Source organism: Rothia aeria, assembly GCF_016726365.1.
GTDB lineage: Bacteria > Actinomycetota > Actinomycetes > Actinomycetales > Micrococcaceae > Rothia > Rothia aeria.
The window spans coordinates 57,672-115,342 of the sequence record NZ_CP068102.1 but is presented as its reverse complement, the minus strand read 5'-3'; the positions used below and the strand labels follow the sequence as shown (position 1 = coordinate 115,342).

General features: G+C 57.3%; 46 protein-coding genes (2 of these 46 cut by a window edge). 8 read left to right on the top strand and 38 right to left on the bottom strand.

Going from position 1 to position 57,671, the window contains the following annotated elements; all coding sequences use genetic code 11:
- Nucleotides 1-1,337: the 5' portion of a histidine--tRNA ligase gene (gene hisS, locus I6I94_RS00475; RefSeq protein ID WP_128087818.1), read on the bottom strand. The gene continues 31 nt to the left of window position 1, outside the view; 1,337 of the gene's 1,368 nt are visible here — the first part of the coding sequence; the start codon lies at nt 1,335-1,337; the stop codon falls past the left edge of the window.
- A 362-nt stretch (nt 1,338-1,699) separates the two neighbouring features.
- Here hisS and I6I94_RS00470 point away from each other — a divergent pair, with 362 nt between their 5' ends.
- Nucleotides 1,700-2,971 carry a DUF349 domain-containing protein gene (locus I6I94_RS00470; protein ID WP_128087819.1) on the top strand — a complete coding sequence of 424 codons (1,272 nt, stop codon included), beginning with the start codon at nt 1,700-1,702 and terminating at the stop codon, nt 2,969-2,971.
- Nucleotides 2,972-3,061: 90 nt separating this feature from the next.
- On the opposite strand, the gene I6I94_RS00465 is transcribed toward I6I94_RS00470, so the two are convergent.
- From I6I94_RS00465 to I6I94_RS00400, 14 genes are all read right to left on the bottom strand, one after another.
- The gene (locus I6I94_RS00465; RefSeq protein ID WP_126926420.1) at nt 3,062-5,467 is read right to left on the bottom strand and encodes a RelA/SpoT family protein; all 2,406 of its coding nucleotides are present in this window, start codon (nt 5,465-5,467) and stop codon (nt 3,062-3,064) included.
- A gap of 299 nt (nt 5,468-5,766) precedes the next feature.
- Complete coding sequence (secF, locus tag I6I94_RS00460) at nt 5,767-6,858, bottom strand: protein translocase subunit SecF (protein ID WP_006887160.1); 1,092 nt, start codon at nt 6,856-6,858, stop codon at nt 5,767-5,769.
- 2 nt (nt 6,859-6,860) lie between these two features.
- Nucleotides 6,861-8,555, bottom strand: a complete 1,695-nt coding sequence (secD, locus tag I6I94_RS00455) for a protein translocase subunit SecD (RefSeq protein WP_128087821.1) — start codon at nt 8,553-8,555, stop codon at nt 6,861-6,863.
- Between the two features lie 83 nt (nt 8,556-8,638).
- On the bottom strand, nt 8,639-9,019 hold the full coding sequence (gene yajC / locus I6I94_RS00450; RefSeq protein WP_201620746.1) for a preprotein translocase subunit YajC: 381 nt from the start codon (nt 9,017-9,019) through the stop codon (nt 8,639-8,641).
- A 232-nt stretch (nt 9,020-9,251) separates the two neighbouring features.
- Nucleotides 9,252-10,238: a Holliday junction branch migration DNA helicase RuvB gene (ruvB, locus tag I6I94_RS00445; RefSeq protein WP_023133001.1), complete on the bottom strand. Its 987-nt coding sequence runs from the start codon at nt 10,236-10,238 to the stop codon at nt 9,252-9,254.
- Between the two features lie 208 nt (nt 10,239-10,446).
- On the bottom strand, nt 10,447-11,070 hold the full coding sequence (gene ruvA, locus I6I94_RS00440; protein WP_201620745.1) for a Holliday junction branch migration protein RuvA: 624 nt from the start codon (nt 11,068-11,070) through the stop codon (nt 10,447-10,449).
- 182 nt (nt 11,071-11,252) lie between these two features.
- On the bottom strand, nt 11,253-11,909 hold the full coding sequence (ruvC, locus tag I6I94_RS00435) for a crossover junction endodeoxyribonuclease RuvC (RefSeq protein WP_126500074.1): 657 nt from the start codon (nt 11,907-11,909) through the stop codon (nt 11,253-11,255).
- A 118-nt stretch (nt 11,910-12,027) separates the two neighbouring features.
- A complete protein-coding gene (locus tag I6I94_RS00430) occupies nt 12,028-12,786 on the bottom strand; it encodes a YebC/PmpR family DNA-binding transcriptional regulator (protein ID WP_006887169.1) in 759 nt (252 codons plus the stop codon).
- A gap of 98 nt (nt 12,787-12,884) precedes the next feature.
- Nucleotides 12,885-13,649, bottom strand: coding sequence for a type 1 glutamine amidotransferase (locus tag I6I94_RS00425; protein ID WP_006887113.1), 765 nt, complete (start codon nt 13,647-13,649; stop codon nt 12,885-12,887).
- Nucleotides 13,650-13,652: 3 nt separating this feature from the next.
- Complete coding sequence (locus tag I6I94_RS00420) at nt 13,653-14,939, bottom strand: Mur ligase family protein (RefSeq protein ID WP_094757960.1); 1,287 nt, start codon at nt 14,937-14,939, stop codon at nt 13,653-13,655.
- 158 nt (nt 14,940-15,097) lie between these two features.
- Nucleotides 15,098-16,141, bottom strand: a complete 1,044-nt coding sequence (locus I6I94_RS00415; RefSeq protein ID WP_128087823.1) for a hypothetical protein — start codon at nt 16,139-16,141, stop codon at nt 15,098-15,100.
- 61 nt (nt 16,142-16,202) lie between these two features.
- Nucleotides 16,203-17,027, bottom strand: coding sequence for a hypothetical protein (locus tag I6I94_RS00410; protein ID WP_201620744.1), 825 nt, complete (start codon nt 17,025-17,027; stop codon nt 16,203-16,205).
- 406 nt (nt 17,028-17,433) lie between these two features.
- On the bottom strand, nt 17,434-18,000 hold the full coding sequence (locus I6I94_RS00405; protein ID WP_023132992.1) for an HIT family protein: 567 nt from the start codon (nt 17,998-18,000) through the stop codon (nt 17,434-17,436).
- Nucleotides 18,001-18,156: 156 nt separating this feature from the next.
- Nucleotides 18,157-19,179 carry a potassium channel family protein gene (locus tag I6I94_RS00400; RefSeq protein WP_201620743.1) on the bottom strand — a complete coding sequence of 341 codons (1,023 nt, stop codon included), beginning with the start codon at nt 19,177-19,179 and terminating at the stop codon, nt 18,157-18,159.
- 222 nt (nt 19,180-19,401) lie between these two features.
- Here I6I94_RS00400 and I6I94_RS11355 point away from each other — a divergent pair, with 222 nt between their 5' ends.
- On the top strand, nt 19,402-20,331 hold the full coding sequence (locus tag I6I94_RS11355; protein WP_236588883.1) for a DNA alkylation repair protein: 930 nt from the start codon (nt 19,402-19,404) through the stop codon (nt 20,329-20,331).
- Nucleotides 20,291-20,995 (top strand): heterodisulfide reductase-related iron-sulfur binding cluster, encoded by a 705-nt coding sequence (locus tag I6I94_RS00390; protein WP_236588882.1) that lies wholly within the window; start codon nt 20,291-20,293, stop codon nt 20,993-20,995. The genes I6I94_RS11355 and I6I94_RS00390 overlap by 41 nt, the downstream gene beginning before the upstream one ends.
- Nucleotides 20,996-21,118: 123 nt before the next feature.
- Here the strand turns inward: I6I94_RS00390 and I6I94_RS00385 are convergent, their stop codons facing one another.
- Both I6I94_RS00385 and thrS read right to left on the bottom strand, forming a co-directional pair.
- A complete protein-coding gene (locus I6I94_RS00385; protein ID WP_201620742.1) occupies nt 21,119-23,173 on the bottom strand; it encodes an RNA-directed DNA polymerase in 2,055 nt (684 codons plus the stop codon).
- Nucleotides 23,174-23,482: 309 nt separating this feature from the next.
- Nucleotides 23,483-25,519 carry a threonine--tRNA ligase gene (thrS, locus tag I6I94_RS00380; RefSeq protein ID WP_128087827.1) on the bottom strand — a complete coding sequence of 679 codons (2,037 nt, stop codon included), beginning with the start codon at nt 25,517-25,519 and terminating at the stop codon, nt 23,483-23,485.
- 298 nt (nt 25,520-25,817) lie between these two features.
- On the opposite strand from thrS, the gene I6I94_RS00375 reads away from it, so the two are divergent.
- Complete coding sequence (locus I6I94_RS00375; protein WP_128087828.1) at nt 25,818-28,721, top strand: FAD-binding and (Fe-S)-binding domain-containing protein; 2,904 nt, start codon at nt 25,818-25,820, stop codon at nt 28,719-28,721.
- A gap of 89 nt (nt 28,722-28,810) precedes the next feature.
- Here the strand turns inward: I6I94_RS00375 and I6I94_RS11350 are convergent, their stop codons facing one another.
- The 12 genes from I6I94_RS11350 to dnaJ form a co-directional block, all read right to left on the bottom strand.
- Nucleotides 28,811-29,134 (bottom strand): hypothetical protein, encoded by a 324-nt coding sequence (locus I6I94_RS11350; RefSeq protein ID WP_023132972.1) that lies wholly within the window; start codon nt 29,132-29,134, stop codon nt 28,811-28,813.
- A complete protein-coding gene (locus tag I6I94_RS00365) occupies nt 29,131-29,442 on the bottom strand; it encodes an ArsR/SmtB family transcription factor (RefSeq protein ID WP_023132971.1) in 312 nt (103 codons plus the stop codon). The genes I6I94_RS11350 and I6I94_RS00365 overlap by 4 nt, the downstream gene beginning before the upstream one ends.
- 136 nt (nt 29,443-29,578) lie before the next feature.
- Nucleotides 29,579-30,904, bottom strand: coding sequence for a cysteine--1-D-myo-inosityl 2-amino-2-deoxy-alpha-D-glucopyranoside ligase (gene mshC, locus I6I94_RS00360; protein ID WP_128087829.1), 1,326 nt, complete (start codon nt 30,902-30,904; stop codon nt 29,579-29,581).
- 99 nt (nt 30,905-31,003) lie between these two features.
- Nucleotides 31,004-31,849 carry an undecaprenyl-diphosphate phosphatase gene (locus I6I94_RS00355; protein ID WP_128087830.1) on the bottom strand — a complete coding sequence of 282 codons (846 nt, stop codon included), beginning with the start codon at nt 31,847-31,849 and terminating at the stop codon, nt 31,004-31,006.
- Nucleotides 31,850-32,075: 226 nt separating this feature from the next.
- Nucleotides 32,076-33,815 carry a 2-isopropylmalate synthase gene (gene leuA / locus I6I94_RS00350; protein ID WP_201620981.1) on the bottom strand — a complete coding sequence of 580 codons (1,740 nt, stop codon included), beginning with the start codon at nt 33,813-33,815 and terminating at the stop codon, nt 32,076-32,078.
- A gap of 280 nt (nt 33,816-34,095) precedes the next feature.
- The gene (locus I6I94_RS00345) at nt 34,096-35,535 is read right to left on the bottom strand and encodes an LCP family protein (protein ID WP_172425677.1); all 1,440 of its coding nucleotides are present in this window, start codon (nt 35,533-35,535) and stop codon (nt 34,096-34,098) included.
- Between the two features lie 35 nt (nt 35,536-35,570).
- Nucleotides 35,571-36,695 (bottom strand): GTPase Era, encoded by a 1,125-nt coding sequence (locus I6I94_RS00340; protein WP_201620741.1) that lies wholly within the window; start codon nt 36,693-36,695, stop codon nt 35,571-35,573.
- A 130-nt stretch (nt 36,696-36,825) separates the two neighbouring features.
- Nucleotides 36,826-38,151, bottom strand: a complete 1,326-nt coding sequence (locus tag I6I94_RS00335) for a hemolysin family protein (protein ID WP_201620740.1) — start codon at nt 38,149-38,151, stop codon at nt 36,826-36,828.
- A 10-nt stretch (nt 38,152-38,161) separates the two neighbouring features.
- On the bottom strand, nt 38,162-38,683 hold the full coding sequence (gene ybeY / locus I6I94_RS00330) for an rRNA maturation RNase YbeY (RefSeq protein WP_201620739.1): 522 nt from the start codon (nt 38,681-38,683) through the stop codon (nt 38,162-38,164).
- A gap of 3 nt (nt 38,684-38,686) precedes the next feature.
- Nucleotides 38,687-39,808 (bottom strand): PhoH family protein, encoded by a 1,122-nt coding sequence (locus tag I6I94_RS00325; protein WP_128087831.1) that lies wholly within the window; start codon nt 39,806-39,808, stop codon nt 38,687-38,689.
- 43 nt (nt 39,809-39,851) lie between these two features.
- On the bottom strand, nt 39,852-40,613 hold the full coding sequence (locus I6I94_RS00320; protein ID WP_201620738.1) for a 16S rRNA (uracil(1498)-N(3))-methyltransferase: 762 nt from the start codon (nt 40,611-40,613) through the stop codon (nt 39,852-39,854).
- Between the two features lie 63 nt (nt 40,614-40,676).
- Nucleotides 40,677-41,807, bottom strand: coding sequence for a molecular chaperone DnaJ (dnaJ, locus tag I6I94_RS00315; protein ID WP_006887358.1), 1,131 nt, complete (start codon nt 41,805-41,807; stop codon nt 40,677-40,679).
- A gap of 327 nt (nt 41,808-42,134) precedes the next feature.
- Between dnaJ and I6I94_RS00310 the strand changes: the two genes are divergently transcribed.
- Both I6I94_RS00310 and I6I94_RS00305 read left to right on the top strand, forming a co-directional pair.
- Nucleotides 42,135-42,998, top strand: coding sequence for a DUF3097 domain-containing protein (locus I6I94_RS00310; protein ID WP_236588881.1), 864 nt, complete (start codon nt 42,135-42,137; stop codon nt 42,996-42,998).
- Nucleotides 42,999-43,193: 195 nt separating this feature from the next.
- Nucleotides 43,194-43,583 (top strand): DUF4870 domain-containing protein, encoded by a 390-nt coding sequence (locus I6I94_RS00305; RefSeq protein ID WP_006887297.1) that lies wholly within the window; start codon nt 43,194-43,196, stop codon nt 43,581-43,583.
- A gap of 313 nt (nt 43,584-43,896) precedes the next feature.
- On the opposite strand, the gene hemW is transcribed toward I6I94_RS00305, so the two are convergent.
- The 5 genes from hemW to I6I94_RS00280 all read right to left on the bottom strand — a co-directional run bounded on the left by hemW (nt 43,897) and on the right by I6I94_RS00280 (nt 49,910).
- Nucleotides 43,897-45,177 carry a radical SAM family heme chaperone HemW gene (hemW, locus tag I6I94_RS00300; RefSeq protein ID WP_201620736.1) on the bottom strand — a complete coding sequence of 427 codons (1,281 nt, stop codon included), beginning with the start codon at nt 45,175-45,177 and terminating at the stop codon, nt 43,897-43,899.
- A gap of 133 nt (nt 45,178-45,310) precedes the next feature.
- Nucleotides 45,311-47,170 carry a translation elongation factor 4 gene (lepA, locus tag I6I94_RS00295; protein WP_037286595.1) on the bottom strand — a complete coding sequence of 620 codons (1,860 nt, stop codon included), beginning with the start codon at nt 47,168-47,170 and terminating at the stop codon, nt 45,311-45,313.
- Nucleotides 47,171-47,330: 160 nt separating this feature from the next.
- Nucleotides 47,331-48,203 carry a fumarylacetoacetate hydrolase family protein gene (locus tag I6I94_RS00290; RefSeq protein ID WP_006887249.1) on the bottom strand — a complete coding sequence of 291 codons (873 nt, stop codon included), beginning with the start codon at nt 48,201-48,203 and terminating at the stop codon, nt 47,331-47,333.
- Entirely contained in the window at nt 48,184-49,212 is a 1,029-nt protein-coding gene (locus tag I6I94_RS00285; RefSeq protein WP_128087832.1) for an SOS response-associated peptidase, read from the bottom strand. Before I6I94_RS00285 ends, I6I94_RS00290 begins: the two co-directional genes overlap by 20 nt.
- Nucleotides 49,212-49,910, bottom strand: coding sequence for a lipoate--protein ligase family protein (locus I6I94_RS00280; RefSeq protein ID WP_128087833.1), 699 nt, complete (start codon nt 49,908-49,910; stop codon nt 49,212-49,214). Before I6I94_RS00280 ends, I6I94_RS00285 begins: the two co-directional genes overlap by 1 nt.
- A gap of 312 nt (nt 49,911-50,222) precedes the next feature.
- Between I6I94_RS00280 and I6I94_RS00275 the strand changes: the two genes are divergently transcribed.
- Nucleotides 50,223-51,743 carry an anion permease gene (locus I6I94_RS00275; RefSeq protein ID WP_201620735.1) on the top strand — a complete coding sequence of 507 codons (1,521 nt, stop codon included), beginning with the start codon at nt 50,223-50,225 and terminating at the stop codon, nt 51,741-51,743.
- Between the two features lie 77 nt (nt 51,744-51,820).
- On the opposite strand, the gene I6I94_RS00270 is transcribed toward I6I94_RS00275, so the two are convergent.
- Nucleotides 51,821-53,050: a zeta toxin family protein gene (locus I6I94_RS00270; RefSeq protein WP_201620734.1), complete on the bottom strand. Its 1,230-nt coding sequence runs from the start codon at nt 53,048-53,050 to the stop codon at nt 51,821-51,823.
- Between the two features lie 118 nt (nt 53,051-53,168).
- On the opposite strand from I6I94_RS00270, the gene I6I94_RS00265 reads away from it, so the two are divergent.
- Nucleotides 53,169-54,635, top strand: coding sequence for a glycoside hydrolase family 1 protein (locus I6I94_RS00265; protein ID WP_408015299.1), 1,467 nt, complete (start codon nt 53,169-53,171; stop codon nt 54,633-54,635).
- 106 nt (nt 54,636-54,741) lie between these two features.
- On the opposite strand, the gene I6I94_RS00260 is transcribed toward I6I94_RS00265, so the two are convergent.
- From I6I94_RS00260 to uvrA, 3 genes are all read right to left on the bottom strand, one after another.
- A complete protein-coding gene (locus I6I94_RS00260; RefSeq protein ID WP_128087835.1) occupies nt 54,742-55,455 on the bottom strand; it encodes a hypothetical protein in 714 nt (237 codons plus the stop codon).
- 104 nt (nt 55,456-55,559) lie between these two features.
- A complete protein-coding gene (locus I6I94_RS00255; protein WP_128087836.1) occupies nt 55,560-56,582 on the bottom strand; it encodes a GNAT family N-acetyltransferase in 1,023 nt (340 codons plus the stop codon).
- Nucleotides 56,579-57,671 carry the 3' end of an excinuclease ABC subunit UvrA gene (uvrA, locus tag I6I94_RS00250; protein WP_201620733.1) on the bottom strand. 1,796 nt of this gene lie beyond the right edge of the window, so only the last 1,093 of its 2,889 coding nucleotides appear in the window; its start codon lies off the right edge, out of view; the stop codon is at nt 56,579-56,581. The genes I6I94_RS00255 and uvrA overlap by 4 nt, the downstream gene beginning before the upstream one ends.

The window sequence follows — 57,671 nt, the reverse complement described above, 5'->3', positions numbered from 1 at the left end:
CGCACGTTCAGGTCTTCTCCTGGCGGCATCCAGCTCGCGGGGTCCGCAGCAACTTGTTCCCCCGAACGGATATCCTTCACCTCGTGCGCCAGTTCGCCGTTATCCCCCGTCGAAATAAACCATACGAAGGGAATACCGCGTTTTTCAGCGTATTTGATCTGCTTACCAAATTTGGCTGCGTTCGCCGAAACTTCACAGGCGATACCGCGCGCCCGAAGCGCATCGGCAACATCGTTAGCGGCAGACCAGCCTTCTTCATTAGTGAGGGCGATAAACACCGCTGAGGGAACCTTACGGGTAGCCTGCGCAAACCCCTGTGAGAGGATGCGTGCCACCAGACGGGTCACCCCAATCGAGAGCCCAACTCCGGGATAGGTTTTCTTCCCGTTCGAGGCTAGTGACTCGTACCGACCGCCCGAGCAAATCGACCCCAACGATTCATGCCCCACGAGCACAGTCTCGTAGACAGTACCGGTGTAATAATCCAGCCCGCGCGCAATAGAGAGATCGGCGAGAACTTTTCCGGGGGCGCGGCGGGCAGCCTCATCAATAACTTCGGCAAGCTCGGCAACACCCTGATCAAGAAGCTCATGCTCAGCCTCGTAGCGTTCAGCGAGTTCACGGACCTGGGCCACAAAAGATGAATCCTCGGTACGAATCTGAGCAAGCTCTAGGGCTGCCTGAGCCTGCTCTTCAGAGGCACCAGCTTCACGCTGAAGTTCCTGCGCCACCGCATCCGCGCCAATTTTTTCAAGTTTGTCAATGGAACGCAGCACCGCGGCTGTATCGGTGAGCCCCAGCCCAAGATAAAAACCCTCCGCAAGTTTGCGGTTATTCACCCGAAGTTTGAAATCTGGAATAGGGAGTTTTGAGAGCGCATCCACAACAACGAGGGCGAGGGTCACGTCATAACGGAAAGGCAGTTCGCCATCACCCACAACATCAATATCAGCCTGGGTAAACTCGCGTGCACGCCCCTCCTGCGGGCGTTCGCCGCGCCACACTTTCTGAATCTGGTAGCGAGAGAACGGGAAATTCAGGTACCCGGCGTTCTCAACCACGTATCGCGCGAAAGGCACGGTCAAATCGAAGTGCAGCGCAAGCTTTTCTTTAGCTTTGGTGCCGTTATCATCCTGCAGGCGAGAGATCGCGTACACTTCCTTATCGATCTCGCCCTTGCGAAGAAGCTGCTCAATAGTCTCAACCGAGCGGGTCTCAATTGAGGAAAAACCATGAAGCTCGAAGGTCGTACGCAGAGTATCAAGAACGTGGTTCTCAACAAGTCGTTCAGCCGGTAAATACTCCGGAAAACCAGACAGCGATGCCTTGCGAGCCATAGTGTTTCTTCTCCTTGAGGTTGCAATAATCGGTTGTGCTATATGAGCAAAGTGTTTGCGGGGCACAATCTTCTTAATAGTAACAAGGATGCGCTCCTAGCGAACCCGACGCCGCCTTCTGCAGACCTGAACCACCAGCTCGCCACGTGTGCTTCGCGGCGTCGCGCATCTCACCCTGTGACCCGCGTCCGGGTTGGCGTGTAACGGTGTGTTTAAACACCCGGCACCCGTTATGCTGTATAGATGCGCGCGCATCCTGATGACACGGTGCGCACCCTCAAAGCCGCCCCGTACGCGCGCACCATGAACCTCGGCGTAGCACCCTAACACGGTACGACGCCCCTAGTGAAAGAGTTATAGCGGTGACCATTAAATCCGACGACATTGCTGTGAACCTCGAAAAGGCCCGCAAGTTTGGGCGCGTCTCTGAAGACGGCCACGTATTCGTCATTGTTGAAGGCGAAGAGTACGCGGTAGGCCAGCTGCCTGACGCCTCAGAAGAGGAGGCGCTAGCCTACTTTGCCCGCAAGTTCGAGAACGTTGAGGCGCAGGTGACCCTGCTGGAGTCTCGCATCGAAAACAACGCTCCCGCCGCCGATGTTCAGAAGGGTATCGAATCAATCGGTGCGCAGATTGCCGAGCGGAACATGGTGGGCGACTACGCCGGTATGCAGCAGCGGCTAACAGCCCTGACCGAACGCATCGGTGAGCTGGCTGAGCAGCAGAAGCAGAACCGTGCCGCCAACCGTGAACGCGCCTTGGCAGCCCGTGAAGAGATCGTGGCTGAAGCCGAGTCGATTGTGGAGCAGGATCCCGAGAAGATTCACTGGAAGAACTCGCACGCGCGCATGAACGAACTGTTTGATGCGTGGAAGCAGGCCCAGCGGGAAATCCACCTGCCCAAGTCGGTGGAGGACGAGCTGTGGAAGCGTTTCCGTACCGCCCGCACCACCTTCGACCGTAACCGCCGCGCGCACTTCTCCCAGCTGGATGAGCGCAACGCCCGCATTAAGCGCGCCAAGGAAGAGCTGATTTCCCGTGCGGAAGAGCTCTCAAGCTCCACCAACTGGTCTGATACCTCCCGCGCCTACGGCGATCTTATGCGCGAGTGGAAGAAAGTTCCGCGCGGCTCCCGCCGGGAGGACGATAAACTGTGGGCCCGTTTCCGTGCTGCACAGGATGTCTTCTTTGATGCCCGTAACGCTGCCGAAGCTGAGCAGGATGCGGCCTATGCCGACAACCTGAAGGTGAAAGAAGCGCTACTGGTTGAAGCCCGCGGGCTTCTTCCGGTAACCGATATTGCCGCCGCTAAAGCCGCGTTCGATAAGATCCTTGACCGCTGGGATGCAGCAGGCCGCGTGCCGCGTGCCGATATGCGCCGCATCGACTCTGAGCTGCGTAAAATCCAGGACGAGATTCACGGCGCCGAGGCTGCGAAGTGGAAGAAGAACGACCCCGCGAAAACCGCACGGGCAAACTCGCTGCTTGCGCAGATTCAGGATTCCCTCACCAAGCTGGAAACCGAGCTGGCTCAGGCCCAGGCATCGGGTGATGAGAAAAAGATCGCTAAGGCGCAGGAGGCACTGGATGCCCGCCGCGCCTGGGCAGCCACCCTGGAAGGGTTTGAAGGCTAACGCCTAAGAGCGCCAACCGTATCGGGGCGGCTCACCACACTACCGCAAGAGTGTGTGAGCCGCCCCGTTCGTGTATAAAAAGGCACCCTCTTATGCGTGCGCCGGCTTAGAGCCCGTCAGACGGTACGCCTTATACACGCCGTCAACGTTCAGTACTACGTTCACCACATGCTCCAGCATGTACCTGTCCCCCAGTTCAACCGTGAACCTGTCCACCGCTATGTGGTCTTCGGACGTATGCACGCGCGCATCCACAATACTCACACCCGAATCTGAGATCGCACGGATGAGGTCATTGAGCAGGCCCTTACGGTCAAGTCCCTCCACCTGAATCTGCACCCGGTAGGTGCTGCTGGGGGTGGGTGCCCACTGAACCTCCGTTAAACGCGGCTGCTGCTCCTCATCCAGGTTCAGTATATTCGGGCAGTCACGCCGGTGCACCGAAATACCGTTGAGCCGGGTGACCATGCCAATAATGTCGTCGGGCGGGACCGGGCTACAGCAGCGGGCGATCTTCGTGAGCACACCCTCAGCCCCCGGCACCAGCACACCGTTGTCGCTCACCGCGCTGCGGGTCTGCTTCAGCAGGGTTTCGTCAAAGTCGCTCACCTCAACAGTCGGCTCGTCCTGCTGCTCCCCGTTATACAGGTCAATGAGGGTGTCAATAACCTGCTTTGTGGTCAGCTCGTTCTCGCCAATAGCCCGGTACATGGTTGCCACATCGTTCTTATGCAGAGTTTGCGCCACCTGGGTCATCAGCTCAGGGCTCATCATCTTCTGCAGCGGCAGCTCATTATTGCGCATGCTCTTCGTAAGCGCCTCACGCCCACGGTCCAGCGCCTCAAGGCGACGTTCTTTCGCAAAGTGCTGGCGGATCTTTGTGCGGGCCCGTGAGGAACGCACGAACTTCAGCCAGTCTTCGCTGGGTCCTGCCTCCTCATCCTTCGTGGTCATAATTTCCACGGTCACCCCGGTTGGCAGCATCGTGTGAAGCGGTACCAGACGGCCGTTTACTTTCGCCCCGACGGTTCGGTCCCCCACCTCAGAGTGAATAGCGTACGCGAAATCAACCGGGGTTGAGCCGGAGGGAAGCGCAATAGCCTCACCGTTGGGTGTGAGCACCACAATCTCGTCGGTGTCCAGGGTGTCAGCGAGAGATTCGTAGAACTTATCGGACTCGGGGTTAGAGTTAGAAATTTCGGCGATAGCCTGCAAAATACCGACGTTCATTGCTGCGGTCTGGGTGCCGGGTTCGTGCTTGGCGTTGCTCACCTGCTCACCGCGTGAAGCCGCCTTATACCGCCAGTGCGCAGCCACCCCGTATTCGGCTTCTTCATGCATCTTATAGGTGCGGATCTGCACCTCTAACGGCAGGTTCCCCGGCCCGTACACCGTTAAATGCAGCGACTGGTAGTTATTGTTTTTTGGGTTTTTAATATAGTCCTTAAACCGGCCTGTCATTGACGGCCATAGCGAGAGGATATGCCCCAGCACCGTGTAGCATTCGCTCTCCTCTTCCACCATAATGCGCACCGCAAGAATGTCATTAATCTCGTCAAAACTACGGCCCTTTGTTTTCATCTTCTGATGAATCGAGTAGTAGTGTTTAGGCCGGCCAGTCACCATGGCTTCAAGACCCATCTGGGTTAGCCGCTCGGAGATTTTAGCGCGGGCGTCCTCCAGAAACGCCTCAAGTTTTGGGGTGCGCTCCCCCACCATGCGCACCATCTCAGCGTAAATATCGGGGCTCATCGCCGCAAATGACAGGTCTTCAAGCTCCCATTTAATCGTGTTCAAACCCAGTCGGTGTGCTAAGGGGGCATAGATTTTTAGTGTCTCTTCGGCTTTACGGGCCGCCGAGGCCGCCGCCACAAAACGCCAAGTGCGTGCATTGTGCAGACGGTCCGCAAGTTTAATGAGGAGCACACGAATATCTTTACTCATCGACAGCACCAGTTTACGGATGGTCTCAATGGAGGCACGCTCACCGTAGGTCATCCTGTCGAGCTTAGTCACCCCATCCACCAGGTAGGCGACTTCCTCCCCAAATTCTGCGGTGAGCTCTTCCATCGTGTAGTCGGTGTCTTCTACCGTGTCATGAAGCAGCCCGGCCGCCAGCACGGGGCCGGTGGCGCCCATCTCCGCGAGGATCGCGGTCACGGCAACCGGGTGAGTAATGTACGGGTCGCCACTTTTACGTTTCTGCCCGCGGTGGTGCCTATTGGCCACCTCAAAGGCACGTTGAAGAACCTGAATGTCCTCCTCAGGATGGTATTTGCGCAGGGCCCGCACCACCGGGGCGATCATTGGCGAGAAATGTGTCTGTGATGTACCAGGGTCAAGATTTTTAGCGATGCGCCTGCCGAAAACCAGCCGGTTAGGCACACGCCCGGATGCGGTCATAACGCGGTGCGAACCGCGCACCGGTTTCTTTTTCGGCGCGGTTTGAGGAACCACGCTACTGTCTTCGGGGGTATTGTGGGATTCTACGACCATTTTTACCTTTTCCCTCCTGCGAGTTTTCTGGCCTGGTAGCGGTGGGGTGCTTCGTCGGCCCCTTACGCGACGCCTTGTTGTGCATGGCGGCGCGCATCCACACGAGAAAACCCGTTGTGTGTTTGTTATGCTACCCAACCTTGACGATACGTCGCAAACTGTGCCCGGTTATATGGTGCGCGCCCGCACGCTTTTTGGCCTCTCAGCAGCTGGGCAACCCTGGTGCACTAAAGGGCACGCATAAGGGGCTAGCATCTTGGATGATGCTAGCCCCTTACCTTCAAGACCGGTGAGTGAAACTAATCGAAATTCACGACATTCACTTCAATCTTCGGCTTTGAACGTTTCACGGGTTTCTGCTGTGACTCGTTGTCGGAGTCGGTCTCTTCTTCCCCGCCGTGGGCGCGGAAGTACTCCACCTTCTGCCGCTGCCCAACAATCTTTTTCTCGCCCAGCCGCAGCATACCGTACAGCGGTGCCGAGACGAACAGAGTGCCGAACATGCCCACCAGAATACCTACAAAGAGCGAGAGGGAAAGATCCTGCAGAGTGCCCGCACCAAGCATAAACGCACCAATGAACAGGATGGACCCAACGGGGAGCACACCCACGATCGCGGTGTTAATGGAACGCACCAGGGTCTGGTTAACCGCTAGGTTCGTTTCCTCCGCGAAGGTCGCATCCTTACGGTCCATAATGTCCTCGGTGTTCTCACGGATCTTATCGAAAACCACAACGGAGTCGTACAGCGAGTAGCTCAGGATCGTTAGGAAACCAATAATCGCGCTCGGGGTGATTTCGAAGCCCAACGCCGCGTAAATACCCACGGTGACCACCACGGTAAAGAACAAGCCCGCAATGGAGGCGACAGACATCTTCCAGGTGCGGAAGTAGAACGCCATACCAATCAGCGCGAAAATCACGAACGCCACCAGACCCCACAGCGCCTGCCGGGTCACATCAGCACCCCAGGTGGGACCCACATAGGATGAGGTCACGTCGTTTTCGCTGACGCCGTACGCATCCTGCAGGGCTTTCTTCACTTTGAGGGTCTCTTCGTCACTGAGTTTACTCATCTGCGCCCGAACAGTGCCGGGGGCAATATGGGTAACATGCACGTCGGAGGCGTCCGGGACGTTCTCCTTGACGATTTTCTCCCCGGTGGAGGATTCCGTATGAGAAGCCTTCGACACCACAAATTCCGAACCGCCACGGAAATCGATACCCAGGTTGAACCCGTTACCGACCAACGGAAGGATCACTGAGACCGCCATGAGCGCGGCGGCTATCATCAGCCACAGTTTACGTTTGCCAATGAACGGGTAGGAGCGTTTGCCCGAGTGCAGGTCATTACCGAACCGCGCGAAGACGTTAGGCTTTACCTCGGTCATGGTTACGCCTCCTTCTTTTCTTCAGGGGTGCCCGTCACGTCTTTATCCTCGGCGGCACGGGCGGCACGTCGGCGCTCTGCGATACTCACATAGTCTTCATCCGGTTTGCGGAAACGACCGGCGCCACGGTACAGCGGGGTTGCGCCCAGCGACTCGGGCGAGAGGCCCGAATGACGGTACCCCTTACCGAAGTAGCGGGTATTCGCCAGCAGGGTCAGGGTGGGGTGAGTGAACAGGTACACAACGATCAGGTCGGCGATAGCAGTCAAGCCCAGGGTAAAGGCGAAGCCCTTCACAGAACCCACCGACACCACGTACAGCACCACTGCTGCCAGCAGGTTCACAGCCTTCGAAGCGAGGATGGTGCGGGAGGCCCGCTTCCAGCCGTGGTTCACAGCGGAAGGGATGGTGCGTCCGGCGCGTATCTCATCACGAATACGTTCGAAGTACACAATGAACGAGTCGGCCGTGGCACCAATAGCAACAATTAGGCCCGCAACACCTGCCAGAGAGAGGCGGTAGTTCAACGCCCAGCCCAGAAGCACAATCGCCTCGTACGAGATAATACCCGCCACGATCAGCGATGCCATGGTCACAAACCCGAGCAGGCGGTACTGGAACAGCGAATAAATGAACACCAGCAGCAAGCCGATGAGACCGGTCAGCAGGCCCACCTTCAACTGCTCAGAGCCGAGGGTTGCCGAGATCTGCTGCTCAGATTGGATGCTGAAACTAATCGGCAGTGCACCGTATTTGAGCTGGTCGGCCAGGGCTTTGGCCTGGTCCTCAGTGAAGTTACCGGTGATCTGTGACTTACCGTCTGAAATAACAGCTTGGGACGTTGGGGAGGACAGCACCTTACCGTCAAGCATAATAGCGAACCGGCTGCGCGGGTCGGCGGGGTTCTGCCCACGGATCGAGTTCAGGCGGGAGGTCACATCTTTGAAAGTGGTAACCCCCTGGTCTTTAAACTCAATGTTCACGCCCCAGCGGCCGGTGGTCACGCCCTGGCCGCTGCTTTCTTGGGAGTGCGAGGCTGTTGCAATATCGTTACCGCTGAGCTCAACACGACCCAGGATGTACTTTTCGGTACCGTCGGTGGAGCAGGCCACAATCGGTTTTCCGGGATCCTGGTTTTCAGCATCCTCATTATGCCCGGCGGTGCAGTCTTTCGCCTCGTATTCTTTCTGCAACTCGGCGGTAATCCAGTTCTTATCCGAGTTGTCTTTAGGTTCCGCGTCCGGTTTGGGGAGCTTATCGTCCGGGGTGCGGCTCTCTTGCGGGGTTGCCGCGCCTGAACCCGAGGCCAGCACAGGGCGGAACGACATATTCGCAGAAGCCTGAATGAGCGCACGGGTTTCGGCGCTAATAGTGCCCGGAACGGAAACCACCACGTTATTGCCCGAACCGAAGGAGGTGGTAACCTCCGCCTCGGAGACGCCCGCGCCATCGACGCGCTGACGGATAATTTCAACTGCCTGGTTTAGCTGTTCTTGGCTGACAGATTCATTCTGCGACCCGTTAACTTTGGGTGAGAGAATCATCTGCGTGCCGCCCGAGAGGTCAAGCGCAAGTTTCGGGCCCCACGACCCGCCCGCGTGGGTGGTGCCGAAAATACCCGCGGCCATCACAATCATGAGCAAAACCATTGAGACGAGGGCGCCTCGTGCAGCTGTAAGCGGGGAACGCTTAGCCATGTATGCCCCTTACTAGATTTTTATCTTCTCAATCAGCAAGAATAGCACCCGTTCTAGGGTGCTATTCCCGATTATTGTCTTTATTAATTGAGGTCGTAGCCCTTGGCAGGCTTCTCGGGTGACTCGTCTTCCGCCGTGTCTTTGCCCTCGGTGCTTTCCACGACTTCTTCCTTAGCCTCCACCGGTTCTTCTTCCGCAACATCCACCACGGTGGCAACAGCGTCCAGGCTAATGGTGATGATCGTTCCCTCGGCGATCTCCACAAGTGCTTTACGGTTTTCATGGTCGGTTGAGACGATGGTGCCGTACAGCCCGGCACGGGTCATAATTTCATCACCGGCACGCAGGTTTTCCTGCATAGTCTGGGTGGCTTGCATCTGTGCTTTCTGCCGTTTAGTGCCGCTGTAAATGCTCCAGATCATGAAGAGCACAAAAACGGCGAGAAGTATCATCGTAATATCCATGGTGTCCTCTCTGTAGGGACGTGTCCCCGGCGTCGCCCTACCCGGGGTGTATAGGATGGTGACGCGCCTGTGTTCATAGTTTCTCTACTGTACCCATCCTACGCGAGAGCACAGTCTTTCCCTATCGGTTATGCGCTCAGCCGCAGTTTTTCTTGAGAAACTACCCTGCCACGGTGATGTTTTCCCCACTGAAAACAGCATGACCGTTCCGTGCTAGGGGGATATTTCGATGCTACAGGTTAATATCGGGGGCTTCTAGCCCCAGGTGCTCCCACGCGGCAGGCAGCGCCACACGCCCGCGAGGGGTGCGGCCGATCAGCCCTTCACGCACCAGGTAGGGTTCGGCTACTGTCTCCACGGTCTCGGTTTCTTCACCAACGGCGATAGCCAGGGTGGATAGCCCCACCGGTCCCCCACCGAACTTGTGGATGAGCGATTCAAGAACGGCGCGGTCCAGGCGGTCCAGCCCGCGCTCATCCACTTCATACATGTCAAGGGCGGTTGCCGCATTGTGGGCGTTAATATTGGGTACATCATTCACAAGGGCCCAGTCGCGTACACGGCGGAGCAGCCGGTTAGCGATACGCGGTGTGCCGCGTGAACGGCCCGCGATCTCTGCGAACCCCTCACTGGTGATACTCATATCCATCAGACCGGCACTGCGGCGTAGCACCAGCTCAAGCTCCGGCACGGAGTAGAACTCCAGATGCCCGGTGAACCCAAAACGGTCACGCAGCGGCCCGGGGAGCAGCCCGGCACGGGTTGTGGCACCCACCAGGGTAAACTGCGGTAGTTCAAGGGGGATGGAGGTGGCTCCCGCTCCCTTACCAACCACAATATCCACGCGAAAATCTTCCATCGCCATGTACAGCATTTCTTCGGCGGGGCGGCTCATGCGGTGTATTTCATCCAGGAAAAGCACCTCGCCGGGGGTTAGCGACGAGAGGATGGCCGCTAAATCGCCGGAGTGCTGAATAGCTGGGCCGGAGGTGATGCGCAAAGGGGCATCCATCTCAGCGGCAATAATCATGGCGAGCGTGGTTTTGCCAAGCCCGGGAGGGCCGGAAAGAAGCACATGATCAGCGCTGCGGCCCCGCATTTTCGAGGCTTCCAGCACTAGGGAAAGCTGCTGCCGCACCCTTTTTTGCCCCACGAAGTCACCAAGCGATTTGGGGCGCAGGGCCGCCTCAATCATTTTTTCTTCGGGTTCTTCTTCCATGGCAACTAGCCGCTGCTGCCCGGGCACCTGACCGGGTGCGTAACCGCCCGACGGCGTAGGCTCATAGGGGTTATCTGTCACGTGTTCTTATCCTCTGTAGATGCTGTAGCTCTCGTGCCTGAGCGTGCTGCGGCGGCTCTATCCGATACTACCGTACGCACCACCGGGTGCGGTGTGCTCCCCGTGGTAGGGTGTGTTCCGCCGTGCGTTAGCGCCGCCCAACAGTATTTTGTGCTCCTAAGGAGGCAAGCACCCCGCGAAGTGCCGCGCCTACCGCCTCATTCTCGGCGCCCGGGTTGTGGGTCACGTAGGCGTCAATCGCGGCATTAGCGTCTTTTTCAGTCCAGCCCAGGGAGGTGAGGGCATCAAGGACCTGCGGTTTCCATGCCAGCCCGCCCTGGGGGGCGGCTGCTTCTTCTCCCTGGCTTTCGCTAAGAATTAGTTTGCCCGCCAGCTCAAGCACAATACGCCGCGCACCCTTGGGGCCAATACCGGGAACCTTGGTGAATGCTTTATCATCCCCTGTGGCCACGGCGCGCTCCACCTCGCTGGCGGTGTGCACGCTCAGCACAGCCAATGCAATACGCGGGCCAATTCCCGAGACGGAGAGCATCATATCGAACACTTCACGTTCGGCGGGTTCAGCGAAACCGTAGAGCGTCATAGATTCTTCGCGCACAATCATGCTGGTGAGCACCGTGGCGGTCTCCCCCAGGTGCAGGCCAGCGAGCGTACGGGCGGTGGCGTGCACAAGCATCCCAAACCCGTTGACGTCGAGGATGACGTTGTCGAGACCTACATGGCTTACTCTGCCGGTGAGTGACGCAATCATAGTTTCCTCTCATAGGGCGCACTAGGTACCGTTGCTGTGAGCAGGGCGCGCACCTCCAGTATATTAGAATATATCTTCTGAAATCAACCACATGACGGCCCGCCCGCGAAAAATACTTGAGAATAACAGGAAAATCGCGCACGCTATATTCGAAAATAGTATCGAAAAATGTGTTGGGTCGCCTACCTGCGGGCCTTCGCCTCCGCCTCTTTCCACGCCCGCTGCGCAGGAGTGAGCGCCGCACCCCGGGCAGCCTGCACAGGCCGGGACCCCTGGTGAGTCTGGGTGTGCGCCGCCATATTAATACCCGAACCGATGCCGCCGCCGCGCCACCCGTGACAGATGGCAATAGCGAGCGCATCGGCAGCATCCGCCGGTTTCGGCATTTTTTCAAGGCCTAGGATGCGGGTTACCATCCGCCCCACGGAGCCTTTATCGGCCCGCCCGGAGCCGGTGACCGCCGCCTTTACCTCGGAGGGGGTGTGAAAATGCACGGGCACCCCAAGCATTGCGGCCGCAGAAATCACCGCCCCGGAGGCGTGCGCGGTACCGATCACAGTATTGACCTGTTCTTGGGCGAAGATTCGCTCAATAGCGAGCGCATCTGGCTTATACACTTTAATCCACTGTTGGGTGGCGTTGAATATGCGCAAAATACGCTGATCCAGCGCCTCAGCCGCCTGGGTTCCGGCGATACCGACGTTCACGAAGTAGGCTTTGCGGTCGGCGGTCATATCGAGCATGGAGATGCCGCAGCGGGTCAGGCCCGGGTCGATACCCATAATGCGTGTGGCACCGGGTACGCGCGGCTCGGGGGCAAGCGGGTGGTTTTCGCTCATCCGGTTTCTCCTTATGCTGTCGTTGGCTGTCCCCTCCGGGGTGCGCCCAGATAGAGTACGGTGCCCGGCTCACGGCCCGCGTGTGCGGGGTGTGTCCGGGCACTCGTGCGTTTTGTGCTTATTCGGCTTCTAGCTGGGCGATAACCTCTGCGGAAACGTTTGCGTTGGAGTAGACGTTCTGGACGTCGTCGAGTTCTTCGACCGCATCCGCGAGTTTGAGGAACTTTTTGGCGCCGTCAAGGTCGAGGTCTACCTGCATGGTGGGGCGGAATACGGGGTCGTCGTTGTTGTACTCCAGTTCCGCTTCATCCAGTGCTTTGCGGATTTCGGGCAGGTCGGTTGCGGCGGATACGACGGTGAACACGTCGCCTTCGTCCAGTACTTCTTCGGCGCCTGCATCAAGCACGGCCATGAGCACGTCGTCTTCGGTGAGCCCGTCGGTTTTTGCTACTTCGGCCACGCCTTTACGCTCGAAGAGGAACGCCACGGAGCCCTGGTCTGCCATGGTGCCGCCGTTGCGGGTCACGGCCAGGCGCACGTCTGATGCGGCACGGTTGCGGTTATCGGTCAGGCACTCGATGTACAGTGCGGTGCCTTGCGGGCCGCGTGCCTCGTACATGATTTCGGTGTAGTCGATGGTTTCGCCGGTCAGCCCAGCACCGCGTTTAATGGCGCGGTCAATATTGTCGTTGGGCACCGAGTTCTTTTTTGCTTTCGACACGGCAAGATCGAGTGCGGGGTTGCCTGCAATGTCTGCCCCGCCCATGCGGGCGGCTACTTCGATTGCCTTAATGAATTTGGCGAATGCCTTCGCGCGCTTGGCGTCAATCGCGGCTTTCTTGTGTTTGGTGGTGGCCCATTTGGAGTGACCCGACATTCGTTTCTCCCTTACGTTAATGTTCTGTGCGGGCGCACGTGGGTGGCCGCGCGTCAATACTTTTCAACTATACCGGCTGATGTGCGCTGGCAGTAGTTTTAGCGGGGGCGTTTCATCGCTGATGCGCGTGCCTTGTTCACGAGTGTGTCGTCGATTGTGGCGGGGGTGAATTCGCCGTATTTACGTTTGGCGGCCTGCTCGATCAGGTAGTCAGAGATTTTGGGGTTTTTGGGCAGTAGTGAGCCGTGCAGGTAGGTGCCGATCACGTTGTGCACGCGCGCGCCCTCATGGGTTTCTGCTTTGTTGTTCCCTTCGCCTTTGGTGACGGTGGCAGCGAGCGGGGTGCACCCGGAGCCCAGGTAGGTGAGCCCGGAGTGGTTCTCAAACCCGATGATGGTTCCGAAGTCTTTGGACTCTTCAACAATGTTGCCGATCAGTCGTTCGTCGCCGCCTACAGTGTGGGCGTCGAAGATCCCGATGCCTTTGAGCACTTCCCCTTCGCGGGTGCGGAATTCTTTGCCGAACAGCTGGTATAGGCCGCAGATGACGAGCATGGGGGTGCCGTCTTCGGCGAGCTGTTTCAAGTGTTCGGAGTTGGCGTGCAGGTCCTCTTGGATGACGGTCTGCCCGGAGTCCTGGCCGCCGCCGCCAATAATAATATCGACGTCTTGGGGGAATTCGTCGCCGGGGTTGTAGTCGATAATGTCGACGTCGAACCCGTGGGCGTGGGCGCGGCGTGCGAGTGAGAGCGTGTTGCCCCAGTCGCCGTAAATGTTCATGTCTTTGGGGTACAGCTGCAGGATACGCAGAGTTTTGCCGTTGTTCGGCCCGGCGGCGGGGGTTCCGGCGATGGTGTGGGTCATGGCTTAGGAAACCCTTTCGACGTTGGTGATTTTTCCGAGTTCTTCGCGCAGGGCGAGCATTGAGGTGTAGGTGCAGAAGATACGCATGGGCGCCTGCCCACTGTTGGCGATGAACGAACGGAGGGCGTCGTCTAGGTCTTCTTGCACGTCTTCTACGGGTACGCCGTCGTGTTCTAGGCGCAGCGCCATATCCCAGGCGCGCACTCCGGAGACCATTTTCACGCCGGTGGCGGCTAGGTCGTGGAAGTCTACGTCCCACAGCCAGGAGACGTCACGCCCGTCGGCGTACTGGTCGTTAATGGTGATCATGGTGGCGTAGTCGTGGGAGTTTGCGCTGGCCAGTGAGAGGCGGAACCCGCTGGGGTTTTTCACCAGCAGCAGCTGCAGCGGACGCCCGTTCACGTTGAGGGTTTCGCCGCGGCCGAATGCGGGGGTGATTTTTGCCAGCTCGTTCACGAGGGCGTCTTGGTTGAGTTTTTCGCCCATGACGGCGCGGGTGAGGGCCATTGCGGCGGCGGCGTTGAAAATGTTGTAGATGCCGTAGAGGTTAATCTGCCCTGTGATGCTTTGGCCCGCCAGGTTGAAGGTTGCGCTGCTGCCGGAGAAGGCGGTGAGGGTCACGTCTGAGTCGGGCAGGTCGGCGGAGCGTGCGCCCACACCGCTGCGCAGCTCGTCGTCTGAGGGGAAGTATGAGCGCAGCTCGTCGTTCAGACCGAAGTAGCTGATGTTCGTGCCAGGCTGCACGGCTTGAGCGAGGGAACGGATGCGCGGGTCTTCGCGGTTGAGCACCACGGTTTTAGTGGTTGCGGCGGCTACGGTGGAGAGCATCCTGCGGGTGGTGTCGATTTCGCCGAAGCGGTCAAGCTGATCGCGCAGCACGTTCAGCAGCAGCGCATAGTCGGGTTTGACGGCTTTGACGAAGTGCACGGCGTGCGCCTCGTCTAGTTCGAGTACGGCGATGTCTGCATCGAGTTTTCCGGTGAGGCTCATTGCGCCCAGGAGGGCCGCCGCCACGCCGCGCACGAAGTTGGAGCCGGTGCGGTTGGTGAAGACTTTAAGCCCCTGCGATTCGAGCAGCTGCACCGTCATTTTGGTGGTGGTGGTTTTGCCGTTGGTGCCTGAGACAACGACCACGCCGTAGGGCAGTTTGGCGAGTTCTTCGGCCACGAATTCGGGGTGCAGTTTTTCCATGACGAGGCCGGGGAATGCGGAACCGCCGCCGCGCAGTTTACTTGCGTAGCGTACGCCCTGGCCGAGCAAACGAATGAGGGGTTTTGACATGCACACTATTTTATACCCTCCCGCACTGTGTAATTGCACGGTATGGCGTTGCTTACTTTGCGGGTGTTGGCGGCGGCCTTTTATGTGTTGTGCCATGCACACAACGGCGCGTGCCGCTATTTCCCGGTGCGTTTTCGCGGGAGCAGTAATAATTTTTCTGGGTGATTTCAGAAGAGAGCCGTTTGAATATTTACGGTGCTTATGTCGTGGTTCACGGTGAAGGCTAGGTTGTCGATTTCGGCCGTGTTTACCAGCAGGGCGGCGGCCGGATCGCCGGTGTGGGCGGTCATGAATTTCCCGGCCGCACCGGTGCAGTAAAACCCTGCGGCGCCTGTGGAAAGTACGCTGGGGAACTGCCCGAGCGGTTCGGGGCTGCCAGCTCGCAGGGCCGCGTAGGGGCGGGCCATGGCAGGTGAGGGCTCCCACGGCTCATGCAGCGGGGTAAGAGGGACGCGCAGCTGCGCGTGGGTGAGCGCCTCCCGGGCAGTTTTCAAGGTTTCTTGGTGGACGCTGCGTATTGTGCTGTTTGGCAGCGGGTTAAGCCAGGCACGGTATTTGCTGGGTGTCTGTTTCACCTGCGGCACCCCGCCGATGCGGGTAACAGCGTCTTCGGCTTCACGCACGCTCAGCCCGTCAGGTGCTTGGGCTATGTAGGTTGCGACAGCGGGCGCCTGCTCGTCGAGGCGGCGCGGGGTTGAGGCTTGGGAACTGGTGCCTACTTTGCTGGTCCCGTCGGGGAATGTGGCAATGTAGAGCCGGTGCGGTGTCGCCGCGTAGGCTCGCATCCCCGGGGTTAATGTGCCGGGGTGCAGGTGCGCGGCGTGAAGGGCCGTGAACTCGTCGCGGGCGGCGCATCGTTCGCATTGTTTACCGCCGCGGATGCGTGCTCCTTCTGGGCAAGGCACCCGGCGGGGCGCACCCGTGTTTGGGGTGTTCGTGTTCTCGCCGGATGGCCCGCTCGCAAAGTACCCGGCGCAGTAGCGCAAGTGTTCACCAGCGGTATCAGCCAGTAGCCGCAGCCCAAGAAAAGCGCCGGGGGTAAGCGGTATGCGGATGCGCTCACCGCTGGGGTGCTGCTCCCCCGCCGCCGCGGTGAGGGGTTCCGTTTCAAGAACGGGCTGGCGCTCAACCCACCGCAGCTCACGCCAGATGAGCGCCCGGTCGCCGCCGCCGGGCGGGGCCGCACTATCGAGCAGGTTCAGGGGCGTCATCCTCCCAGCATACCTATTCCCACCAGGTTCTAATACCCCCCCCCATGAGCCGGGTGCGCGGCTACTTCAGCCACTTGGAGCGGAGCGAGTCTACCTTCTTTACTTTCCACCCCTGGTCTTCCACGTACACGAGGGTCATATTGAAGTCCTCTTGAATACCCCACGAGTAGTACCGGTTATCGGCTTGGCCGCTATCTTTGTTGTACCAGGTGTAGGTGTTGCGTTTGTGCCGTACCGCAATGGTGACTTCTTTTTTATCGTCGCTCCATTTTTCTGAATCGGCCACACGTTTCATGGTGTATTTATATTCACCAACCCAGTACCCTGCTTCGCGCAGCTCATTATCGTTTTTGCTCTGACCGTCGGGGGTTTTGTCGGTACGTTCGTCTTTTTCACTGGATTTATCGTACTGATAGTCGGGGGCGTACACGTTTTTGGTGTAGTTCTCAATTTCCGTATTAGTGTACGCAGTGTACCGGTAGGTTTCGCCCATGTATTTAATGAGTGCGTCTACCCCGTCAAGCTCACGGGATTTTACGGTGTCTGAAAGCACCGGCGCACCCATATTGTAGACGGGGTGCTTATCGGTGGGCGGTATGAATTTACCGGCGTAGTAGTTATCAAGCTCCGTGCTGCTCAGCGGGGCGGGTGAACCATCAGGCAGCGTGGGTGCGGGGCGTTCTTTGGTGAGCGGCACACTGGATTTGGCTGATGCGCTCGCTGAGGGGGTGTGTGATGCGGAGGTGCTGATCGTACCTGATGCGTCGGTTTCTTCGTCGACGTATTCGGCGCATCCGGCGGTTGCAAGCAGGCAGGCTACGATCGTGAAACTGGTGATTGTTCGGGTAATTTGGGGTCGTTTACCTGTGGGGATGCGGGGGCTCATCGGCGGCTTTCGTGGTTGGTTTGCGGTCAGCTGGGTGGGAAGGTCCGGAAGGAACCTTGGGGGCGGCGGTACGGGTGGTTTCGCCGTTATATATCATGCCATACTTTACGGTTCAAAAAATAATCTGACACCGTGGTTTTAGCATGATGCGTTTCACTCGTGGCTGCGGGCACTTTCTGCCCGTGAAAAATAATGCTCAGGGGTGGGTATTTAGGCTGGGGTGCGGCAGATTTTGGGCGCTAGCAGCCTTTTTCTGTGTCTGGTTTTTTGCGGGGTTTTAAACAGCACAGTTTACCCTTCTGTAGAGGTTCAACTTACCGATTTATTGTACGCCTGCTTTTCTGTCTTAACAAGGAAACGCGGGGGTTGAATTACCCACAGTCTTCCTTATTCTGTGCCTGCACAATTACTGGGTTTGAGCGAACCCGTCGGCGATTATCTGGCGCATGTCGTCAAGGGTGCGAGACATGGTTTTTGTGTGCGCAATGATGGGCAGAAAATTGGTGTCGCCGCTCCAGCGGGGCAGAATATGCTGGTGCAGGTGGTCGGCTATGCCCGCTCCCCCGACTTTGCCCTGATTCATACCAATGTTGAACCCGTCGTTATGGGATACTTTGCGCAGAACCCGCATGGTGCGCTGAGTCAGGTGCGCCATTTCGAGGGTTTCTTCTTCGGTTGCCTGGTCGTACAGCGGAATGTGGCGGTACGGGCAGATGAGCAGGTGCCCCGGATTATAGGGGTACAGGTTGAGCAGAGCGAAGGTGTGCTCCCCACGGTATACAATGAGCGATTCCTCATCACTGCGTGAGGGCGCGGTGCAGAAGGGGCAGGTTTTTTCGGTGTGGTCCTGCTGCCCGCCACTCACGTAGGCGGTACGGTGCGGTGTCCAGAGCCGCTGGAACGCATCGGGCACGCCGGGCAACTCGAAGTCATCGGCGGTGTTCGTGGTGTGGGCATTCTGGTTCTCGCTCATGTCTCTATTAAACCGCACGGCGCACCTGTGGGGGCGCTATCGCCCGGTGTCTGTAGAAATAACTGGTGTTCCCGCAGGCGGCCCCATAACCCGGCAGGGCACTAGAGCGCACTGTCCAGCCTACGATTCTCCCCAGCCGTCGCATAGGTGCGGGGTTTAAGAATCACGCCGCAGGCGCACCGCGATTTTCTGGCGGATCACGGTGAGCGTCTGTTTGGTCTCTTCGATGAGTTCCATGGGCTGTTCAGGCTCATGGGTGTCGTCCTCTGCGGTATCGGGGGCACCCCGCCGGGAGGCAAGAAATTCCTGGGTGAGTTCTTCGGGCGGGCGGTGTACCGTACCGTCTCCCATACGGATGGCGAGCATCGCCTTCAGCTCGGCGATTTCGGCGTGAAGTGCCTCAATATCGGCTTTCGTTGCGGCGTGGTCTTCTTCGGTGACTCCGCTAATTTTTTCGATCACCCAGGTGGCTAGCGCACCGGTGATCACACCGAACAGGCCGACCCCGTAAATCATAACGACCACGGCAATAACCCTGCCGGAGACGGTCACCGGGTACACATCGCCGTAGCCCACAGTCGCCAGTGTTGCGAGAGTCCACCAGTACGCCGTCCAAATGTCTTTAATGAGGGCACCGGGGGCGTCTTGCTCAATGGAGAAGACGGCCAGGGCCGCCATAATCACAAAGATCAGCGTGTACCCGAAAAGTTTAACGGCCAGTTCTGAGAGCAGTTTGTACTGGCGGTTGGCGGTCATGTGGAGCATCGCCAAGAAACTCACAATACGCCAGGCTGGCAGAAGCACAATAGCAAGGTTCATCAGGTTGTGCGTGAGGAAGTAGATGCGCCGGGGCGCCAGGTAGAGCCGCACACAATAATCAACCGCGAAAAGCGCCCACAGTATCATTTGAAGAATATTGAGAACACCATCAATCGGCGTGCTAATGCGTGTGCTCACAATGGGCGCGGCGTAGGCGATAAGGTACAGGAGCGAGGCAATAAAAAGCGGTTTATCGGTGCTGCGCTCCCATTCGGTGAGCCCTTCTTCGCCGCGGGTAATCTTAGGCCGGCGGGCCTGTTCCGGTTCGGAAAACCGAGTTGAAGAGGGGCCTAAGGAAGTGTTTTCAGGCTCGGGTGCGGTACCGGTGTGTGGTGTTTCTGCGCCGTTTGCCTCTGCCATGCTGCCCAGTCCTTACACGTTCTTCGTTGAAGCAGGTCTGCTGTGAACCGCAGGTTCGTGCGTGAACCTTCTGTAGCCATCATATCGGTTTTTCCACACGTATCTGCGGATGCTGCAGAACTAGCGTGAGGGCACCTGCCGTTCGGTAGCTTTGGTTTGTTTCGGGTGTTTGGCCCAGACCAATACGTTATAGAGAATAGCCGCATCTGAGAGACTAGAATCATGAGTTCTTCAATCTCTCAGGCAGTCCGTGAGCTTGCCGAACCAAAGCTGGCGGAGTTCACGGCGAAGCTGATTCCTACGGTTGATCCTGCGCGGATTTTGGGTGTACGCATGCCCGCGCTGCGCAAGCTCGCTAAGAAGCTGCTGCGTGAACATCCGCCGGAAGTCACGGAGTTTAAGGCGGCGGTTCCGCATGATTTTCAGGAAGAAGATCTGCTGCATGTGCTGCTTCTGAATGAGGAACGTGACTTTGCCACCTGGCATGCGGAAATTACTAATTTCTTGCCATATATGACGAACTGGACTCTTACGGATGCCGTCTCCCCAGCCTGTGTGAAGGGCCGCAATGCAGCCAACCTGCCGCAGCTGGAGCGGGCCTGCCTCGACTGGATGGTTGATGATCGTGTGTATGTGCAACGTCTAGGCGTGGTGGTGCTCATGTCATTGTTGGGCACCGAGTATTTCTCACCGGAGCATCTGCGTAAGGAGTACGAGTACAACGGCATCGACACCTGCGCCGTGGACGGCATGTGCCAGACCCGCTGCCCCGTGAACATTAACACTGGTGACCTGATTCGCCGCCTGCGTTCTGAGAACCAGGACAAGCTGGCTGCTACCGGCTGGAAGGTTGCCGCGCAGCAGTGGGGCGTCATGGATAAGGTCGCCGGCAAGGCCCTGACCGTGGCTCAGAAGCTGCCGTTCCCCGTGGTGCACGGCACCACCAACATTGCCCGCAAGGTCATGGGCGACGACACGGTCCCCTCCTACAAGAAGGGCCTGCCGGTCGGTGGCCTGGCACGTAAGCCGCACAAGGACGCAACCGCTGAGATTGTGTTCTTCCCCGCCTGCGTGAACTCCATGTTCGGCGGCGTGGACGGCGACGGCAAGCATGACCCGGTACGCACCCCAGGCGTTCATCCGCCTGTGTGAGCGTGCGGGCGTGAAGTACCGCATCCCGGACAATATTGGTGAGATGTGCTGCTCCACCCCGTGGAAGTCGAAGGGCTTCACCGACGGCTACTCGATCATGAGCGACCGTGTGCTGAAGTCCCTGTGGGAGGCTACTGACGGTGGCCGCCTGCCGGTCGTGTGCGACGCTTCGTCCTGCACTGAGGGTCTTAATGTGATGCGTGAGAAGGTTATTAAGGCGCTTGAGCACAAGATTGTGAACGGCCTGAAGCCGGGCGAGCCGGACTTCTCGCGTCTGCGCATGTACGACGCGGTGCAGTTCGCCGCCGACAACATGCTGGACAAGCTGACCGTGTCTGCTCCCCTGCCGTCGATTGCACTGCACCCGACCTGCTCCATGACTCACCTGGGTACTCAGCCTGCGTTTGAGAAGATTGCGAACGCGATGAGTGCCGACGTGTACGTACCGAAGCACTGGGGTTGCTGTGGTTACGCGGGTGACCGCGGTATGCTGCACCCGGAGCTGACGGCGAGCGCTACGGAGGCGGAGGCTGCGGAGCTGAGCGAGCAGAAGCAGTTCGCCGCATACATTTCGGCGAACCGCACCTGTGAGCAGGGCATGACGGAGGCGACCGGCCACACCTACCAGAACGTGCTGCAGCTACTGGAACGCACCACCCGCTAAAGGGCTGAGCGCATAGCAACGGTATAAAGAAGGGACCCGGCGGGCTATCTGATGGATAGACCGCCGGGTCCCTGAGTGTATGGCTATAGCAAGAATATATTTAGAAAATTAGGATATATATTATTACAGTAATGAATATATAAATTCTGCATCACCATCATCTATTATTTTCACGCCACCATCTAGCATTGTTTTATAAAATTTATTAACTTCAGACAAATTTGATAAATTCCTAAATGTAAAATGTTTCCCTAAATCTACTGTAACACCATCAATCACCACATTCTTAATGGATTTTTCAAAATAGAGATACGCGCTCCCCTTGCAGGCCTGACCTTGATTATTTCCAGCATGATACATGAAATATAAATAATACCTATACATCCATAGCTGATCCGAAAACTCGTAACCACAATCACATGGCTTCCTATACCAAGGATCTGGATTTGTGTCCAATTCTTCCTTTTTTGAACATACAGGATAGTGCGCATCCCACAATGCCCTAGCCATCACCTCCGCAATCCCATCATAATTTCTATTCTTTCGGTAGTAAATAATAGTGGCAAGAATCATATTAATATCATCTATTCGTGACTGAATCACGGAATGACAGATATCATTTACTGAATTCAAATCCATCTTCTTATCATAATTAAATATAATTATCATAAGAAGATAGGAATATATTTCCTGATTTGATCCGGAATCAATATATTCCTCAATCTTACCCTTCAAAGTATCCTTAATTCGATTAAAATATATCTCGGCCGCCTTTTCAACTTTATTTAATATTAAGTCCCTACCCTGGGCATCTTTTCCGAAAACTAGCTCACGCACAAGAATCTGAGAAAAATCAATAATTTTTTGCGTTATGGTTGAGTCCATAAAGGATAAATCTAATATCCTTTCAAATAGACTCATACCCGTCAGATGGTGAGGTTCAAAAAATATATCAATCAAGCACTCCCTATAATCATCTCCAAGAGCTTTAATTATAGGCTGCGGATGATACGATTTGCCTATCTGAAGAGGTCTTATGGAATTTGCAAGAACTGCGGGTATACATTTTAGGCTACCCCTATTTCCTCGTTCTTCTTCCGATACACAATAATCAATAAACTGTGAAATCTTATCCTTAACCCTCCTTTTCCCAAGATATTTTATATTATTGTCTGCTTTTTTTGGCATTTCAGGAAGAGTATCAAAAAAGGCAAATATAGCATCTTTATTTTTATTCCCCTCAAATGGGAAGGATTCAATCTTTGTTTTCGAATCATTCAAGGACAGAGAATACTCTCTAATTTTCTCATTAAGAGACTTTTTGAAGTCTATTAGCTCCATGTCGGTATTAAAAGCAAAGACTATATCGTCAACAAATCGCGAAAATGAATACCCCTTGTTTATATTAAGCAGTATTTCATCAAACTTACACATATATACTTCAGCTATAATTCTTGTAATTAGGTTACCCGTCGGCAATCCATGAGTTTCTCCACTTTGCGAGTTTTGGATTAATCTATCCAGTGATTTTCCAAATGTATAGTCTTTCCAATTCCTTACACCAATATTTCGCTTTGCATTATCTTTCCCATCCAACATCCACTCAATACTATGAGTATAGATAGAATGATAAAAATTTTGAACATCCGTTATATATCTTTTATTCTTCCCAAACAGAAGAGTGCTTCTTAAATCCTGTGTGATAGCAAATTTAAACACTTCACTGCCAAAAAACTTTGACATCGAATTTTTATTCTGCAGGAATATATTTGAAATCACCTCCTTTTCCTGTTCTATATAATACGCAAGGTTACCATATGAAAAAAGGTTAATAAGTTTATATTCACGCCGCGTGTGTAGATTCTTCGGAATAGTGAAAGATGTCGGAGTTGTCCATTCTTTCCGAATCCTCGCCTTTCCGAATTCTTGAGAAAAATAAAAATGTTTCCATCTATCTCCATCGTTGAGCCAATTATAAAATTCAGATAGATTAAATATTCCTTCATAGAACTGATCATTACTTATATACTGTTCTTCTTTATACGCACCAGATCTATTAATAAACTTATTTGCCAACGAGTCAAAATATCCATATTTAATTAAGCTTTCAGCACTCAATATTTTCGAATAGTATCTTTCTAATTCTTTACAGTATACTTCCGGAAAAATAGATGCCACTGACTGTGGCCTATTACATGAACTCATTAAAATCCTCCTAGGTAAAAACGATAATTATAAATATCATCATGATATTTATAATGTTTTAGACTCCCTTATCCGAATCGTACAATTACCGGCACCTCCGAATGGCAACGAACGTAAGTACCATCATTCACACTAGCACGAAGACACCCGCCCGGACTAGGAAAAACTCCACCACAACACAACTTTCTGTACCCAACCACGCTCCCCCACCCGCGCCTCCGCAGCTTGTTGCCGCGAAGGGGGTGGTTTCTATATATATGAGTTAGACCAGCAAGCCTAGTATTACTCAGCAGCTTCGGTGCTGGGCTTGGGGTCTTCATTTACCCTGTTCCGAATGTGGTCGACAATGCGTGCCACCGCCTCGTCAACGGGTACGCCGTTTTCTTGCTTGTTGCCGCGGAAGCGGAATGAGACTGCGCCAGCCTCCGCATCCTCGCCGCCAGCAATCAGAATGAACGGCACTTTCTCGGTAGATGCGGTACGAATCTTCTTCGTAAAACGATCCGAACCGTAATCGACCTCAACGCGCACACCGTGCGCACGCAGCTTATCCGCAATCTCGGTCATGTAGTCGTTGAAAGCCTCCGCCACAGGCACACAAATCACCTGCACCGGTGAGAGCCACGCCGGGAACGCGCCCGCATAGTGCTCAGTCAGCACACCCAGGAAGCGCTCAATCGAACCGAACTTAGCCGAGTGAATCATCACCGGCTCCTGAATCGAACCGTCCGCAGCCTGGTACTCCAAACCAAAGCGGCTGGGCTGGTTGAAGTCATACTGCACGGTAGACATCTGCCAGGTGCGGCCAATCGCGTCCTTCGCCTGCACCGAAATCTTCGGGCCATAGAACGCGGCCCCACCCGGGTCAGGCACCAGCTCAAGGCCGGTCTCCTTCGCCACCTGCTCCAGCACGGCGGTAGCCTGCTCCCACTGCTCATCGGTGCCGATAAACTTATCCTTCTTATCGCCCTCAGTGTCGCGGGTCGAAAGCTCCAGGTAGAAGTCAGTCATGCCGAAATCTTCCAGCAGGCTCAGCATGAAATTCAGCAGGTGCCGCACCTCATCGGGTGCCTGCTCCTTCGTCACATACGAGTGCGAATCGTCCTGCGTAATCATGCGCACGCGGGTTAAGCCCTGCAGCACGCCCGATTTCTCGTCACGGTACACGGTGCCGAACTCGAAGAAACGCAGCGGCAGCTCACGGTACGAACGCCCACGCGAACGGTAAATCTCGTTATGCATGGGGCAGTTCATGGCCTTCAAACGGTAGTTGCCGTTATCGAGCTCCATCGCAGGGAACATGCCGTCCGCGTAGTACGGCAGGTGCCCGGACGTGTAGAACAGGTCTTCCTTCGAGATGTGCGGGGTGCTCACGTACTGGAAACCCTCAGCAATATGGCGGGCGCGCACATAATCTTCCATCTCGCGCTTAATCACGCCGCCCTTGGGGTGAATCACCGGCAGGCCGGGGCCAATATTCTTCGGGAACGAGAACAGGTCAAGCTCCTTGCCCAGGCGGCGGTGGTCGCGGCGCTCAGCCTCAGCAATACGGTGCTTATACTCCACCAGCTCGTCCTTCGTGGGCCAGGCGGTACCGTAAATACGCTGAAGCATGGGGTTCTTCTCAGAACCGCGCCAATACGCGCCACCGGCACGCATGAGCGCATAGCCATTAGCAATCAGTTTAGTATTCGGCAGGTGCGGGCCGCGGCACAGGTCATTCCACAGTACCTCACCGGTTTTCGGGTGCACATTGTCGTAAATCGTGATCTCGCCCGCACCAACCTCAACCGAGGCGCCCTCGGCGGCATCCGCGCCCGAGCCGGGGCCTTGGCTGAGCGAAAGCAACTCGAGCTTATACGGCTCGTTCTTCATCTCTTCAACCGCTTCATCATGGGTCACCACGCGGCGGCGGAACAGCTGCCCCGACTTGACGATCTTAATCATCGACTTCTCGATCTTCTTCAGATCCTCAGGGGTGAAGGGCTCAGCCACATCAAAATCAAAATAGAAGCCATCCGTAATATAGGGGCCAATGCCCAGCTTCGCGTCCTTGCGGTACTCCTGCACCGCCTGCGCCATCACGTGCGCCGCAGAATGGCGCAGCACATTCAAGCCATCCGGTTCGTCAATGAAAACGGGCTCAACGGTATCGCCCTCAGAGAGCTTGTGTGAAAGGTCAACCAGCGTGCCATTCACGCGGGCAACCACAATCTTCGCGTTATCCGCAAAGAGTTCAGCGGCGGTGGCGGCAGTAACCTCGCGCTCCTCACCGGATACGCTGATCATGATGGGTGCTGACAGTTCAGCGGCAGACATGTGTCTCCTTTAGGTTAGGCACGGGGCCTACTCCCCCAGCGTACGGGGCCAGGGTAGGCGCAGCCGCGCGGACTAATCCGCACTGTACAGGTGCACGGACATCACCATTCTACGGCGTTCACAGCAGATTTTCAGGTAGCGGTACGGTGAGCGTGTCTCAGCAGCCCCGCCATCTCACTAGTTAAGCATGTGTTCCGGGGCATAAGCCTAGCCAAAGCTAAGCAGACATAACGTGTGCAAAAGCACATACTGGAAGGATAGGAAGTACTGTGCCTTCATCGCTAAGGAGATAAGACCCATGACAGTTGTATCGAACACGTCCGAAGCTCTAAACTCCCCCTACACTAATGCCCTTGAGCATATGCTCGCCGAAACCCGCGCGCACGCCCTCGATTCCAGTGTTACAGAAATTGACAGGCTCGCTATCGCGCACGATGCCTCGCACTACCTGCTGGTGCCCGCCGGAATCGTGCGCCCCGATTCTGCGGAGGCGGTCGCCGATATTTTCCGCGCTGCCAGCGCCTTCAACCTGCCGCTCACCTTCCGTTCGGGCGGCACCTCTTTATCAGGGCAGGCAAGTGGCGACGGGCTGATGGTCGATACCCGCCGTAACTTCAAGAAAATTGAGGTGCTTGACGGCGGCAAAAGGGTGCGTGTTCAGCCCGGCGCCACGGTGATGGCGGTCAATAATATGCTGGCCCCCTACGGGTACAAGCTCGGGCCTGACCCGGCCTCATGGTCGGCATGCACTATTGGCGGGGTGGTCGCCAATAATTCCTCGGGTATGTCTTCCGGCACCGAGTTCAACACCTACAACACGCTGGAATCTATGGTGTTCGTACTCCCCAGCGGAACCGTTATCGATACTTCTGCGCCCGATGCCGATGCGCGCCTGCGCGCCCTCGAACCCGGGATTCACGAAGGGCTGCTGCGCCTGCGCAAGCGCGTGGTCGAAAACCCGGAATCAGTTGCGCGCATCCGCCAGCAGTACTCTATGAAGAACACTATGGGCTACGGCGTGAACTCCCTGCTGGATTACAGCACCCCGGTTGATATTCTTCAGCATCTTCTGATCGGTTCTGAAGGAACGCTCGGGTTCGTGGCGTCTGCAACTTACCGTACTCTGCCCATTCTTAAATTCGTCTCAACCGGCCTGCTCGTGTTCGACAACCTGCTGGATGCCACCCGTTCCGTGCCGGAGCTTGTGGCCAACCACCTGGCTACGGTTGAGCTTTTGGATGCCACCAGTATTCGGGTGGCGCAGCGTACCGGGCAAGCGGCGGAGGCTCTTGCCGCCATTGATGTGCGCGAGCATGCGGCTCTGCTTGTGGAATTTCAGGGTAATTCTGAGCAGGAGCTCACCGACCTCGCCCTATCTGCCGCGCCCATGTTTGATGCCCTCCCGGTGGTGTCGCCAGTCACCATGACCAGCAAACTTTCCGAACGTAACGCGCTCTGGGCTGCGCGGCGCGGGCTGTACACCACGGTTGCGGGCAACCGCCCCACTGGCACGAACGCGCTACTTGAGGATGTGGTGGTCCCGGTGGACGTGCTCGGCACCACCTGCCGCGATCTGACCGCTCTCTTTGACGCCCATGGCTATCAGGATTCGGTGATTTTCGGGCACGCCAAAGACGGCAATATTCACTTCATGCTCAACGAGCAGTTCCGCGATGCCAAACAGCTTGGGCGGTACCGCGAATTCACCGAAGAAATGGTGCAGCTCATTCTGGAGGCCGACGGCTCGCTCAAGGCAGAGCACGGAACTGGGCGTATTATGGCCCCGTTCGTGCGCCGCCAATTCGGTGACGAGCTCTTTGAGGTCATGCGTGAGATTAAGCGCCTGATCGACCCGAAGGGCTTCTTAAACCCGGGTGTGGTTCTCGCCGAAGAAGACACCGATTACGCCACCGACCTGAAAGTTGCCGAAACTGTTGAGGAAGAAGTCGACCGGTGCGTGGAATGCGGGTACTGCGAACCGGTGTGCCCCTCTAAGGATTTGACGCTGACCCCGCGCCAGCGCATTGTGCTGCGCCGCGAAATCGCTGCGGCAGAAGCTAACGGTGATACTAAACTTGCCGAACGCCTACGCCAAGAATACGAATACTACGGTGTGGATACCTGCGCGGTAGACGGCATGTGCGTTACGCGCTGCCCGGTACTGATCAACACGGGTGATTTGGTGCGCCGGCTGCGTGCCGAGAACCAGGATGCCCTCGGTGCCGCCGGGTGGAAATTCGCCTCGAAACACTGGGGCACAATCGATAAAGTGGCAGGTAAAGCGCTCACTGCCGCAAAAATGCTGCCGTTCCCGGTGGTACGCGGAGCCACCGATATTGGCCGTAAACTCTTCGGCGAAGACTTGGTACCTGCCTATAAGAAGGGGCTGTCTGCCGGTGGCGCACCGCGCGTTCCTCATGCGGAAGCGAACCCCGATATTGTGTTCTTCCCTGCCTGCGTGAATGCCATGTTCGGTGGTGTTGATGGTGAAGGTAAGCACGACCCGGTGAACGCGACCCAGGCGTTTATTCGCCTCTGCGAACGGGCGGGTGTGAAATACCGGGTTCCCGAAGGTATCGACCAAATGTGCTGTGGCACGCCGTGGAAGTCCAAGGGGTACACAGACGGCTACTCGATTATGAGCGACCGCGTGCTCAAAGCGCTGTGGCAGGCGACCGACGGCGGGCGCATCCCGATTGTGTGCGATGCTTCTTCATGCACTGAGGGCCTTGAGGTGATGCGCGCGAAAGTTGCCGCCGCCCTAGAGCATAAAATCACGCACGGCTTGGGCGCGGGCGAAGCAGATTACGCTCAGTTGAAGCTGATTGACTCGGTGCAGTTCGCCGCCGATACGCTGCTGCCGAAGCTCACGGTGTCAGCTCCCCTGCCGTCGCTGGCGCTGCACCCCACCTGCTCAATGACTCATCTGGGTGTGCAGCCAGCATTCGAGAAGATCGCAAACGCCATGAGTGAGCAGGTGTACGTTCCCAAGAATTGGGGGTGCTGCGGTTACGCGGGTGACCGCGGTATGCTGCACCCCGAGCTCACGCAGAGCGCTACCCGCGCCGAGACCGCTGAGCTGAACGAGCACGAATTCGCCGCATACATATCCTCAAACCGGACCTGTGAGCAGGGTATGACCGAAGCAACCGGTCACACCTTCCAGAACGTGCTGCAGCTTCTAGAGCGGGCCACACGGTAAACCCCTGTTGCGCACGTGATGCCGTACACAAAAAGACGGTGCCCTCACATCGCTAGGATGCGGGGGCACCGTCTATAAGTGCGTGAAACTTACGCTGCGTGCTGGCAGGTTGAGCAGGCGCAGTCCTCGCATGCGCAGTTAGCGCAGGAGTCGCTGCAGTGAGCGCACTCGCACACGGCGTGGTTGCAGGTGGGGCAAGCGCAATCGGCGCAGGTGCAGTTAGCGCACAGGTCGTTGCAGTTGCCGCAGGAACAGGTGTTGCACTCGTCGTAGTGGCCATCGTGCTCACGGTGTGCGTGGCCATCGTGCAGGTAGTCCACGTGATCCAGGTGAATTACTGCCTGGTGCCCACAGTTGGGGCCGTGGGTGTGAGCATGTGCCTCGGAGTGACGGTGCGGTGCTACGGTGGTCATGATTGCTCCTTAGTGTGGGCATGCACATCAGTAACGATGTGACTAATATGATGATCCTTCAAGCTGTATATGGTGGCCCTGCCCTGCTGCTGCCCCTCAACAACATGCGCTTCACGCAGAATACGCAGGTGGTGCGAGGCAAGCGGCTGGGAGATACCCAAGCACGAATGCAGTTCGCTAACGCTGTGTGGGCGCTCCACAAGATGATGGGCAATAGCTAGGCGTAACGGGTGGGCCAATGCTGAAAAAATAGCCACCGATGCGCCAAACTCATGTTCCCAATCTTTATGGGCTGAACCATTTTCCATAAAGACAACTTTATATAAAAGCAGGTTTATATGTCAACCGTTGTCTGCTCCGCACAAAAATATTAACAACCCACCAGCGAAAACACCCCGCAGGTCAGCCCGCGGGGTGTTTTCGATATAAAGCTCTGCACGGAGCCTACAGGGCCACGCCCAGACGAGCCGCCAAAATATCGCGGATTAGCTCAGCCCCGCCCACCGGTGCCGCCGCACCGGTGCTCGTTGTTTGGGCACGTGTGAGGGCATCAATAGCCCACGCATCCAGGGCTTTGAGTGCCTCGGGTGCGTTCAGATCATCCGCCAAATACTCGCGTACCTTATCTAAAGTCTTGACGGCGCCCTCAGTATCATCCCCGGTGGCTGCCGCAATGGCATGGCGGTACGTCTCAAGGCGCGCATCCGCCTTATGCAGCAAATCATCGGTCCAGAACCAGTCAGAACGGTAATGGTTATCAAGAATCGCCAGGCGGATCGCGTTCGGGTCAACACCGGCTGCACGCAGCTTAGAAACCAGCACCAAATTCCCGCGCGACTTACTCATCTTATGCCCGTCAAGACCCACCATGCCCGTATGCGCGTAGTGGCGGGCGTGCGGCCGGTGATCCACCGCCCACGAATGCCCCGCCCCCAAATCATGGTGCGGGAACGTCAAATCTGAGCCGCCCGCCTGCACCGTCAGCGGCCCATTCACAAAACGGCGGGCAATCATAGTGCACTCAATATGCCAGCCGGGCCGGCCCGCACCCAGCGCACCGGCCTCCCACAACGGTTCACCCTCGCGGGCGGCACGCCACAGCAGCGGGTCCAAGGCGTCACGTTTGCCCGGGCGGTCGGGGTCACCGCCGCGCTCCGCAAAAATGCTCAGCATCTCCTCACGGCTCATATGGCTCACCTGCCCCGGCGCCCACGAGTACCCTTCCTCATCCGCCGGTAGTGCCTGGGTCGCTTTCACATCCAGGTAAATATCCCCGTCAGGATGCTGCACACCCTTCTCGTCCGTAAACCCCGGCACACGGTACGCCAGCCCACGCTCCAGCAAACCCTCAACCACGGGGAACAGCCAAGCAATCGACTCGACCACCCCCACATAATGATCCGGCGGCAGCACATTCAAAGCCGTCATATCGGTGCGGAACAGCTCCGTCTGGTCTTCCGCAAGTTCCTGCCAGTCCACGTTCGTGGCGGTTGCGCGCTCCAGCAGCGGGTCGTCCACATCCGTAACGTTCTGCACGTAGGTCACCTCAACCCCGGCGTCCCGCCAGGCGCGGTTAAGCAGGTCAAAGGCCACATAGGTGGATGCGTGCCCCATATGCGTAGCATCGTACGGGGTGATACCGCACACGTACAGTCCCGCTTTCTTTGGTTCTTCAAGCTGAACCACGGTATTTGCGGCGGTATCAAAGATACGCGGTAGCGGCGCCGAACCGGGCAGAGAAACAGGGGCGGGCGCATCCCAAGCACGCATGAGCATCCTTTCAAAGGCATAAAAATATCACCTACAAGAATACCCGTTTGCGGCAAACCGCAAACGGGTATTTCTGTGCACCAAGCGGCAAGCGAAATTCTAGGAGGAAATAACCCCGAACCCCAGGCCCAAGAAAATAAGCGCCGCAAGCAGAATACGGTACCACACGAACAAGCCGTACGAGTTCGACGAAACATACTTCAGGAACCAAGCAATCATTAGGTACCCCACGCCGAAAGCAATCACAGTTGCCAGCAGGGTGGAAGGAATACCGTAGTAGCCGCCCGCCTCATGCCCGGTAAACACTTTAAACGCCTTATACAGGCCCGAAGTGAACACCGCAGGCAGCGCCAGCAGGAACGAGTAACGTGCCGCCGCCTCACGGGTGTAGCCCATGAACAAGCCCGCCATGATCGTACCGCCAGAGCGGGAAACACCCGGGATCAGGGCGAGCGCCTGCGCGCACCCATACACCAGGCCGTGGCCCAAGGTAAGATCTTTAATCTTCCGCTGCTCCTTGCCGAACCGGTCAGCTAGCCCCAAGAACACTGCGAACACGATCAGCATGGTGCCAACAATCCACAAGGACCGGAAGGTGGAGTCAATGTAGTCTTCTAGAACCAGACCGAGAATGCCGATGGGGATGGAACCGATAATGATGAGCCAGCCCATCCGCGCGTCCGGGTTGCTGCGCTTAACCCGGCCGGTGAGTGAGCCGAACCAGGCCGAAAGAATGCGCACAATGTCACGCCAGAAGTAGAGGAGCACAGCGGTTTCGGTGCCCAGCTGGGTGATCGCGGTGAACGCCGCGCCCGGGTCGGCTTTCTCAGGCAGCAGCTGCCCCACAATACGCAGGTGCGCCGAGGACGAAATTGGCAGAAACTCGGTGAGGCCTTGCACCAGGCCCAGAATAATAGCTTGAATCCATTCCACGCCTTCCAGCATACCCCACAGTGCCTATGAACTTTGAGAGCAGAAAATAGGGGTGTAAAGATTCTGGGGTCTTTAGTGGTTGGGAAAACCGCTGAGGGCCGCCCGCCCACGTGCTTTCCTGGTGAGGGGTATCCCACACACTAAACGGTGGCCCCGGATGATCAGCAGGGGGTGCTTCTCAACCGTAGGCCACCGCTTAGTTACAGGTGGTTTCTGCCTTTCCAGGCTACGCGCTCAGCTATACGTCACGCAGGGCGCGGTTTACCGCCGAGATCATGGCTTTCAATGCGGCGCGGGTGGTGGAGCTGTCGATGCCAATACCCCACAGCACACGCGTATCGACGGCTGCCTCAATGTAGCAGGCGGCGTTCGCTGCTGAGCTGGAGGAGAGGGTGTGCTCCGAGTAGTCCATGACCCGAATGTCTACACCCTCAGCGCTGAGCACATTCTGCAGCGCATCCACGGGGCCGGTGCCGGTGCCGGTGCGGTTGTAGGTGCGGCCCTCAACATTCAGGGTCACGCGCAGAGTGGTTGCCCCCGTATCTGCCGAGTCAATGTTAATCGACTCAATACGGTACTTACCCCAACGTTCCTGATCCTCAGGGGCGGGCAAGTACTCGTCCGTGAAAATGTTCCACAGCTTCTGCGGGGTCATCTCCCCGCCCTCAGTGTCGGTGCGTTCCTGCACGATCTGGGAGAACTCAACCTGGGCGCGGCGCGGCAAATCCAGCCCGTACTCGCTCTTGAGCAGGTACGCCACCCCGCCCTTGCCGGACTGCGAGTTCACGCGGATCACGGCCTCATAGCTGCGGCCCACATCGCGCGGGTCGATCGGCAGGTAGGGAACCTCCCACGTCACCTCGTCAATCGTTTTGCCCTGCTGCGCGGCTGATGCCTCAAGAGCCTCAAACCCCTTCTTAATAGCGTCCTGATGCGACCCCGAGAAGGCCGTGAACACCAGGTCACCGCCGTAGGGGGAACGCTCGTGCACGGGCAGCTGGTTGCAGAACTCAACGGTTTTACGGATCGAATCGATATCGGAGAAATCGATCTGCGGGTCAATGCCCTGCGTGTACAGGTTCAGCCCCAGCGTCACCAGGTCTACGTTGCCGGTGCGCTCACCGTTACCGAACAGGCACCCCTCAATGCGGTCGGCCCCCGCCAGGTACCCCAGTTCGGCTGCCGCCACGCCCGTGCCGCGGTCATTGTGCGGGTGCAGGGACAGCACAATGTGTTCACGGTTCTTCAGGTTGCGGTGCATCCACTCGACGGCGTCCGCGTAAACGTTCGGGGTTGCCATCTCAACAGTGGCGGGCAGGTTCACGATCAGTTCTTTACCGTCTACGCCCACACCTAATTCGTCAGCGACAGCGTTGCATACGCGCGCTGCGAATTCCAGTTCAGTGCCGGTGAATGACTCTGGCGAGTACTCGTAGAGCACATTCGTGTTAGAGATCATCTGTTCTTCAAACTTCTTGCACAGGCGAGCGCCCTGTAACGCGATGTCCAGAACGCCGTCCTCATCACGCTGGAACACCACGCGGCGCTGCAATACGGAAGTTGAGTTGTAGAAGTGCACAATGGCGTTTGGGGCGCCTTCAATGGCCTCAAACGTGCGGGCAATCAGGTGTTCACGGCATTGCACCAGCACCTGGATCGTCACATCATTGGGGATGTGCCCGTCTTCGATGAGGGTCCGTACGAAGTCGAAATCGGTTTGTGAGGCTGAGGGGAAGCCCACCTCAATTTCTTTGTACCCCATGCGCACCAGCAGATCGAACATGGCGAGCTTACGCTCAGTGTTCATGGGGTCAACCAGCGCCTGGTTGCCGTCACGTAAATCAACGGCGCACCAGCGTGGGGCCTGTGTAGCGACCTTGTTCGGCCACGTACGGTCGGGCAAATCAACGGCGATCTGCTCGTGGAACGGACGGTACTTGTGCACCGGCATGGGTGAGGGAGTCTGACGGTTCTGCATATTCATTCCTGTGAGGTCTTGTGCCTAAGGCACGTGGTGGGTGCCGCAATATATCGCTGGAACGGGTGCGGCTCTTAGGTTAAGCGAACCCCGCCCCAGCAACTAAGGGTTAGAATCCTCACGCCGGTATCGTTCATACCTTTTACGCTACCACGCCGAAGAGCCGCCCACTCGCCACATACACCCCGCTTTCACTATGCGATACAAAAAAGCTGGGTGACGCGCTCAATATGCGCCACCCAGCTTTTCTGCACGCTCGGGGTTATTGGCCCCAGCCCCGCTAGTTGAAGGCGAAGGCGTGCTGGCAGGTTTCCTGATCAGCAGTCTGTCCGTTTGCGTTGCCCGCGATCTGCGCCTCCTGCTTCTCCATGGTCTCGCCCTTGGGGAAGTCGGTGCCAACGGTCACAGTCACACCGGTTGCCTCCGCGCTTTCAGAGACTCGGCCAATGTTGAGCTTAGCGGCAATCTCACGTGCCTCAGCCTCATGCCCGGCCGCGTAGGTGACGGCGGAGAACTGTGCCGCCTCAGCGGCGGAGGTGGGGGCCACGTTCGTGTACCCCAGCCCGCTCACTACCTGGCTAATAGCCGCGCCGCGTCCCTCCAGGTTGGTTGCGTTCACCACGGTAACATTCGTGGAATGGTCAGCCGGTGCGCTCTGCTCCTTGGGCTGCTCCTGCGCTGCGGGGGCAGCCTTCTCCACCTTCAGCGACTGGTCATCCTGCAGGCGTTTGAAGACGGAGTTTGCTTCGGAGGTGACCTGCAGACGGTTATTGTCTTGGCTCCACGGCTCGGTGGGCACGGTAGCGAACACCACCTGCGAGAGGTCCACGCCGCCTAGGGTGCCGCCGATACCGACCAGCTCGTTAATATTGCCCAGGCCCTTATCCACGGTCACGTTCTGGGTGATAGCCTCGGCAATATTCACCATCCGCGAGGGGTTAGACAGGGTGCCTTCGGCTTTCACCTTACGCAGCAGGGCCGCCATGAACCCCTGCTGGGCTTGAATACGACCAATATCGGAGCCGTCACCAAAGCCGTGGCGTGAACGCAAGAATGCGAGCGCCTGCTCGTCCTCAACAGTTGACCGGCCGGCGGGAAGTTTCAGGTTGGTGTACTCGTCATCAATTGGCTTATCAACGCACACCTCAACGCCGCCTACAACCTTCGACAGCTCTTTCACGGCGTTGAAGTCGACCAGCATGAAGTGGTCAATTTGCACACCGGTGAGTTTACTGATGGTCGCCACAGTGCAGCCTGGGCCGCCCCGCCCCAAAGACTCGTTAATCTGCACGCCGTCCTCAGCGGGGTACACTTTGCCGTCAGGGTCGGTGCATTTAGGAATGGACACCATCAAGTCACGCGGGAATGAGAGCACGTTTACGTTCTTACGGTCTTTGCTGATGTGCAGGAGCATCATCACGTCAGCGCGGGCGGCTTTGCCGTCGTCTTCACCGTATGAACCGTCGGTACCGGCACGCGTGTCTGAGCCAATCACCAGGATGTCGAGTGCGCCGTTCTCCAGCGCCCCCTGGTAGTCACCAATGTTTAGCTCATTGGTGTGCAGGTTAGCGCGTAGGCGTAACGCGATGGCGCCGCCGAAGCCTAACACGACAAGTAGCATACAGGCGCTGAACAGGGCGATCCACTTATTGCGTGCAGACTTCATGATGCTGCTGCGCATATGGCGGCCGCTGCTGATCATAGGAGGTTTTTCTGTCATACCTTCTTGCTTTCTGCGGTGGGTTCAGGCGAGTACTAGAAACCGAGGCGGTTTAGTGCCCGCGGGTCAGACTGCCATTCTTTGGCGACTTTCACGTGGATGCCCAGATACACGCGGGTGCCGAGCATCGTTTCGATTTGTTCACGTGCTTTCGCACCAATTTTACGCAGGTTTGACCCGCCTTTGCCGATAATGATGGCTTTTTGCGAGTCGCGCTCGACGTAAAGATTAACGTGAACATCAAGGAGAGGGTTGTGTTCAGGGCGCCCCTGGCGAAATTCCATTTCTTCAACAGTAACAGCTATCGAATGGGGCAGTTCTTCGCGGGCGCCTTCAAGAGCTGCTTCACGCACAAGCTCTGCAATGAGCGTGGCTTCTGGCTCGTCGGTGAGCTCCCCTGCGGGGTAAAGAGGCGGGGATGTGGGAGTGTAACTTGCCAGCAGGTTAGCGACCGCATCCACCTGAAAATCTTGTACCGCTGAGACCGGGATAATATCTGCCCAGCCGCCTTTACCGTCCACGGGCAGAGGTTCTTCCTGCACGGTCCCTGCCGCGCGGCGCGCTGCCGGGCCGCTGCCTTTGGCGAAGGGAACGGCGTCGTTTTTACGCGCCTTTTTGGGGCTGCTCCCCTGCTTGGTGCGGTGTGTTGCTCGTTGAGCGCGGCTGGCGCGCTCTGCACTCATGACTTCTTCGCCTAGCGCCTGAACCGCTAGAAGCTGTTCGGTGAGCTGCTCATTTCCCACCGTGTCGGCTTTGGTAACGATCGCCACCACAGGCTTATTGCTGGCGGCCACAAGCTGCGAGGCGATATACCGGTCGCCGGGGCCGATTTTCTCGTTTGCGGGGATGCAGAACCCGAGCACATCCACCTGTGAGAGGGTTCCAGCCACCAGGTCGTTCAACCGCTCCCCCAATAGCGTGCGGGGCCGGTGAATGCCGGGGGTGTCAATAAGGATCAGCTGGTAGTCGTCCTTGTGCACAATACCGCGGATGGTGTGACGTGTGGTTTGCGGACGGTTGGAGGTAATCGCCACTTTCTGCCCCACCAGGGCGTTGGTGAGAGTGGACTTCCCCGCGTTGGGGCGTCCCACCAGTGACGCAAACCCGGATCGGAAACCCTCCGGGTAGCTAGGTAAGGGCGCTGTAAGGTCGATGTCCATTAATTCCTCCATGATGTAAGTGAAAATTCTATAGAGTGAGCCTGAAAATTATCTGTGAACCAGCTGCGCGGGTGTTTGTTTACCTCAGGTTTATTGCGCACCTGTTCCGCATTATGCGCGGGGTGCGGGGCTATTCGTCGGTCTCTTCATGTGAGTGGTTCTGTTCGGGCTCATGCGGGGGCTGTGCCCACACGAGCAGCGTGTCGATCTGGTGGCGGCGCCCGCCAGCGCTTATCGCCCGAATGTGGATACCGTTAACTGTCACTTCAGCACCGACAATGGGTACTTTCCCCAGGTTTTTGGCGAGCAGACCGCCGACGGTGTCTACTTCTTCGTCCTCTAGGTTAATACCGAAAATCTCCCCTAACTGTTCAACCCCCAGCCGGGCGGACACTTTGAAACTGCCGTCTTCTTGCAGGGCGTAGTCGGGCTTCTCGTTATCGTACTCGTCGGCGATGTCCCCCACCAGCTCTTCAATAATGTCTTCTAAGGTGATCATTCCGGCGGTGCCGCCGTACTCATCCACCACAATGGCAACGTGGGTAGATTCACGTTGCATACGGCGCAATAGGTCTAGTGCCGGCTTCGACTCGGGCTCAAAATGTGCCGGGCGCATGAGTGAGATGATGGTGGGTTCCTCGCCGCCGTGGGCGCTATCGGCGGTCGCCAGGCGGGCCCGCACCGCATCTTTAAGGTACAGAATACCCAGAATGTCGTCGGTCGATTCACCGATCACAGGCATCCGGGAGTAGCCGGAGCGAAGAAACAGCGTGGTGGCATTTTTGAGGGTTTCGCCTGCCTCAATGGTGAGCATGTCGGTGCGGGGCACCATGATGGAGCGGATACGCGTATCGTCCATCTCAAAGACAGACTGCACGATCTGCGCCTCATCGCCCTCAATGGTTTCAGCCTCTGAGGCGCGGTCCAGAAACTCACGCAGCTCCTCCTGAGCGAAAACTCCTTCGGGTGCGGCCGGGGTGCGCCGGGGCGAGAATACACGCACCAGCACATCTAAGGCACGGGTGATAGGCCCCAGCAGCAGCGCCGTGTAATAGGTGGGTGCTGCGAGCATTTTCAGCACGGCCACAGACCGGTTACGCCCCGTAGCGCGCGCCCCCACACTCAGCAGCGGGTACCCCACCAGGGACACCACCCCAAGAGTGAGCACCGCCGCAACACTGTGCTGGTCAATCAGCTCAAGGATCGCAAGCATCGTCGTCAAACTAGCGATGGCGGTGCTGAGGATACGTGCTAACCGTAGCGGGTGCGTGTATCTCTCAGATTCTCCCCCGGTGGCGTGCTCAAGCACCCGCGCCAGCCGCGTGTGCGGGCGTTTGAGCGCCAGCTCTTGGGCTTCCTGGTGCGGTAAATAGGTGAAAGCGGTCTCGGCTGCGGTAATGGTGTACGCGCAGGTGGCCGCAAGTACCGCTGCGGAAAGCAGAAGTAAGAAAGTCACGGAAGGGTCCTCAGTGGCGGGTCTCGACGGGGGCGGGACGGCCCAGGAACTCTTCAAGGATGCTGCGCTGAATACCGAACATTTCGGCCTCTTCCGCGGCGGTACCGTGGTCATACCCTAAACAGTGCAGGATCCCGTGCACGGTGAGCAGGCACAGTTCATCAAGGGTTGAGTGCCCGGCCTCGGCGCCTTGACGTGCGGCCACCGGGGGGCAGAGCACAATATCGCCCAGCATCCCCGTAGCTGGTTCGGTGTCCGTGCCGGGGGTCAGCTCATCCATGGGGAAGCTCATGACGTCGGTAGGCCCTGGAAGGTCCATCCATTCAAGGTGTATCCGCTCCATCTCACGCTCATTCACAATAGCAATGGAGAGGTACGTACTTTGGCTGACCCGCATCCGGTTAAAGGCATGCTCAACCAGCCGGGTCAGTACCGCAGTGTCAACAGCTGCGAAAGACTCCCGAACCAGCGCATCGGCTTCTGGTTCGGTACCGGTGTCTGGCTCCTCAATCTCAAATTCTAGCTCCGCCACCGGCTAAGCCTCCTTACCGGTTCCGGGGGTCTCGCGCCCGGCCCCAGCTGGGGCATCCCCGTTAATACCGGCACGATCCAGCAGCTTCTCAGCCGCCGCCTCAATCGTGGCACGCTTGACCTTCCGGTTACGTTTGCGTTCCATCGCCTTCTGGTCTTCACCCCACCGGTCGTAAGCTGAGACAATATTCGACACTAAAGCGTGACGCACCACATCTGAGGATTCAAGGACACAGAATTGAATGTCCTCAACGCCCTCAAGAATATTACGCACCTGCTTTAAGCCGGAGGCCTGCCCGCCCGGCAGATCAACCTGGGTCACGTCCCCGGTAATGACCATCTTCGACCCAAACCCCAGGCGCGTGAGGAACATTTTCATCTGCTCCGCGGTGGTGTTCTGGGCTTCGTCCAGAATAATGAACGCATCATTGAGGGTACGCCCGCGCATATACGCCAGCGGGGCCACCTCAATTGTGCCCGCCTCCATGAGCTTAGGGATCGTCTCAGGCTCCAGCATATCGTGCAGCGCATCGTACAGGGGCCGTAAGTACGGGTCGATCTTATCGTTCAGGGTGCCCGGCAGAAACCCCAGGCGCTCCCCCGCCTCCACAGCGGGGCGGGTTAGAATAATACGGTTCACCTCGCGGGACTGCAGTGCCTGCACCGCCTTAGCCATCGCTAAATATGTTTTACCCGTACCGGCTGGGCCAATACCAAAAATGACGGTGTTCGTATCAATCGCATCCACATACTTCTTCTGGTTTATGGTTTTGGGGCGGATCGTGGTTCCCCGCGTTGACAGGATGCTCGCCGATAGGGAACGGGCGGGATCTTTTAGCTCATCGGTGAGCATACCCATGAGGCGGTGAATGACCTGCACCGTAATTTGCGTATCGTGGCTGGCTAATACCCGCAGCTCATTGAGCAGTTTAGCGGCGGTGTTCACCGACTCAGACGGGCCGGTAATCAGCAGGTCAAGCCCTTTAGGGTGCACGCTGATGCTCTCAAAATAGTCCTCAATCAGCGACAGGTAGGCATCCTGCGGCCCGAGCACCGCCACCATCTCTGCGGCGCTCTTAAAAGAGACTGTGCGGGCCGTTGAAAGAGGCCGGGAGGTAGTTGTCATATCAGCTCCTTGGCTAGTGTATAAACCTTAAGTATAGCCGTGCCTACCACCTGCCCAGGGCAATATTAACGGCGCATAACCCTGCGGATCCTGCAGTTGAGGAACGCAGCACCTCGGTACCCAAAAGGGCTAGGGAGGCACCCGCCTGCGTGAACATCTCAACTTCACGTTCGCTGATGCCCCCTTCGGGCCCGACCACCAGGTAAATCTCACCCAACCGTTCCCCGGCGCTTTGCCCCAGTAGAGTGGTGAGGCGTTCACTCGCCTGCTCATGCAGTATAAAAACCGCCGCCCCCTGTGCCCTCACCTCGGCAATAAGCTCCGCAAGCTCGGGGGTCGAGTGCAAATCGTATACGGTGGGGATACGGGAACGGCGCGACTGTTTCGCCGCAGCCACAACGGTATTCCGCCATTTCGTGTGAGCCTTAGCGGCCCGTTCCCCTTTCCACCGCACAATTGAGCGGTCTGCGCCCCACGGCACAACCCCTGTGGCGCCCAGTTCGGTGGCTGTCTCAATGGCCTGCACATCGCGCCCATCTTTAGCGAGCGCCTGCACCACATACACCTCCAGGGGGTTCTTATCATGTTGAATCTCAATGATACGCACCCTGATGCCGCTGGTGGTTGTTGCTTCAACGGTGCCTAACGCCCGCCGCCCCTGCCCGTCAGCGAGGTCGATGCGTTCACCGTTCTCAACACGTTTCACCTTCGCGTGGTGCCCTTCGGGGCCGGTAAGTTCGAAGTCCGTCCCCGGGGTGAGCGGGTCAAACTCCTGCGGTGCTACGTAGAAAACGGGTGCGCTCATCGTGCCTTCCTGGGTTAAACAGGCGGGTGGCCGCCTTCGGCAGGGGCCACCCACATCTGTGCGTTATTTGAATTGCTCTTTGAGCTTGGAGAACAGCCCGTGTTTCTGTTTCACGTGGCTGCCTTCCTGCAGGTTCTCCCCCCGCAGTTCGGCGAATTGCCGCAGCATGGTGCGCTGCTCCTCATTCAGGTTGGTGGGGGTGGTGACCTGGATACGTACCCGCAGGTCACCGCGGCGGTCCTCATGCAGGCGGGCTGCACCCAGCCCGGGTAGGGTGACGGTGTCTCCGCTTTGAGACCCGGCGGGGATGTTGACCTGCTGCTGTCCGTCGAAAGTTTCCAGCGGGATGACGGTGCCAAGGGCGGCAGCCACCATGGGCACGTTCACGGTGGTGAGCAGGTCGTCACCTTCACGGTTAAAGTACTTATCGGATTTGATCCTCAAATCAATGTAAAGGTCGCCGTTCGGTCCGCCGTTGAGGCCAGCCTCACCCTTGCCGCGCAGACGGATGCGGGCGCCGTCGTTCACCCCGGCAGGCACGGTGAAGGTGACCGGTTCATTGGCCCTGACCCGGCCTTTACCGCTGCATTCGGCGCAGGGGTGCTTAATGACGGTGCCGTACCCGTGGCAAGTGGGACATTCAACCTGCTGCATGACGGTTCCAAGGATGGACTGCACCCGGCGCTGCATGTACCCCGCACCGTGGCAGGTGTCGCATGTTTCAGGGTGCGTGTCGGGGGCGGTGCCTTCACCCTGGCATGACTGACAGGTGACAGCGGTTTTAAGGTCAATAGTTTTTTCTACCCCGAACACGGCATCGCGCAGGCTGATGGAGACGTTAATAAGAGAATCTTGGCCCTGGCGCACGCGGGAGGCAGGACCGCTCTGCTGACCGCCGGTGAACATGTCAAAGAGGTCTTGGAAACCGAACCCGGCACCGCCAAACCCTCCGAATCCGGCGCCCCCGAACCCTCCAGCGCGTCCTTGCTCGTCGCCAGTTGCATCGTAGATACGGCGTTTCTCGGTGTCTGAGAGCACCTCATAGGCGAGGGTTACTCGTTTAAATTCTTCGGCGGCATCAGCCGAAGGGTTCACATCGGGGTGTAGCTGGCGTGCCTTCTTACGGTACGCCTTTTTAATCTCTTCGGGGCTGGCGTCTTTGGAAACGCCCAGGGTTGCGTAGTGATCGCTCACGTGCTTGTTTATCCTTGTTATCTTTCAGAGGCCGGTTACGCGGCGGTTGGTGTGTTGCACAGTGCCCGCGGTTGAACATTGTAGCGGATACATCCCATGCGCACTCAATGTGGAGGTTATGCGCAGCATGAGTCACTTACATCGGTGGTTCCCCTTAGCTGTGGGGCGCACCGGTTGCCGGTCATAGCGTGGGGCGCCGTAGGGCAGGCACTCATACCGTAGTTTATGCTACCAGCTACCGCCCAGTGCGCAGACAGCCTTTCGCCCACGGCGAGTTATCGGTTCCCTTAGAATGGGAGGGTTCACCACACGAGCATGGGAGGCACTATGAGCGAGCGTTACGGCTGGGGCGCGCAAGATATTACCAGTGATGCGATGAACCGTCGCCCACCGGCCCCGCGTCAGATCCCGCTGCAGCGCGGCCTGCTTCTTGAGGACACCCAGAGCGGTTGGGTGGGTGAGGTGGTACGTGCCGAACGTATCGGGGGTGAGCTGGTGTTCGGCCTTGAAGACGCGCACGGACGTGTACGCAATTTCCCCCTCGGGTACGGTTACCTGCTGGAGGGCGAGCCTATTGAGGTCATCGCCCCGGTTGCCCGCAAAGCGCCCGCGAAGAAAATTTCGCGGTCCGGTTCTGTCGCGGTGCAGAACGCCCCCGCTCGGGTTGCCCGCGCCTCCCGCATCTGGGTTGAAGGAACGCATGACGCGGAGCTGGTTGAGAAAGTGTGGGGCCACGATTTGCGGGTGGAAGGCATTGTGGTGGAGCCGCTGCACGGCGTGGACGACTTAGCTGCCGCCATCCGGAGCTTTAGTCCCACACCGGGGCGCCGCCTGGGCATTCTGGTGGACCACCTGATTGAGGGCACCAAGGAGCAGCGGATTGTTGCTGAGGCGTTGGCTGTTCCAGGTGCAGCTGGGAACGTCAAAATTGTGGGGCACCCTTTTATTGATATTTGGCAGGCTGTGAAACCCGCAAAACTCGGGTTGAAAACGTGGCCCGCAGTGCCGCACGGGGAAGACTGGAAGAAAGGTACGCTCCGTCGGTTAGGTCAGCCGCACGCCACGCAAGAAGATGTGGCGAACGCCTGGAAGCGCATCCTATCTCGGGTGGATTCATACACGGATCTCGATCCGGCCCTGCTGGGTCCAGTGGAATCACTCATTGATTTTCTAACCGAGCCGGGGTCCTAGAAAGCAGCTTCAAGTTGCCGGAAATAGCCTCCCACAAGGGAAGAAAATCAAAAAATTTTCTCAAAAACCCGCTGTCAATGTCTCGCAACGGTTATTTAGGGCTCCCAAACCCGGTACAATAAAGCTTGCTACCACCCACGATTCTGCGCGATGGTAGCCACTATACAAAACGCTCAAACAATACACAGGATACTCGTGACTCACAATACTCAGTCGGCAAGTTCTGAGCTTTCCGAAGCTAAAGAACGTACCATTGCTTCTTTTGCGCACTTCGGCGGCATCCTCGGGTTTCTTCCCTCCGCCGCGATCTATCTCAAGTACCGCGGGCGTGGCACAGGGTTCGCTGAGCAAGAGGCGCGTGAAGCGATGGACTTTACTCTCGTTCCCAGTATCGTCATTCTTGTTTTTATGGTGGCCAGTCTGATCCCGAACATCGGGAATGTTGCTTTACCCGCTGCCGCGCTCGCCTGGATTTTCATGGCGATTGGGGCAATGCTTGGCGGGTCGAAAGCGTCTAAAGGGTACGCGTACACGTACCGTTTCACCCCGCGCCTGCTGGAGAAATCGTACTTCGATAAAAACTAGAACCCCGATACTTTTACCATTGATGCCTTGATACCCGGGCGGCTCTGCTCGAGGTACAGTTATGCCATTGTGTGGCAGCATGTCAAAAGCATAGGTACAACGTGCCGACAGGGCACCGCATATTGGGTGTAGATGCAGCTGTGGGCCTCCGACACCGGAGACCCACAGCCGTATTCACTCAACTTCAGCAAGGAAGTTATGTTTTTGAAATCTTAAACATAACTCACCCCGCCGGGTATAGTTTATCTAACATTCAATCTGATGTCTAACAGATTCGATGAACTTCCATAAGGTTAAACCTTAAATATAATCATTAGGTGCTGTGATCAATCTCTGGGAGTAGTTCACGGGTCACGGCGTCTCCCAGAAGCCTGCCACGTAGCGTAAGACGCACCCGCGCTTGAGGATCCGGTTCTGCGTTTGCGGTCAGAGCCTTTGGCTCAATCAGCCCCTGAGCTATCAGCCATCGCAGCGAAACCCCGAGTTCTTGAGGGTCGTGCACCGCCAGCAGCTCACGTACCGGCAGCCCCTCCCGCACCCGAATCATGAGCATAATCGTCTCAAACGCCCGGGTGGGGGCATCCAGAATCTCACGCGCAGCTGCCGGGGACTGCCCGGCCCGTACACGGTGCGCATAAGGAACAGGGTGTTTAAGGTTCCACCACCGGGTACCGTTAAGGTGCGAATGGGCCCCCGGGCCAATTCCCCACCAGTCCTGGTTACGCCAGTACGCCAAATTATGGTCACTGCGGGTCTGCGCCGATGAGGAATAATTCGACACCTCATACCAGCTGTACCCGGCGTCGGTGAGATACTCCTCCGCGAGCAGGTACATATCGGCCATCAGGTCGTTATCTGGCATGGTGTAGTCGCCGCGCCGGATCTGTGCGGCAAGTTTGGTACCATCCTCGACAATGAGCGAGTACGCCGAGATGTGGTCGGGCCGGTACGAAATTGCGGCTTTCACGCTGCGCCGCCACTGTTCCAGTGTCTCACCGGGTGAACCATAGATCAGATCAACCGAGACCTGCAGGCCAGCTTCTTGTGCCCACGCAATAACTTTGGGAACATTCGCGGGGGTGTGGGTACGGTCAAGCACCTGCAGAACCTCAGGAACTACGGACTGCATGCCGAAGGAAACACGCGTGAATCCCCCTTCCTTGAGGGCGAACAGATCGTCACGGGTCACCGAATCCGGGTTAGCTTCGGTGGTGATTTCAGCACCCGTTCTGATTCCAAAAACATCCGCTGCGGCCTGCAGAATACGCACCAAGTCTCGCGCGGGAAGTTTCGTGGGCGTGCCGCCGCCGAAGAACACCGTGTGCAGCGGGCGCCTTGCCACCCCGGATGCTTCAAGTGTTCGGGCGGCGAAGAGAATCTCGGCAATGGCATCGTCTGCGTAAGTGCCCAGCCCTATCCCGTCACCAAAATCTTCGGTGGCGTACGTGTTGAAATCGCAGTACCCGCACCGCACCGAACAGAACGGAATATGCACATAGAGGCTGAAATCACGGCTCTCACAGCCCCGGGCGGAGGACGCGGGTATACGCCCATCATGAGGCGCGGGCGCGCCAGAGGGCTGTGCGGGTGCCAAGCGGGGTGCCTCCTCACCAAGTATCGTATGAGTCTTTTTGCGGGATAGGTGCGTTTAAGTCATACGGGTAGAGCTTTACCGCGCGGGAATTCTCACGCAGCAACAGCCCTACCCGTTTTCCACACTGTATCGGCTACTTTTTCTTGTCTTTCTTCTCTTTCTCTTCACCCGAAGAAAGAGCGGCAATAAATGCCTCTTGCGGCACTTCAACACGGCCGACCATCTTCATGCGTTTCTTGCCTTCCTTCTGCTTTTCCAGCAGCTTGCGTTTACGCGAAATATCGCCGCCGTAGCACTTTGAAAGCACGTCTTTGCGCATCGCACGGATATTCTCACGGGCAATAATGCGGGAGCCAATGGCAGCCTGGATAGGCACCTCAAACTGCTGGCGGGGTATGAGTTCACGCAGCTTACCGGTCATCATCACACCGTATGAGTACGCCTTATCGCGGTGGGTGATGGCCGAGAACGCGTCCACTTTCTCGCCCTGAAGAAGGATATCGACCTTCACCAGGTCAGCTTCTTCCTCGCCGTCAAACTTCCAATCCAGCGATGCGTACCCGCGAGTACGGGACTTGAGCTGATCGAAGAAGTCAAAAACGATCTCGGCCAGCGGCAGGCGGTACCGCATCTCAACACGGTCTTCAGACAGGTAGTCCATGCCACCCATCTGCCCGCGGCGTGACTGGCACAGCTCCATAATTGCACCAATGTAATCGCTGGGGGCAATAATCGTACACGCCACCATCGGTTCACGAATGGTAGCGACCTTACCCTCAGGGAATTCGCTCGGGTTCGTCACACGCTTTGCATTACCTGCTTCGTCTACCACATCGTAAATAACGTTAGGGGCGGTCGAAATCAGGTCGAGATTGAACTCGCGTTCCAGGCGCTCCCGCACGATCTCAAGGTGCAGCAGCCCCAAGAACCCGCAGCGGAACCCGAACCCCAGTGCCGCGGAGGTTTCCGGCTCATAGATGAGCGCAGCATCGTTAAGTTTGAGCTTATCGAGAGCATCACGCAGCGCCGGGTAGTCTGAACCGTCGATGGGGAACAGGCCCGAGAACACCATCGGTTTAGGATCCTCATAGCCGCCCAGCGACTCCTCCGCCGGCTTATGGGCACTTGTGACGGTATCACCCACGCGGGACTGGCGCACGTCCTTCACACCCGTGATAAGGTACCCCACCTCCCCCACGCTCAGGCCCTTCGAGGGGATGGGCTCAGGGGAAATGACGCCGATCTCCAATAGGTCATGTTCAGCACCAGTAGACATCATCTTGATTTTCTGGCGCGGCTCCAGTCTGCCGTCTACCACACGCACATAGGTGACCACACCGCGGTATGAATCGTACACGGAGTCAAAAATCATGGCGCGGGCGGGCGCGTCCGCCGTACCCTCGGGAGCGGGAATACCCTCAACGATACGGTCCAGCAGGGCCTCCACACCCTCACCGGTCTTACCGGAGACCCGCAAAACTTCATCGGGCTCACAACCAATAAGGTGCGCCAGTTCTTCGGCATACTTATCGGGCATCGCGGCGGGCAGATCAATTTTATTCAGGACAGGGATGATGGTGAGATCATTTTCCATCGCCAGGTACAGGTTAGCGAGGGTCTGCGCCTCAATACCCTGCGCCGCATCCACCAGAAGCAGCGCACCCTCGCACGCGGCAAGCGAGCGAGAGACCTCATAGGTGAAGTCCACATGGCCGGGCGTGTCAATCATATTCAGCGCATAGGAGGTGCCCTCCACCTCCCACGGCATGCGCACCGCCTGAGATTTAATGGTGATACCGCGCTCGCGCTCAATGTCCATGCGGTCAAGGTACTGCGCCTTCATATCGCGCGGGGCAACCACACCGGTTGCCTGGAGCATACGGTCAGCGAGAGTGGACTTGCCGTGATCAATATGCGCAATAATGCAAAAGTTGCGAATAATCGCGGGGTCGGTGGCCGCCGGGACGGGCGGGTTCTTCGACAGAGGAGCCACTCGCTTCAATCCTTTCAAGGGTGTTCGCCACAGATAATAGGCATAGCCATCTAACATTTTCCCATGTTTAGAGCGGATGCGCGAACCAACGCCGGGTGGGAGGCGTCCCACCACCCACGCAGCAGTTCCGCGCAGCTGCCCGCACCGGCCGGTGGCTGTGCTACTGCGGCTGCGAGCAGGTATTAACCAGCTTCCCAATCCCCTCAATACGGGTTACCAAAGTTTGCCCCGGCTTCAGCCACCGACGCGGGTGATACGACAGCCCCACACCCGCCGGAGTTCCGGTGAGAATCACATCGCCCGGCTCAAGGGTCATAAACGTTGACAGGTAAGAGAGCAGCTGCGCCGGGGTGAACACCATATCGGCGGTGGTGCCGCTCTGGCGGATTTCCCCATCCACCTCACAGCTCATGGCCAGACCAGCCGCAGGATCCACCTCATCCGGGGTGACGATGACCGGGCCGAAAGGGGTCATCCTATCCCAGTTCTTCCCCTGAAACCACTGGCTGGTGCGGCCCTGCCAGTCCCGTACCGAGACGTCGTTCGTGACCGTATACCCCAGAAGCCCCTCCAGCGCTTGCTCTTCACTCACACCGCTCATGCTCTGACCCACCACCAGCCCAAGCTCAACTTCCCAGTCGATTTTGGTGCTCTGGGCGGGCATACGAATCTCATCACGCGGGCCGATTAAAGCGTTAGCGTATTTAGCGAAAATCGCGGGATACTCCGGGAGCTCAAACCCCATCTCAGCGGCGTGGTCCCGGTAGTTCAGCCCCGCGCAGATAACTTTACCGGGGCGGTCAATCGGTTGCACAAAATTCAGCGATTCCCACAGCTGCATCCCGTGCCCGAGCGTAGTCGCCCCATTTTCACGCATAATAGCGAGCGCATTCTTGGGGTCCCCGAAATTCAGCCGGTAGCGCCCATAAAACTGCAGCAGCGGTCCGAGCTTGGCGGGGAACTCATACACGGTCTGCTCATGCAGGCAGACGGCGCGGGTGCCTTTCTGGTCTTTAATCTGTGCCCAGCGCATGGGTTCCTTCCGGGTTGGTGGTATGTTCAGCGTATGTATCGGAGTCTAGCAGGGTGAGCAGGTTCGTATCAGGTTCCAGTACGCTCTTATCGTTATTTTTAATGTTCCCGATACGGCTGCTAACCTGCCGTACACGCCATTGGGCTGCCTGAGGGTAGGCGGCGTGCTGAAGCTGTTCCAGAGCAGTACGAGCATCGTGCAGGTCGCTCACGCCCATTGTAGGCATGCGACTATCTTCTGGGGTGCCGGCTACACGCCCCGACCCCAACCATACGTCAAGGGTGCTCGGTTGTCCGTTGACAGCAGCAGGGTTGAGCGGCAGCGGCATTCGCTCGTGAATGTGCCCAAGTTCCCGTAAAAGCGGTGAGCCGTCTTGCCTGGTGTAAGAGCGCGGTGAAGCCATCGTGAGGATTGTGAACGTCAAAAGCCACTGGCCGGTTTGCGGCTCATACCCTCCACCGGTTAGCGCTTTTGCTGATACCGGGTTTATCTTATGCCAGGCGTACAGCCCCGCCAGGTACAGGTACTGACCGGGCGGACCGATACGCTGCGGTATTTTATGTTCTTTAACAGTGCCTCGGGCCGTGACGGTGCTGCCTTGTACACCCCATTCGTAGTAGCCGCTGGTGGGTATTGCACAGTGCCCGGTGACGGCAGGACGGGCATAGCTTGTTTTCTCAAAAAGGGTTTCACTGCGGGCGTTGAAGGTAAGGGAGGGAGGTTTAGGGTCTTCGTCCCAGGGGTGCCAGTCGGGAATCAGGCCCCACCGGGCACGGTATATTTCCCGGTAGGTTCCGCCTGTGTCTAGGGTGGATGCCCCCAGCCGGTGCACGCCGGGGCGGCGCGGAGCATCTAGCAGCTGCCCCTGAGCGGTACGGGGTACACGGCGGTTCAGCAGGATTGGGACCTGCTGGGTGGGCGCAATATTCCACGAGGTAAAAGGCTCCGTGAGCTGCACCCCACCCAGGGAGGTGCCGTAGTGCGCCTCAAGCCCGTACCGGCCGCACATTAACGGAACCCGTTCTGCGCGTATACGTCAAGGATGGCGTCTTCCAAATCCTCCATAAGCAGTGCCGGATTGGCCTCTTGTGCGGCGCCGATGGTTGCCGGATCAAGCGGTAGCCCCAGTGCTGCATAGACACGCTCGGTGACAGACCGCAGTGGAGCCGAGTCGGTGACCACGATGCCTGTGCTAAACCACCAGGCGCCAGAGACAACGCGCTGGGCGGTGCCAACCAGTTTTATGCGTTCTCCGGAACGTTCGCCTCCTAACCGGGCGTGCACCGAAAATTCACCGGGGCAGTATTCTCCGGGTATCTCCCCCACGGCTGCGTCCACACCAACATCCTGTAACGCCCGGGCGAAAAGCTCGCCGAAAAGTTTGTAGCGTAGGTTGCTGCCGGTTTTCGCATCGTCAGCTGGCTGAAAATGGTCGATGACCAGGCACCCCGGGTGGTAGGCTGCCGCATGCCCACCAACTTTGCGGACAAGCACGTTAAAACCCATGTTTTTGCAGGCGGTAACGGCTTGGGCAAAGCCGGGGTTGAGTTCGTCACGGCGTCCAAAGGCAACGGTGGCTTCGGGCTGGTAGATGCGCAAAGTGGCGTTTCGGCGCCGGTGCGCAACCTCGCGCAGAATTGTGAGTGTCTCGTCGTAACGGGCAATGATTCCACCGGCTGTTTCACCGGTTTCGCGTAGGATATCCACGGGTTCAAGTGTACCCGTATTCGCTACAGGTAACGGTTCTGTTCAAAGAACCAGTGGGTTTATTGTGTCTCTTTATGGTCAGCTATAAGGCTCGTGGCGGGTGAACCTTGCCCGCCGGGTAACTCCGTGTGGGTTTTAGTGACATAATGTCAGACACACTAGTGGTTTAACTACCCCTTTCTCCCTTGACCTGCCAGGGGTATGCTTATAGAAAACAGGAAAAACAGTATCGTAAATTCCCACATAAAACCACCTAAACACATGCATCGAACCGCGTAAACTATAGACCACACTGGTCCGAAGGAGAACGCCATGAGCCAGAAACCGGAGGATTCGCCCAAAGAATCCACAGCTGCACCAGATACAGCAACGGGAGCCTCCGCACCCCCGCCGCCTCACACGACGGGTGCGTCACAAGAACGCACCATTCTTGCACTAAAAGTTGCGGCCATCGTCATCGTCACCTTAGCTATTTGGTTTATTCCCGCCCCGCCCGGGGTAGACCCGCGCGGTATGCACATGGCCGCTATTTTTGTTGGCACCATCCTGGGTCTCATCCTCCAGCCGCTGCCCACCCCATCCATAGCGCTCACTGGTTTAGCCATAGCCATGATTACCGGCACGATGACAGCTAAAAAAGAGGCGCTCGCCGGGTTTGGCAACTCCGCCATATGGATTATTGTTGCGGCATTTTTTATCGCCGACGGGTTCCTTATCACCGGTTTAGGCAAACGCATCGCTCTTCTTTTTGTGTCTCTTCTGGGTAAGTCTTCTTTGGGGCTCTCCTACGGTATGGCTATTACCGATTTGGTGCTTGCCCCAGCCACCCCATCCAATACGGCCCGCGCAGGCGGGGTCATCTACCCCATCATTAAATCCCTTGCTGAGGTGAATGGCTCCACCAATGAGAGCACGGAATCGCGCCGGAAACTTGGTTCTTTCCTGCTCATGACAGAGGCCCAGGTTAACACGATCACTTCAGCAATGTTTCTTACCGCCATGGCTGGCAACCCGCTCGCCGTGAAATTCGCGCAAGATAAAGGCGTGCACCTGGACTGGGGAACATGGGCGTTGGCTGCTATCGTCCCCGGTCTAGCCGCCCTCATCGTGCTACCGTGGGTGATGTCAAAAATCTACCCTCCCACCATTAAGAAAACCCCCGATGCCCCCGCACACGCCCGTGAAGAGCTTAAAAACATTGGGCCGATGACCCGACCCGAGTGGATTATGCTCGGCACCTTTATAGTGCTGCTTATCCTGTGGATCGGAGGCTCCAGCCTGGGGGTGGATGCTACGGCGGCCGCATTTTTGGGTATCGCTATTCTGCTTGTTACCAAGGTACTTACCTGGAAAGATATGGCGGCTAACTCAAGCGCCTGGTCCACGCTTATCTTCTTCGCCGTGCTGGTAGGCATGGCCGATCACCTCAAAACCCTCAAAGTGGTTGAATGGATCGGCGCATCCGTCGCCAGCAGTGTGGGTGGAATGGCGTGGCCTTTAGCGTTTGGTGTCCTGGCGCTCGTATACTTCTACATCCACTATTTCTTCGCATCCAATACCGCGCAGATTGTGGCGCTTTATGCGGTCTTTCTCGGTGCAGCTATCGCAGCAGGTACCCCGCCCATGTTTGCGGCACTATTCTTAGGTTTCGCCGGTAACCTGATTGGCGGCATCACCCACTACGCTTCCGGGCCTGCCGGGGTGTACTTCGGGTCCGGGTACATTAAGACCGGCGAATGGTTCAAGCTGGGCTTTATTGCCTCAGTTGTGAACATTATTATCTGGGGGCTCATCGGTACTGTCTGGATGTTCTCCCTCGGGTACGGGCGGTAAGAGCCTACTCCCCCATCGCGCAACTGTAGCGGGCACCTTCAAAGGTGCCCGCCACAACAGTCTTTAAAGCCCAGACCCTACTTGCCAGCAGCCGCTTTCTGAGCTTCCTCAGCCTCAGCGTAGTTCTCAAAAACATAGTCAATATACGCCGTGTCAACGGGCTTAGCGCCCAGGGCGTCAAGCCCCTGCGTCAAAGCCTGTTCGTATTCCCGCTCATAGCGTGCCTCGCACCGTTCAACCGCCTGTTCTTTCTCAATGGTTAGCCGTACAGCATTAATGCTGTACCCGTTACGGCTCAGATAGTCAACAAGCTGCTGCGCCACAAACCCCGGGGTGAACGTTGCCTCCAGGATCAGGTTCATCCCCTCATCCGCGAACGTGCTCAGAAGAATACTTCCCAGTTTCGCTGAATCTTCACGGGCGATCGTCGCAATATCCATGGGGAACAGCTTATTCCCCTGCTTCTCAAATTCACGTGCAGGCTCAGGTTTTAGAGCCTCATACCAGCCTTCGGCAAGGTACTGCCGCAAGAACGCTCGGTCAAGAAGCTCGGGGTCAATCACTATATAGTCTTCGTTCCACCCCTCAATAGTGTTCGCAATATACTCGCTTTTACCCGACCCCGGGGCGCCCACCACCACATGCGCTTGCCGCTGCGCACCGGCGGTGGAGAACATCTTGCGGTAAATCGCCGTGACGTGCCCGAAAAGCTCTCGTTCCTGCTCCCACTCTTCAATCAAATCAGCAGGCAGCGGTAGACCTCGCGCGGCGAGCGCCTGCAGATCGGTGGGGTCAATGAGGTTCTTATAGAACGCCATCACCAGCTCGTCGTAGCTGCCGGGCATAAAGAACCGGAACTCGTGGTAGGGGTTCCACTGGGCGTGTACGTTGTAGTCCCAGCGGGTCAGCTCGTCGGCCAGCTGTTCGTTGGTCAGGGCGCCAATAGCGTAACGGGTGCAGATCTCCTCGGGGCCAGCACCCGAAAAACCAGGTTTCACAGGTCGCACACCCGGCAGCGCCTGCATATTGGTGTTCAGTTCTTCTTCGCTAAACCCGGCGCTCTCATTCGCCTCCTGCGGAGACATACCCGACTCTATCTTGTTTTTGAGGACGCGGCGGGAGTCCAGCTGTTGCAGATTTTGCCGGTACATGGCAATTTTTTGGGGGTCGAGAGCCACCGTCGGCGCTCCTTTCAGGGTCAAAAAAATATCGGCGAAGGTGCGTTTGCCGTGGCCGGCGCCGCACCCGTTGTTAAAGCATAACCGAGGCTCCGAAGTATTACCTACACGCCCGGTGTAGGTGGTCACGAAATCACACCTGGGGTAGGCTTTAAAGCAAGGCTATTGTCACACGCATCCGCGGGTTCTGCCGCGCTACGATGGTGTTCTTATCGGGTGCGTCTACCGCTGCAGAAGGGCTCCTCTCATGCATCAAGAGCAGAACATTACTCACACCCTTAATACGCAACCTATCCCCATGGTAAAACCTCATGCTGAGTTCCCGCCGGGATTTCTGTGGGGTGGGGCGACCGCCGCTAACCAGTGTGAAGGCGCCTGGGATAAAGACGGGAAAGGCCCCAGCATTCAGGATGTGCTTCCCCGCGGCGGGTTCAACCCACGTACAGCAACTCCCACACCCGACAATCTAAAGCTTGAGGGTATTGACTTTTACCACCGCTATCCGGAAGACATTGCACTTCTTGCCGAGATGGGGTTTAAAGTATTCAGGTTCTCCATCGCCTGGTCACGGATTTTTCCGCACGGTGATGAAACGGAACCGAATGAGGCTGGTCTAGCGTTCTACGACGGTCTGCTCGATGAGCTCGAAAAATACGGTATTGAGCCTTTAGTGACCATTAGCCACTACGAGACCCCTCTGCACCTTGCCGAGAAATATAACGGGTGGGTGAGCCGTAAGCTGATTAGCTTCTACGAGCGGTACTGCCGGGTGCTGTTTGAACGGTACGGGCACCGGGTAAAGTATTGGCTGACTTTCAACGAGATTAACTCAGTCCTTCATGTGCCGTTTATGTCAGGGGGTATTAACACCCCTAAGGAGCAGCTGACAGAGCAGCAGCTATACCAGGCGATTCACCATGAGCTAGTCGCTTCAGCACGGGCAACCCGGTTAGCACGCGAACTTGCCCCGGATGCGCGTATTGGGTGCATGATTCTGGCAATGCCTACCTATCCGCTCACCCCGAGCCCCGATGATGCGCTCGCAGCCTTACACGCTGAGCAAGCCAACTATATGTTTGGTGATGTGCATGTGCGCGGCGCCTACCCCGGCTATTTTATGCGTCAATTGGCGGATAAGGGTGTGCAGCTTGAGATCACGGAGCAGGACCGGCAGGATCTGAAGAACACAGTTGATTTCGTATCGTTCAGCTACTACATGTCTACCTGCGCCAGCGGCAGCCCGGCACGCGGGGAGCGTGAGGCAGGCAATATGCTCGGCGGGGTCAGTAACCCGCACCTGTCGGCTTCGGAGTGGGGCTGGCAGATTGACCCGGTGGGGTTGCGCATCGTGCTGAACCAGTACTGGGACCGATGGCAGAAGCCGCTCTTTATCGTGGAGAACGGTTTAGGGGCTCGCGATGAGCTGGTGGAGGCCAACGGCGAGCTGACGGTGCTGGATGACTACCGTATTGAGTATTTGCGTGCACATCTGCTGCAGGTTCGGGAGGCTATTGCAGACGGTGTGCAGCTGCTCGGTTACACGACGTGGGGCTGTATCGACATGATTTCAGCTTCGACGGCACAGATGTCAAAACGCTACGGTTTTGTGTATGTGGACCGCAGTGACGACGGCTCAGGCACCTTGGCCCGGTACCGCAAGAAGTCCTTCGACTGGTACCGCCGTGTAATCGCCTCCAACGGGACCGAGCTGTAGGGCACCCAACAATACACAGAAAATCCCGCATATTTACTCATTAGTCAGGGCTCTTATATTGCCTTCACATTGATTAAGTATGCGGGATTGTGCGCTTATGGGGTGGTTATGCCTCGACGGAGGCAACGATAATGAACGCACCGGCAATCACGGCACCGGGATGCAGGTTTTGCGCCGTCTCCGCGGGAAGAGCAATAGCCATCGGCACTACTGATTCTCCCAGAACATACCAGAATTCCCGCCCGGTCAGCTCATTGGTGCGCAGCTGCGCACTTTGAACAACCGCCGCGAACATTGCTACCGAGCTTGCCTCATCCCCCGTGGCATCTCCGCTGTGCAGCGCCAGAAGCCACGGTGATTTCAGATGTTTCGCGTCTAGGGTAAGGCCATCATGCTCGGACTGGGCCTGCTGATACTCATCCTCCGAAGCGTAGACCACAACCTCAGCGCCAAGAGCGGCGGGTCGTACCGTCACCTTATTCGGCTCGGTCAGGGTAAGGGCCGTGGGGTTATCCACATACGCGAGGAAGCGGCCTTCACGGTCTCCGCCCTCCAGAAGGTCAAAGTGCGCCAGGTTATGCGAGACACGGTACCCCTGCGCCGGGTAAGCGTGTGGGCTCTCTAGGTTCGCATCAGTGTATTCCGTGCCGTCTTCCGCCCTGCCAAAAGCCACCTTCGCGCCGGACGGGTCGGTGTACACGCCCCAGGATGCGCCAGCGGGGTTATCAATCACAGGAACATTTCGTCCCGCTAGGCGTTCACGGGTCTCAGTGACGCTCTCATCAATGCCGATCGCGTGCAAATCTGGTTCTGTGCTCATCTGTTTTCCCCTTCTAGTAGCGGGTTTTTGTGAAAAGTTCCTTGGGCAGCCTCAGCCCATCCGCACCATATAACGCGTGCGCCTAATAAGTATTTCCGTCTCGTTTAGTCTACCTGCATATCGTGCAGGCTGGTTGAGACAAATTCCCACCAGGTGGGGGTTAGGCCAGCTGCCGCTGCGGTGCGTTGCGACAGTATGTGTGATGGGCTTGTCCCGTAAAACGGCAGGTACCCTTCTGCGAGTACAATACGAGTCACCTCGCGGATCATTCGTGAAGCCAGCCCGTAGTGCCGAAATTCTGGAAGCACGTCCACACCTATTTGACGCATGAGCGGTGAGTCATCGCTTGCACCTACCAGAGCAATCGGATCGGTTGCCTCCGTCTCCACCCCGTATGCGGCTAGTACTGTTACGTCGGGGCGGCGGCAGCTGAACCCCAGGGCGTTTGCGTACCGGGTATCCCCGCGAAAACGCTCGCACTGTTGCGGGGTTAAAAACTCAAACCGTACCGGCAGCTTGGTGCCCGCAGTATCTTCCGGGCTGGTTTCGATAGCTGCCGCTGAAGCATTGGGGGCGGTTACAATAGTGTGCTCCCCCGTGACCTGATCGTATAGTGCATGGCGAAGAGATGCGCTATCAACACGGCGCATCATGCCGATCCCTGGAACAGCACATTTCACTTCCTGCGCGGGAAGATTTTCAGGTACTACTGACTCCAGCAGCGCACGCGTGGGCGTGTAGTAGATGCTGGTTCCGCTCACCTGCTGGCTGTAGGGGGTCAGAAGCTCGTTAAGCTGGCGTAGCTGGGCGTAATAACCCAGCCAGTTTGGGTTATCCCCCGCCATATACTCGCGGGCTTTTTCAAGCACCCGCGGGTGCTTTGCGCACAATAGCCCCACCCCGGCATAGTTAGCGACTCGTAGTTCCCAAATATCGTCGTTGCGGCGGCGGGATGAGCCCATCTTATCCGCTGGCAGCTGCAGCTGCGCGAGTAGCTCTGCCCCCTGTCCGTGAGCCTTAGCGACTGAACCGTGCGGCAAACAAAAATCGGCTTCTAACTGGGCGGCGATCATATGCCGGGCACGGTCACGTGTGGTGACGGCACCACGTGCATGTGCGGCGTTCACAGGACCTCCTGGATAAAACGGCCGGTGTGTGAGGAAGCGACCCCAGCCACAGACTCGGGGGTTCCTTCGGCAATTACGGTACCCCCGCCATCGCCGCCTTCCGGCCCCATATCAATAATCCAGTCAGCGCATTTAATCACATCAAGGTTATGTTCAATAGTGATAACAGTGTTGCCCTTATTGACAAGCGACTGCAGAACCGCCAGCAGCTTCCGGATATCCTCAAAATGCAGCCCGGTAGTCGGCTCATCCAACACATAGATAGAACGACCATTAGAACGTTTCTGCAGCTCGGCCGCCAGTTTTACACGCTGCGCTTCACCGCCTGAGAGCGTAGTGGCGGGCTGCCCCAACCGGATATACCCTAGACCAACATCCACCAGGGTATTTAAATGCCGGGCGATAGGGGTAAAGGCCGCAAAAAATTCGGCGGCTTCCTCTACCGGCATTTCAAGCACATCGGCGATGGTTTTACCTTTGTAGTGCACCTCAAGGGTCTCACGGTTGTAACGTTTGCCGTGGCAGGTCTCGCACGGTACGTACACATCCGGCAGGAAGTTCATCTCAATCTTGAGCGTGCCGTCACCTGAGCAAGCCTCGCACCTGCCGCCTTTGACGTTAAACGAAAAACGCCCGGGGGTATACCCCCGTATTTTTGCTTCGTTCGTTTCGGCAAAAAGCTTACGAATATTATCAAATACGCCCGTATAGGTTGCGGGGTTTGACCGCGGGGTGCGTCCAATCGGGGACTGATCCACATGAATCACTTTATCGAGGTGTTCAAGCCCCTCAATTTTCCTGTGGCGCCCCGGCACTTGTTTCGCGCCGTTGAGTTTATTGGCCAGTGAGGTGTACAGGATGTCGTTCACCAGAGTGGATTTCCCCGACCCAGACACCCCAGTGACGGCGGTAAAAACGCCCAACGGGAAAACCACATCCACATTTTTGAGGTTATTTTCGCGCGCACCGAACACTTTCACCCGTCGTTTCTTATCCACCGGCCGGCGTGTTGCAGGTACCTCAATCTCACGGCGGCCCGCCATATAGTCACCCGTGATTGAGCTCTTATTCTTGAGGAGCTCATCGTAT

Bases quoted from the DNA above. Each gene is read 5' to 3' on its own strand.
- I6I94_RS00465 (WP_126926420.1), bottom strand. From the start codon at position 5,467: ATGGTCGTAGAATCCCACAATACCCCCGAAGACAGTAGCGTGGTTCCT.
- secF (WP_006887160.1), bottom strand. From the start codon at position 6,858: ATGACCGAGGTAAAGCCTAACGTCTTCGCGCGGTTCGGTAATGACCTG.
- secD (WP_128087821.1), bottom strand. From the start codon at position 8,555: ATGGCTAAGCGTTCCCCGCTTACAGCTGCACGAGGCGCCCTCGTCTCA.
- yajC (WP_201620746.1), bottom strand. From the start codon at position 9,019: ATGGATATTACGATGATACTTCTCGCCGTTTTTGTGCTCTTCATGATC.
- ruvB (WP_023133001.1), bottom strand. From the start codon at position 10,238: ATGGAAGAAGAACCCGAAGAAAAAATGATTGAGGCGGCCCTGCGCCCC.
- ruvA (WP_201620745.1), bottom strand. From the start codon at position 11,070: ATGATTGCGTCACTCACCGGCAGAGTAAGCCATGTAGGTCTCGACAAC.
- ruvC (WP_126500074.1), bottom strand. From the start codon at position 11,909: ATGAGCGAAAACCACCCGCTTGCCCCCGAGCCGCGCGTACCCGGTGCC.
- I6I94_RS00430 (WP_006887169.1), bottom strand. From the start codon at position 12,786: ATGTCGGGTCACTCCAAATGGGCCACCACCAAACACAAGAAAGCCGCG.
- I6I94_RS00425 (WP_006887113.1), bottom strand. From the start codon at position 13,649: ATGACCCACACCATCGCCGGAACCCCCGCCGCCGGGCCGAACAACGGC.
- I6I94_RS00415 (WP_128087823.1), bottom strand. From the start codon at position 16,141: ATGACGCCCCTGAACCTGCTCGATAGTGCGGCCCCGCCCGGCGGCGGC.
- I6I94_RS00410 (WP_201620744.1), bottom strand. From the start codon at position 17,027: ATGAGCCCCCGCATCCCCACAGGTAAACGACCCCAAATTACCCGAACA.
- I6I94_RS00405 (WP_023132992.1), bottom strand. From the start codon at position 18,000: ATGAGCGAGAACCAGAATGCCCACACCACGAACACCGCCGATGACTTC.
- I6I94_RS00400 (WP_201620743.1), bottom strand. From the start codon at position 19,179: ATGGCAGAGGCAAACGGCGCAGAAACACCACACACCGGTACCGCACCC.
- I6I94_RS11355 (WP_236588883.1), top strand. From the start codon at position 19,402: ATGAGTTCTTCAATCTCTCAGGCAGTCCGTGAGCTTGCCGAACCAAAG.
- I6I94_RS00390 (WP_236588882.1), top strand. From the start codon at position 20,291: ATGACCCGGTACGCACCCCAGGCGTTCATCCGCCTGTGTGAGCGTGCG.
- thrS (WP_128087827.1), bottom strand. From the start codon at position 25,519: ATGTCTGCCGCTGAACTGTCAGCACCCATCATGATCAGCGTATCCGGT.
- I6I94_RS00375 (WP_128087828.1), top strand. From the start codon at position 25,818: ATGACAGTTGTATCGAACACGTCCGAAGCTCTAAACTCCCCCTACACT.
- I6I94_RS11350 (WP_023132972.1), bottom strand. From the start codon at position 29,134: ATGACCACCGTAGCACCGCACCGTCACTCCGAGGCACATGCTCACACC.
- I6I94_RS00365 (WP_023132971.1), bottom strand. From the start codon at position 29,442: ATGGAAAATGGTTCAGCCCATAAAGATTGGGAACATGAGTTTGGCGCA.
- mshC (WP_128087829.1), bottom strand. From the start codon at position 30,904: ATGCGTGCTTGGGATGCGCCCGCCCCTGTTTCTCTGCCCGGTTCGGCG.
- I6I94_RS00355 (WP_128087830.1), bottom strand. From the start codon at position 31,849: ATGCTGGAAGGCGTGGAATGGATTCAAGCTATTATTCTGGGCCTGGTG.
- leuA (WP_201620981.1), bottom strand. From the start codon at position 33,815: ATGCAGAACCGTCAGACTCCCTCACCCATGCCGGTGCACAAGTACCGT.
- I6I94_RS00345 (WP_172425677.1), bottom strand. From the start codon at position 35,535: ATGACAGAAAAACCTCCTATGATCAGCAGCGGCCGCCATATGCGCAGC.
- I6I94_RS00340 (WP_201620741.1), bottom strand. From the start codon at position 36,695: ATGGACATCGACCTTACAGCGCCCTTACCTAGCTACCCGGAGGGTTTC.
- I6I94_RS00325 (WP_128087831.1), bottom strand. From the start codon at position 39,808: ATGACAACTACCTCCCGGCCTCTTTCAACGGCCCGCACAGTCTCTTTT.
- I6I94_RS00320 (WP_201620738.1), bottom strand. From the start codon at position 40,613: ATGAGCGCACCCGTTTTCTACGTAGCACCGCAGGAGTTTGACCCGCTC.
- I6I94_RS00310 (WP_236588881.1), top strand. From the start codon at position 42,135: ATGAGCGAGCGTTACGGCTGGGGCGCGCAAGATATTACCAGTGATGCG.
- I6I94_RS00290 (WP_006887249.1), bottom strand. From the start codon at position 48,203: ATGCGCTGGGCACAGATTAAAGACCAGAAAGGCACCCGCGCCGTCTGC.
- I6I94_RS00285 (WP_128087832.1), bottom strand. From the start codon at position 49,212: ATGTGCGGCCGGTACGGGCTTGAGGCGCACTACGGCACCTCCCTGGGT.
- I6I94_RS00275 (WP_201620735.1), top strand. From the start codon at position 50,223: ATGAGCCAGAAACCGGAGGATTCGCCCAAAGAATCCACAGCTGCACCA.
- I6I94_RS00265 (WP_408015299.1), top strand. From the start codon at position 53,169: ATGCATCAAGAGCAGAACATTACTCACACCCTTAATACGCAACCTATC.
- I6I94_RS00260 (WP_128087835.1), bottom strand. From the start codon at position 55,455: ATGAGCACAGAACCAGATTTGCACGCGATCGGCATTGATGAGAGCGTC.